Below are 52119 nucleotides of genomic sequence, written 5' to 3'. Positions count from 1 at the left end.
GTTATTCCTTATGTATACGGTCTAATTTTATCTAGTGTGACATCTTCCGCCAAAAATATTGTTATTTCACTAGCTATGATTGCTTGTAACTTAGGATCCTTCTTTTCGCCTTTTATAATCAGTTTTTTAGCAAAAATATTTGGAGCTTCTGACGCTTTATCACAAATAAAATATGCAGCTTTCATTTTTGTCGTAATAGCTTTGATTTTCACATTCTCAGCTCTGACCTCTAAAAATAAAGGTCGTGAACAATAATGAATAAAGAACCCGAATGGCTAAAAAATATTATCAGCTTACCCGAAATAAATATGAATATGAAATTTTTTGGAGGGCACCAACAAAGTGTTCCATTAGGCTGGAAAATTGAACGTGAGGCTCATTTTACTTTCGAGATTATGATTATACTTGATGGTGTTCAACAGACTAAATTTGATGGATGTTCATTTAATTGTTATCAAGATGATATCATACTCATCCCACCCGGAATGCCACATGAAAACTCTTGTATTTCGCCTACTGGTATGCATTATTTTTGTGTCCATTTTGATATTGATGATCCAGAGATTCAATTAAATATACTTATGCTTTGCTCAGTAAAATTAAATAAAAATAATGATGCTTTTACAAAAATAAAATCAGTTCTCCAAAAGTATATTACTCTCATTGAAACAAATACTTTTTCTCTTAGGGAGAAATTAATGACAGAAAAACTTTTGATTGAATTAATGCTTAGTTTATATGATTACACCTTACTAGAGCAAAATATAGCTACATTATCAGATAATTCATCGCTAATTTTAGCAAAATCAATCGCAGATACAATACAACAAAATTTTCGAACATTTACTAAGCAACCTATCAAAGAAAACCAGCAACCCCTCTCAATGCATGAGATAGCATATTCTTTAAATATAAGTGAAAGTACCATGTTGAAAGTCTTTAGAAAAGTTTACTCAATCAGTCCTAAAAATTATCTAGATCAACTCCGTTACAACGAGTCAAAAATTCTTCTTCATCAACCAAATCTTCCAATTAGCGAAATTGCTGAAACTATTGGATATCAGAATCTGTCCCATTTTTCTCGACAATTTAAACAATGGAGTAATTTGTCGCCAAAGGAGTATCGCATTCATTTCCAAAAGAATGGTCGATAGATAAATAATTAAAAAACAAACTAATTAGACCCTCAGAATATAGACTTTTTATGTCTACAATTTTAGGGTCTTTTATTAACATAAAACATTTTTTCTATTATAAAAAGTATGATAGAAAATTTAAAACATGAAATAAACAGTTTTAAAATGAAAAAATTGATTGAAAAAAGAAAAAGTCTACAAATTAACTTTGTAGACTTTTCTGTAGGATTTATTTTTAATTTTGAACTTAACTGGACTATAGAGTTGCTAATTTTAGTGGTTTTACTAGTTCTGCAGACACATTCAAATTAGGACAACGCTCTCCAATTATTTATTCATCTTAAATTCTAAATACAAATCATTATAAATTCCAGTCCAATATGGACTAAGGTTTTTGTAAGCTTCATCATCTTTGATAGTTGCTTCATCTGGGTAAAACGATTTATTATCACGAATTTCTTTGGGTAAGAGAGCTTTTGCTTTCAAGTTCGGAGTTGCATAACCAATCCACTCTGCATTTTGAGCTGCATTTTTGGGTTCCTGCATGAAATTAATAAAAGCGTAAGCTGCTTTGACATTTTTTGCTGTTTTCGGAATGGCTAAATTATCATACCAAATATTTGTACGTTCAGGGATGACATATTTCAAATTTTTATTTTCAGAGGTCATCTCTGCTGCTTCTCCGCTATAAACAACGGCTAAAGGTGTCTCATTATTAATCATGTAATTCATGATTTCATCGCCCAAAATTGCTTTTACATTTGGCGTAAGCTTAAGGAGGTCTTGATAGGCTATGTCTAACTCTTTTTGGTTGGTTGTATTTAATGAATAGCCATGTTTACTAAGAACCATTGCCATGACGTCACGCACACTGTCTGTCAGTAAAATCGAGTTTTTGTAAGTTGGTGACCAGATATCATTCCACGTTTTTGGAGGAGTTTTTACTGTTTTTGAGTTATAAACTATGCCTAATGTTCCCCAAAAGTATGGAACAGAATATTGATTTCCTTGGTCGAAAGCTGGATTAAGTAGTTTAGGGTCATCGTCTTTTAAACCTTTAATTTTGCTGTGGTCTAGCTTAAGGAGCAGATTTTCTTTGGCCATTTTTTCAATCATGTAATCAGAAGGAACAATCAGGTCGTAAGCTGTTCCTCCTTGTTTGACTTTTGAATACATGGCTTCATTGGAATCAAAAGTCATATAGTTAACTTTATAACCTGTTTCTTTCTGAAATCTACTAATCAAGTCTGGATCGATATATTCACCCCAGTTGAAAATTGTCAAGCTATTATTCTGAGTTTTGACTCCGTCAGCAGCTTTCATTCTATTGGTAATCAGTCCTAGTGAAGCAGTAATGACCAGAATTCCAACAAAAAAGTATAATAATTTTTTCAAGTTTCTCCTTTCTATACTTTGAACTACAAAGTATCAATAAGAACTATTTAGGTCAGATTTGAAGATTTTCCGACAGTTTCTGAATCTTTCATAATATAATAATACCCTACAACCAACAGTATTGAAAAGAGAAATACAAGGGTAGAGAGAGCATTAATTTCTAAAGAAATTCCGGCACGGGCTCTGGAATAAATTTCTACTGACAGTGTTGTAAAATCATTTCCTGTAACAAAGAAAGTGACGGCAAAATCATCTAAAGAATAGGTAAAAGCCATAAAGAAACCAGCAATAATTCCTGGTGTCAGATAAGGTAAAATGATTTCACGCATGATTTGGCTTGAATTTGCTCCTAAGTCATTGGCAGCATCAATTAGTGAGCTGTCCATTTCTTGATAAAGGGGCATGACCATTAGCACAACGATAGGTATGGAGAAGGCAATATGGCTGAGTAAGACGGAGATAAAGCCAAGTTTCATTCCAACAATTGTAAACAAAATCAAGAAGGAAACACCAATGACTACATCAGGAGAAACCATCAAGACATTATTTAAACCCAGTAAAGTTTCACGTCGTCTTCTTTTTAATTTAACAAGATTAATGGCCCCAATCGTCCCGATGACTGTAGCAATGAGTGAACTTAAAAAAGCTAGAAAGAAGGTCTGAACAACAATCAAAATTAAACGGCTGTCAGCAAATAATGTTTTGAAATTATCTAATGTAAAACCTGTGAATTTACTCATGTCACTTCCAGAGTTGAATGAGTAAAAAATAAGGTAAAAAATAGGTGCATATAAAAGGATGAGGACAAAGGTGAGGTAAACTTTACCAAGTGAATTTTTCTTTTGCAAATTAATCTCTCTTTTCTTTGGTCATTCTCATGACAATCAACATGGCTACAACTAAGACAACGGCAATAGTTGAACCCATTCCCCAGTTTTGGGTAGTTAAGAAATGTTCTTCAACAGCAGTCCCAAGCGTTATGACTTTATTCCCACCGATTAAACGGGTCAACATGAAGAGTGACAAGCTTGGGATAAAGACAGCTTGCACCCCTGCTCTGACACCGTTTAGTGAAAGAGGCCAGATGACTTGGGTAAAAGTTTGGAAAGCTGAAGCACCTAAATCTCTACTTGCATTTACCAAATTATCATCTAAGTCATTTAAAGCATTAAAAATTGGTAAAACCATAAAGGGAATTGAGATATATGATGCAACCAAAATAAAACTTAGGTCAGTAAATAAAATCTGTGTCCGTCCAATCCCCAAAAACTTTAAGAAGTTATTGACCGAACCATATTTACCAAAAATTCCGATAAAAGCATAAGCTTTGAGTAAAAGGTTGACCCAGGTCGGTAAAATGATAAGCATGAGCCAAAATTGTTTCATTTTTAGTTTGGTCAAAACATAGGCCACAGGGTAGGAAATGACAAGGGTTGCCACAGTAATAATCAGTGCGTAGAGAATAGAATTCCACGTCATCAATAGATAAGTTCCACTAGAGAAATAGAGGATGTAATTGTTAAGAGTAAAATGACCGTTTAAATCAAAAAATGATTGCAACAAAAGCATGACCAAAGGAACAATAACAAAGAAGACAACCCAGAGAAAATAGGGAACGGAATAAATTCTTTTGGTCACTTATGATCCCCACTTTCACTATTTTCTGTTTCATTTTCTTGCTTTTGCAAAATTTCATTAACGGTTTCAGCTAGTTCTGTCAGCTCCATTGTATTTTCGAGGGCTTCTTTGACTGCTTCTTGAATGGCCGCTTCCTCTTCAGCATTTTCTTCTTCAACAGCTTTAGCTAAACCGACGGTTTCTTCTTCTTCAACATATTCTTCAATCCGAGCATCAAATTCTTCCTCACTTTCATTGAGACGCATGATATGAATGGCTTCTGGGTCAAAATCAAGTCCAACCGTTTCACCAACAATAGCTTTGTGAGTCGAATGGATTAGCCATTCATTGTTAAATTCATCATAAGCTACAATTTCGTAGTGAACGCCACGAAAGAGCTGAGTGTCCACTTTGACATTGAATTTTCCTTCGTTAGGAAGAGTAAACCAGATATCTTCTGGACGAATGACCACCTCAATCGGTTCATTTTTACGCATCCCACCATCGACGGCTTCAAATTTTTGACCGTTGAATTCTACAAGGTAATCTTCAATCATTTTTCCGTTCAGAATGTTTGATTCACCAATGAAATCAGCGACAAAATGATTGATTGGTTCATCATATATATCTGTTGGTGTGCCTGATTGAACGATTTCACCTTCATTCATGATGAAAACCCAATCAGACATGGCCAGTGCTTCTTCTTGGTCATGGGTAACAAAGATAAATGTAATTCCAAGACTTTGTTGAAGTTCTCTTAATTCATATTGCATGTCCTTTCTAAGTTTCATATCAAGGGCTGATAGAGATTCATCAAGTAAGAGAACTTTTGGACGGTCGATAATAGCGCGTGCAATAGCAACCCTTTGTTTTTGACCACCTGATAATTTCGTAATTGAACGCTTTTCAAAGCCATCTAAACGAACAAGTTTTAGACTTTCTGAGACACGTTTAGCAATTTCCTTTTTATCTACTCCTTTGATTTTAAGAGCAAAAGCGACGTTATCAAAAACGTTCATATTTGGAAAAAGGGCATATGATTGAAAGATAGTGTGTACATTACGCTTATTAGCTGGTAGGTCGTTAATTCTTTTATCATCAAGAATAACATCACCATCAGTTGCGTCAAGAAGTCCGGCAATAATATTTAAAATTGTTGATTTTCCTGAACCTGAGGCACCTAAAAGTGTGTAGAATTTTCCTTCTTCAAGTTCAAATGAAATATCTTTAAGGACAGTTGTATCAGTATCCGCATAGGTTTTACTGACATTTTTAAATTCGATAATTGTTTTTGACATTTTAATAATTCCTTTGAATATAAAGATGTGTTAAGCCATAAAATTACTTGAAAATAATATAAAAAAACCAAGCCAACGCTTGGTTTCATCATCAATTTAAGTCTTCTGATTCCAAAAGGACAAACAGAAAAATCTTGTGCAGAGTCTATACAGCAGAAGAACTCTTAATACTCTTATTGATGCGCCAAAGCGTGTTTTTCTTGGGTGGGGCCTTTTATATCTCCCCATAACTCATGACGAGTTAATCAATAAGGCAACGAAAGTCGCCAATTTCGGCTTTTGACCCGGCTGTCCGTATGGCCTTAGCTCAAATTATTTATTAAAACATAAATTGATTACTGACAAAGTATCCGTAATCTTGAGCGGTCAAATCTTCTGTATATGCACAGAACATCATTAATTATAGCTTAAATTCGATGATTTATCAAGTTGAAATTTGAAAAAGACAGGAAATCCTGTCTTATTTTTCACCAATAATTCTAACCTCAGGCTCTAATGTCACACCTGAATTTTCTTTAACTTTTTCAATGACCAGAGCAATCAGTTTTTCATAATCCGTCGCATTTCCATCAGCAACATTAACCATAAAACCGGCATGTTTTTTACTGACTTCGACACCGCCAATACGCTGACCTTGAAGTTTAGCTTCTTGAATTAATTGTCCTGCAAAGTGACCAACTGGACGTTTAAAAACTGATCCACAGCTTGGATATTCTAAAGGTTGCTTACTTTTACGCAAGAAATTAAGACGATCCATTTCATTTTGAATTTGTGTTGGGTCTCCTGCTTGGAGTTCAAATTTTGCTGACAGAACAATTAAGTTTTTATCACGAATCACGGAATGACGATAACCAAATTGCATTTCACTTGCACTTAAAACCGAAACATTTCCCGCAGCGTCCATCACTTTACAACTTACCAAAACTTGGAAAATTTCGCCACCATAGGCTCCAGCATTCATGAATACCGCTCCACCAATTGAGCCAGGAATCCCACAAGCAAATTCAAAACCTGTCAGTGAATTGGCTTGGGCCACTTGAGTGACTTCTTTTAATTTCGCTCCTGCTTGCGCTTCAATGGTATAACCAGCCACTTTTACTGAATCAAGTTTTTCAAGTAAAATAACGACTCCACGAATTCCACCATCACGAACAATCAAATTTGAAGCATTTCCAAGAACTGTAACCGGTGTATCAGTTGCTTTCGCTTTTGCTGACAGTTCTGTCAGTGCTTCTATTGTAGCCGGAAAAGCCAGAATATCAGCTGGTCCTCCTACTTTTGTGTAAGTATAATTTGATAGGGGTTCATTAAATTTAATCAGTAAATCTGGGATATTTTCAAGATCAGTTTCTTTTATCATAACCTTATTTTATCATTTTCTATTAAGGATGACAATTTTGTCTTAAATTTCGGCTTTAACTTTCTTTTTATTCACAAGATTTTTAGCTTTATCAAAGATGTCAATAGGAAAGGCTTTACTCAAAACATTACCCAAACCAAACGCTAAGTTGAAGTCAATCATGCTATGGACAAGTCCTCCAAGAGCAATCAATAAAAGGAAGTTCAATAAAGCACCTTGCTCAATATTCGCAAATCCTAGAGAATAAAAAGCATAAACAACTAAAGTTTCCAAACCAGCATGAAAAATACCGAGAATAAAATTAAAGATTTGGATTTTAACTTTTTGATGAACAAATTCTGGATGTTTTTTCAAGACATAGGCACCAACAGTCATTACAGGAAGGTGCATCAGCGCGCGCAACCAAATTGTCGGCACCGGAATACTAATCATGAATCCGAGAGTTGTTCCCAGAGCAACAAAAGCAGTCATAAGTGGACTGAAAAACATGGCAGCCATTATACCGGAACATGTGCAGCAAGCGTGAATGAGGCTGGGCCAATAATGAGTTTAACCGGCATCATCATTGGAATTAAAATTCCAAGTGCAGTAAGCATCGCAGCAATAATCAGATTTCTGACTTTTGCCTTTTTTGTTTGAGTCATTTGAGTTTCCTTTTCTTTATAAACTCTTGCTTTAAAAAAGCGGACAGTAGGGCAATCGTGGTTTCTCATTTAAATCACATTTTTGTCATTAGAAGAAATTTAATAATTCATTACTTTTAACTTTAAAAAAATGATAAATCAAAAACCTTATTCTGACAAATAAAACGAAAGTTAGTGAACTACTTTACATTCTTTTTTGCTTTAATGATTATATCATTTTATCTATAAAATAATCAACAAAAAGAACCTGTATTAAAATACAGATTCTTCTACTTGTAATCCTTTGTTATCAATTTTCAATGGATAAAGGTGACCAGTGAGGTTTTTTTCCATAATTTTTTCTGTCAGTAAAGTTAACTTATTATCGGGTACAAGCAGCATCACTGTGGGACCTGCACCGCTCAGATAAGTTCCGTAAGCCCCAAACTCATGACCGATTTCTCGCAATAACTGAAGCTCTGGAATCAAGGAAGCACGATAGCTTTCATGGAAACGGTCAGCTTCCATCATTTGCCCTGCTACTTCTAAATTATTTGTCAAAAGACTGGCTGTCAGTACATTCGCAATGGAACTGGCAGCAACTGCTTCTTTATAAGTCAACTCATTGGGTAAGACCTGACGACTTTCGACCGTTTTTAACTCATAATCTGGAACAAAAGCCAAAAGTGCGCATGAAGGAAAATCAGCGACAATATGACTTGTTTTACCAGCCACAGTACTTGCAATAACCAGATTTCCTAAAAGAGCTGGAGCGACATTATCTGGATGTCCTTCAATTTCACAAGCTAACTTAAGTTTTTCATCAGAAGTCAAATTAAGTTTTGCCAACTGATTGGCCAACTCAATTCCAGCAATAATGACTGAACTTGATGAACCCAAACCTCTTGCCAAAGGGACTTCTGAGGTCATTTTTAGATGATATTTTGCTGGCAGAGCGACATTCTTGTCTTCCAAAACTGCTGACAGCGTGGTCAGTAATAAATTTCTTTCGTCAGTTGGAATATTTTCGCCTAAATCATGGTCAATCTTCCAATCGCTACTTTCCTCAAGTACTTCAACTGTCAAATATAAACTGACGGCAATACCAATTGAATCAAAACCGGCACCCAAATTTGCTGATGTTGCTGGCACAATAATTTTCATTTGATTAGTCCCCCAATACTTTGAAACGATTAAGTAATTTAAAATCTTTTTCTTGATTTAATTTATCTTGAATGGCCGAAAGTTGAACACGATTAATTTTATGACTAATAATCACAACAACTGCCCGCTTGCCATTTCCTTTTTGTTGCAAAACTTGTTCAAAAGAAACATTTTCACTTGTAAATAGCTCAACCAAGCGCAAAAGCTGTCCTGTTGAATCAGGTGTCTCAACTGAAAAATAATATTTATTTTCAATATCATGGGGATTAGCTAGACTTGTAGAACGTGCATATTCATTAAATGATTTTCCAATTGTCCCATCTTTGACACGTTTAACAATTCGGACAATATCTGCTAAAACACTCGTAGCTGTGGGTTTTTGACCCGCTCCTGCACCATAAAACATCGAATCTCCAATGCCCTCTGATTCAATGAATACAGCATTCATGACCCCATTTACACTGGCAAGTGGATGTGATTTAGGCAGAAAAGTTGGACTAACTTCGGCAAAAATTCCTGAATCAACTTCGTTAATTTCACCAGTCAACTTTAAAACATAACCAAATTGTTGTGCAATCTCGACATCAGTTTTTTGAATACTTCTCAAACCAGATTTAGCAATTTCATCCGGCGCAAGCGTCATTCCAAATGCAAATTCACTTAAAATAGCTAATTTATAACTGGCGTCAATTCCGTCTACATCATTTGTTGGGTCGGATTCAGCATAACCAAGTTCTTGAGCTTTAGCCAAGGATTCATCATAAGTCCAGCCTTCTTCACTCATTTTCGTCATCATAAAATTACTTGTTCCATTAAGAATTCCCAATAGATGTGTAATTTTATCAGATGAAAATGAATTAGCCAAAGTTCTTAAAATAGGAATTCCCCCAGCGACTGCCGCTTCATAATAAAGGGCTACATGATGTTTTTGAGCTAAACTCCGAAGTTCCACCCCATGAACAGCCAGCAAGTCTTTGTTAGCCGTGACGACGTTTTTACCTGCTTCTATCGCTTGAGTAATGTAGGTCTTAGCAGGTTCAATTCGTCCCATCAGCTCAACGACAATTGAAATTTCTGAATCGGCTAAAATATCGTCCAAATTTAAGACAAAATCATAATTAAAGCCTTGACTTCTGGCCTTTTCAATTGCCTTATTATCTCTCATCAAAACTTTTGAAATGACGATTTCTTCATCCAATATTTTTGCTAATTTCTCTTTATTCTCTGAAAGTAAAGTTGGAAGCCCTGTGCCAACTGTCCCAAACCCCAAAATTGCTATATTTACTGCCATCAGTTCTCCTTTAAAATCTAAAATAAAATGTTAAGATAATTCAAAAAATAACTTTTGAATAATTTCTTAATATTATACCATTTTTATAGAAAAAAATTTACTGACAGAATGGTCAGTAAATCTAAATGCTTCTATTTTACTGACAGATTAATCAGTAAATTACAAAATAGAAATTTATGCTTAAAGTAAATCAAGTTTCTTTAATTCATCATCAATTTGTCCCAAAACTTCATCTAAATGTTCGGGATTATTGACAAAATCAATAGAATCTCCATCAATTCTCAATTTTAGTGAAATATCCTAATTTTTATACCAATCAGGATATTCATCATGAACTTGGGCATAGTAGTCTTTTAGACCCTCTTGATTCTCAATTTGTTCAAACGAACGTCCCCGTTGAGCGATTCTTGAAAGCATTGTTTCAAAAGAAACATCAATATAAACCAATAAATCTGGACGTTTTTTTGGCATTCCATCAAGTTCCTCGAGCATGTTTGCTAACAAATCTTGATAAATTTCCAATTCAGTTTTCGTCACATTCCCATTTTTATAATTCAAAGTTAAGAAAAGTTCATCTTCAAAAATTGAACGGTCGAGTACATTGTTATCCTGACGATAAGCCATCTTAATTGATTCAAAACGTTTATTCAAAAAATAGATTTGCAATAAAAAATCATATTTTTGAAGATCTTGATAATAAAGATCAAGGACAGGATTATTATCCACCGCTTCATAAAAAACATCTGTCTTCAAATGTTCCCCTAAAGCCTTTGCTAGGCTTGATTTTCCTGCACCAATAGTACCTGCTAATACGATCAAAATTGTCTTTTACTCCTCGTCATTCTCCCAAATAAAGAATGAATTTATTAAATCTATTTTATTATAGCCGAATTTTTAAGATTTACAACTATTTAATGAATTTCAAAAATGAAAACTACTTCTATTAACTACTTTTCTTTTTTCAAAAATTCACGAACTTGTGATGAAAAATAGAGCGAACCAGTGATTAATAGGAGCTCATCTTCATTTAAAGCTTTTTGTGCACGAACAATGGCTAATTCCCAACTTGGTGCTAATTCAACCCCTTCATCCTCTAAATACCGAAAATCTTTCAAGTCTAAAGCTTTAGGATAATCAAAAGTTGTCAAAATTAAGCGAGAATTTTTTACCGTTTGAAGCATTTTTATCATCTGCCTAATATCTTTTGTGGTAATAGCTGAAAAAATAATTGAAATTTTTTTATCAGGGAATTCTTTCCCCAAGTTCTCAAGCAAACGATTCATAGCATGAACATTATGAGCCCCATCAAGTAAAATTAAAGGATTTTCGCCTAATTTTTCCATTCGAGCAGGCCAAAAAGCTTCACGAATTCCCGCACGAATAATCTCTTCATTCAAGTTAATTCCAACTTTATTCGCATAGACGAGCGCCAATTCAATGGCCATTCCAGCATTTTCTACTTGATGCAAGCCAATCAAAGATTTTTCCAAATCCAGAATTGCCTCTTGACTTGCAAAGAAATCAAAATGTTCATGCTCTTTTAACTCGGTGCGGTAATCATAAGGATACTGATAAATACGCGCAGTATTTTTTCTGGCAACTTCCCAAATAACTCGCAAGGCTTTTAATTCAATGTTTCCAACCACAACAGGTATTCCAGCTTTAATAATACCTGCTTTTTGAGCTGCGATTTCTTCAATCGTTGAACCCAAGATATCAATATGGTCTAAGCCAATTGTTGTGATTCCAGAAACAACGGGTCTAATGACATTTGTAGAATCAAGCAGTCCACCCAAGCCAACTTCGATTACCGCCAAATCAACCTTTTCATCAGCAAAATATTTAAAAGCCATCGCGGTAATAATTTCAAATTCAGTAATTCCAGTCAACTCAGCATCATTATCAAGCTTCTCAACTAAAGGTTGAATCATCTTTACATAATAAATTAACTTTTCATCAGGAATTGGTTGAGCATTTATAGACATTCGTTCACCAAAAGTCGTAATAAAAGGACTCGTAAAAGAAGCAACTTTTAAGCCAGCTTGCATAAAAATAGAACGCGTAAAGGCAACAGTTGATCCTTTCCCATTTGTTCCAGCAATGTGAATCATTGATAAAGATTCCTCTGGATTGCCTAATAATTCTAAAAGTGCTGAAACTCGATTTAGCCCTGGGCGAATATTAAATTTTAATCGTGAATGTATCCATTCTAATGCTTGTTCAATAGACATTTTTGACCTTTTCTATTATATGTTCTTATAACGATAATACTTTTTAAACTCTTCTGGTGCTTCTTCTAGTTCAAGGAGAAAAAAAGGTAGCTCAGCAAGCTCAGCTTCTTGTTCTTCCAACTCCAAGAGATAGCGAAAATCAATGTGCCGATGTTTTTTTTCATTTTTTATTTCATTAAATGGAATATCAATCAAATTAACATCTACTAGCTTACCCATTTTTTTTGCAAAAAGACCTGTTTCTTCATGAAACTCGCGAATCGCAGTGTCCAACGGGCTTTCTTTCAATTCAACATGCCCAGCAGGAAGTAAGAGCTCCTTTTGATAAGGATGCTCAATAAAAAACAATTTATCTTCTTTGAAAACTAGGGTACTGGCTGAAAGTTGCAAATCTGGGTTAATTTTACCACGTAACTCATAATTTGAACTTTCCAGTGATTGAATAATTTTTATCAATTTTTCCTGATTTTCAGCAGTTACCACTTCTTTTATTTGAGAAATCAAATCCTCATTCATGATTAAAATTCCTTATAAATTTCAATTGCATCAAGCAAACGTTTCGTTTCTTTCACATCATGAACTCTAAGGATACGTCCACCGTCAGCAACCATTTGTCCCTCTAAGATCAAACTTGAAAAAAGTCGCTCTTCTCCTTGAGCATTGAAGAGTCTTCCCATAAATGACTTGCGAGAAATCGCAATCATGACCGGCAGACCAAGTCTGCTCAAAAGTTCCGTTGTTTTAACACGTTGAAGACTATCAGAGCCTGAATCTCCATTGAAAAAACCAACTCCGGGGTCAATAGAAATTTTTTCAGGATTCAGTCCAAGCTGAGTCAGTTCGATTTTTTTATCTTTAAAAAATAAAGGAAGTTCTTCATAGACATTGTCAGCATACTTAAAACCTGCCCGACCATTATTCATGGCAACCACTGCTGGCTGGTACTTTTCAATCACTTTTAGCTTATCCGCTGTGTCAAAACCATCAATATCATTAATAATATCGACACCAGCCTCTAACACCCTTTCCATAACATAAGCTTCATCCGTATCCACGGCTAAGACAGCTTTTGGAAAATACTTTCTAATTTGAGAAATGGGTTCTTTTAATCTGCTCCATTCTTCCTCTGGACTAATGTCCGCATAACCAGGACGAGATGATTTTCCACCTAACTCAAGTACAGATGCTCCATTTTCTAAATCGGACTCTACTCTTTTAAGAATATGGGAAATGTTTAAATTATCTGGATTACCATCATAAAAAGAATCGGGAGTAACATTAACAATTGAGTAAACGATTGATTTTCTAGTCAAATCAAAATTGAAATTTTTTCCTGACCAAATAATTTGATGCCGTTTATAAATCAATTCAAGCTCATTTTTTACTTCAATATTTTCCAAATGATTAAGTAGTTTTGCCAACTCATCAATAGTTAAAACAGCTAGAAAACTATTTTCGCTCAGTTTTGCAAGACTTCCAATCCTATAAAGCTTTTTTTGTAAGCCTGTCAATTCATCATTACTTAATTCTTCAAATTTTATCACAATATTTTTTAAAGAAAAAGATCCTTGATTAAGTTCTAAGATTTTCATAAAAGACTTTCTAAAAATTCCATTCTTTTTTCGCTGTTTTCTTTAAATTCACCTAAGAAATAAGAAGTTTTGGTCAACGAATTTACTTTTTTCACTCCGCGCATTTCCACGCACATGTGACGTCCCTCAACAAGAACAGCCACTCCTTTGGGTTTTAAAATATTCGTCAAAATATCGGCAATATCATGAGTAATATTTTCTTGCACCGAAAGTTTACGAGAAACATAATTAACTAAACGAGGAATTTTCGATAATCCAATGATGCGTCCACCATCAGGAATATAAGCAACATGAGCCTTTCCAAAGAATGGTAGCATGTGATGCTCACACATTGAATAAAATGGAATATCTTTAATCAGCACAATTGAATCATTCTTAGAAGAATCAATTTCAAAAAGTTTGTATTCATTAAAGTTTGTCAAACGTTGTGATGAAAGAATTTGTTCATACATTTTAGCTACTCTGGCAGGAGTTTCAAGCAATCCCTCTCGATTTGGATCCTCACCCACTGCAAAAAGAATTTCTTTGACCGCCTCTTCAATACGACTTTTTGGAGACTTTTCTTCTTCAATCACATGCAGTTCTTGCTCGCTTTCTGAAAGTTTAGCAATTGCCTCGCGAATTGGCTCATAATACTTAAAATCATTGCTTAAAAGCTCAAATATAGGCTTTAAAACAAATAAACGATTAAAAGCTTCTTTATGTGGAACAATCAAATTTTCTTCTTGAATTTCTGAATCTCCATAGAAAATAATATCAATATCAATTGTTCTTGGTCCCCAGTGAATTTTTCGCTCACGATTTAAAGAAAGTTCAACTTCATGAATAAAATCTAATAATTCTAAGGGTTCAAGTAGTGTGGCCACCTTTAAAGCTAAATTTGTAAAATCATCTTGTTTGACGCCACCAACTGGAGAACTTTCATAAAAATTTGATACTTTTTCAATCATAATTTTCGGGTGTTTTCCCAATAAACGAATGGCTTCATGTAAATAATACTGACGGTCCCCAATATTACTTCCCATGCTTAAATAAGTTGTTTGCATAAGTCCTCCATTTAGACACAATCTTTTATGATTATGTTCTCCTACTTTGTCTGTAAAATGTTTATCTTAGCAGATAAATCTACCCTCTCATCTCGATTTCAGCAGAATCAAAGATACCTTCGATCGGAACAGCTAATTTTCTAAGATGGACCTCAACTGCTGAAATCCCTTCTGAACTTGCTTTTACAGCCTGAATAATTTCAAAGGCAACATGTTCAATCAAATCGGCTTTCGAAGCCTCTACAACTGCTTTGGTTGCTTCGTAAAAATCTACATAAGACAAAGTTTCATCTAATTCATCTTTCCCTGAGAAATCAAAATTCGTTTCCACAATTATATCAATTTCAAGATTCTGACCCAAAATTTTTTCTTCAGAAAGCACACCAATATGCGCTCTAAATTTCATATTATTAAGTTTTATTTTGTACATAATTCCTCTTTTTAAGTGTAGAAAAGGCTATGAATCTCTTCATAGCACTATTTTCAGAGATATTTCAAAATTGCTGTCCAAGCTTCTTCAATTCCTGTCTTATCGGTTGAAGAAAAGATAATAAAATCATCTGTACTATCAAATTTCATTGCTTTTTTGATAATTGATTCATGTTTATTCCACTTACCACGTGGAACTTTATCCGCTTTGGTTGCAACTAAAATCACTGGAATATGATAGTATTTTAAAAACTCATACATCATCAAATCATCTTCTGAAGGTTCATGACGAATATCAACTAGACTGACAACCGCTTTTAAATTTTCACGTGTTGTCAAATACTCTTCAATCATCTTGCCCCATTTTTCACGTTCTTTTTTTGACACACGGGCATAACCATATCCAGGTACGTCAACGAAATGAAGTTGATCATCAATATTATAAAAATTGAGCAACTGCGTCTTCCCTGGCTGACCAGAAGTTCTAGCAAAGTTCTTGCGATTCAATAAAGTATTAATAAAACTTGATTTACCAACATTTGAACGACCTGCTAAGGCAATTTCTGGCCAATCGTTTTCAGGATATTGTTTTTTTGATGCTGCTGAAATTGTTATTGTCAGATTATTTGTATTAATGGTCATTTTTTATCGGCCTCTCGAATCATTTCTGGCTCAGCTTTTCCGTCAATAACTGCTTCAGTAATGATAACTTTTGTAATTTCTTCATGACTTGGAACTTCAAACATAATATCCATCATCACTTCTTCAATAATTGAACGAAGCCCACGCGCACCTGTTTTACGCTCAATTGCTTTTTTCGCAATAGCCATAAGAGCTCCATCTTTAAATTCAAGTTCAACATTATCAAATAACAAAAGTTGTTTATATTGTTTAATCAAAGCATTTTTAGGCTCTGTCAAAATTTGAATTAAGTCTTCTTCAGTTAAGCGTTCTAAGGCAGCTACAATCGGAAGACGTCCAATAAATTCAGGAATCAACCCAAACTTTTGAATATCCTCAGCGATAATTTCTTGCATATAAGAATCTTCATCGCTCAATTTTTTATTATTGGCACCAAAACCAATGATTTTTTCACCCAAACGTTGTTTGACAATTTCTTCAATTCCATCAAAAGCCCCACCAACAATAAACAAAATATTTTTGGTGTCTATTTGAATCATTTCTTGATTAGGGTGTTTACGTCCACCTTGTGGTGGAACACTGGCAACTGTTCCTTCAATAATTTTTAGAAGGGCTTGTTGAACTCCTTCACCCGAAACATCACGAGTGATTGAAACATTTTCAGATTTTTTAGCAATCTTATCGATTTCATCAATGTAAATAATTCCATGTTCGGCACGTTCGATATTAAAGTCACTGGCTTGCAAAAGTTTTAAGAGAATATTTTCAACATCTTCTCCCACATAACCTGCTTCAGTCAAACTTGTCGCATCAGCAATGGCAAAAGGAACATTGAGTGATTTTGCTAAAGTCTGTGCAAGGAAAGTCTTTCCTGAACCTGTTGGACCAATGAGTAAGATATTTGATTTTTGAAGCTCAATATCTTCAGCAATTTTACTTGCTGTAAAATTAATTCTTTTATAATGATTATAAACCGCAACTGCAAGCGCACGTTTGGCCTTTTCTTGACCAATAACGTATTCATTCAAATGGTCAAACATTTCTTTTGGCGTCTTAACTTCAAGCATCTCTGAATCTTGTTCTTCTTTTAATTCTTCTTCCAAGATACGAGTTGAAAGTTCGATACATTCGTTACAGATATAAACATCTGAACCGGCAATCATCTTTTTTACATCATCTTGACTCTTTCCGCAGAAAGAGCAATGAATATTTAGATTTTGTGTATTTGACATAGTTATTTTTTCCTGATTGTGCTAACCTATAAAACTGATAGTCGTTAGCTTACTTATATAACATACTTTTTCTAAATACTTTTAAAACAAAGTTCCAGAAAAAGCATGAATAGTATTTACGAGATTAGTAAAAGCATTAAGTAAAAATAATACTCCTAAGCCCCAACGTTTTTTTCTAAAGCATTGAATCGCAATGACAATGCTAATCCAACAAAGGAGAGCTGTGAAAAGCCCAAAAATTGATTTTGTCATGGTTGTTTCACTTTTTCATATTTTTTAATCGTAAAAGTATAAGCATTTCGCTCATCTTTATCGTGAAAAATTTCCGAAACCACTTTGAATTTCCCAAAGTCAAAATGAGTTGGGAAATAAGTATCTCCTTGAAATTTTTCATGAACAACTGTTCGATAAAGCAATTCAAGTTCTGATTCAAAAAGGGCTAATATTTCAGCGCCTCCCGTGATAAACAAGTCTTTATCCTGCTTATAATACCAATCCAGAACTTCTTTAGGGCTGTGCATGATGAGAACTTTTTCATTTTCAGATTGATAAGTTTCGTCACGAGTTAAAATAATACTTATTCTCCCCGGCAAAACACGTTTGTTCATTCCTTCAAAGGTTTTTCGTCCCATCAAAATCACTTGATTCATGGTTGTTTCTTTAAAATGTTTTTGTTCAGCAGGTAAAGACCAAGGCATTTTGTCAGCTTCTCCGATAAGTCCTTGCTCATCTTCTGCCCATATTCCAATTATCATAGCAACCCCTCTCATTGATTTTTACTTTTTCTATTATAGCAAAATTTTGCTATTTTCGCTTTGACAAGTTCAGTTCTCCGTACACCTTTTAATCAATTATTTTGTTTTTTATAAAAAAATTTAAGTTTTTCCTTTACAAATGCAAAAAGAAGTGGTATGATATCAATTATATTAATTTGTTTCAATCTTTCCTGTTATGATTAAAGCAAATTAGTCCCCCAACTAGACTTCTTGCTGAGATTGACTCCGAGGGGTCTAGTTTTTTTGTTTTTTACTTTAATTAATTTACTGACGGTTTGATATCTGCAAGTAAAATGTCTCTCGTAATTCTGTTTTATTGACTGACATTCTCGCATACCCAATTGACGAAAGTACAAATGGGTTCTGACATAACCGTCAGTAAAATTTTTGTTATTAAGAAAGTGTATCACATGAATCATATTGCTCTTTTTGAACCTCGTATCCATTTCAATACAGGAAATATTGCTCGTACCTGTGCAGCTACAAATACTGTTTTACATTTGATTGAACCTTTTGGTTTTGAAATTTCAGATAAACACCTCAAACGTGCTGGTCTGGACTATTGGGATAAAGTAAATATTGTCTATCATAAAAATTTACAAGACTTTATGGACTCAATTGCTGACGGAGGCCAACTTTATTTGGTCAGTAAATTTGCAGAACACGTCTATTCTGATGTTGACTATTCTGATGATGAAAAAGACCACTACTTCTTGTTTGGCCGTGAAGATACTGGACTACCTGAAGAATTTATGCACGAACACCGTGACGAATGTATCCGTATCCCAATGAATGACGAACACGTCCGCTCATTAAACCTTTCTAACTGCGCATGCATGATCGTCTACGAAGCACTCAAACAACAAGAATTCCGTGGATTAGAACTTGTCCATACTTATGAAAAAGACAAGTTAAAATAATTTTAACTATATATTTATTAACAAAAAGTTTTGCAAATTTGCAGAGCTTTTTTCTATTGTATGTTAAAAGCCGAAGTGCTATAATGGTGCCAAACGAAGACCCTTAATTTTGAGCTTTATTTTTTATGAACAGAGATAGATGAGGAGTAGGATATGAAAGCAAAATTAGGAAATACAATTATAGATTTTTGGAAAATCAGCACCAGTAAACCCGAAAATGAACCTTGGGTTCTTGAATCCTTTGAAAAAGGGCAGATTTCCTGGTCTGGCCAATTTGCTATGAAGACTGCAAGCAAGCAGCAACTAATAGCTAGTGGAATGACCCAAAAATATTCAGCTGACCAACATAATATAGGCAATGAGATAAAGCACTTGGACTGGTTAGGCCTTTATATCTCGCCAAATAAGATGAGTAATGCCTATCCGGATACAATTTATCTCGTAGTCAATCAAGTGCGCATTCCAGCCTTTGGACGACTTGGAGAGTACCTTGTCCTTGCGCCTGACGATTCGCTCGAGGTCTACTCAGAAAAGAAATTTGAACGCGATTTAAAAGAAATTTGAAATAACATAAAAAAACCACCATTTGGTGGTTTTTTTATTTTGCTTCATCAGCAGCTAATTCATCTTTTTTTCCATGGTTAAATACCAAATTCAAGATAATCGCTGAAACAGTACTCATCACAATCCCATTAGAAACAAAAGGTTGAATGAAACTTGGAAGAGCCGTGAACAAGTTAGTAGAGTTAAATCCGACACCCATCGCAATCGCAACAGCGGCAATCAAAAGATTTTGATTACCCTCAAATTCAACTTTTGCTAACATTCTAATCCCTTGTGTCGCGACCATCCCAAACATAATCAACATTGCTCCACCAAGAACGGGAGTAGGAATAAGTTGTGCAACAGCAGCAAATTTAGGGATAAGTCCTAAAATAATTAAAAATCCTGCAGTAAAATAAATTGGTTTACGAGTTTTAATTCCTGATAATTGCACTAAACCAACGTTTTGTGAAAATCCTGTGTAAGGGAAGGTATTGAAAATCCCTCCAAGAAAGACAGCAAATCCTTCTGCACGATAACCATTACGTAAACGTTTTTCATCAAGATTTTCACCAGTGATGTCGGCAAGAGCCAAATAAACACCAGTTGATTCAACCAATGAAACGATAGCAATAATTATCATCATTAAGGAATCCGCTAGATAGAATTTCGGTGCTGAGAAATAGAAAGGTTGAGGAAGGTGTGCCCATGGTGCTTGAGAAACAACAGAAAAGTCAACCAAGCCCATACTTGCTGCTATGATTGTCCCAACAATGAGTCCAATCAATATCGCAATAGAACGAATAAATCCAGTAGTAAAAATATTAATGAGTAAAATTATTAAAATAGTAGAAACAGCTAAAATTAAACTTTGAATAGTTGGCTTCTCAACGTTATTTCCCATATTTCCGATTGCCACAGGAATAAGACTTAAACCGATTGTTGTAATTACTGAACCAGTGACAATTGGTGGAAAGAGTTTACGAATTTTAGAGAAAATTCCTGAAATCAAAATAACGAAAACTCCGGCAACCATCAATGAACCAAACATAGCTCCTGAACCATGTCTTTGTCCAATAATAATCAAAGGAGCAACAGATTGAAAGGCTACCCCTAGGACTACTGGTAAACCAATCCCAAAATGCTTACGCATTTGTAGTTGCAAGAAAGTGGCCAAACCACACATGAAAATATCTGCTGAAATTAAATAAGTTAATTGCGTAGCCGAGTAATTTAAAGCTCCAGCAATCATAATTGGGACAAGAATTGACCCTGAATACATGGCCAACAGATGTTGGAGTCCCAAGACAGCAGATTTAGAGTTACTTTGCTCCTGGCTTTGTTCATTTTTATGAGGCATTTTGATTTTCCTTAAATTTTTCTTTTTTTATTCTTTTTAATTGCTTATTGCTTAGTTTTAATCGAAAGCGATATCGTCCGCTGGGGCGAAGATTACTTTACCATCTTCAAACTTCTCAATCCGGGCAATACTGGTAAGTTTCATTCCTTGATCAAGAAGTTTTTGGCGTCCATCTTGGAAAGATTTTTCAATCACCATTCCTAGACCAACAACTTCTGCTTTGGCTTGTTCCATCAAATGAACCAAACCAAGTGCTGCTTGTCCATTGGCCAAAAAGTCATCAATAATCAAGACTTTATCGCCTTCTTCAATCAATTTACTTGAAATTTGAACGGTAGAAGTTAATTTTTTAGTGAAGGAATAAACTTCTGTAATCAATAAATCATCATTCATAGTCACATTTTTAGCTTTTTTAGCAAAAATCATTGGAACATTGAGTGATTCAGCAGCATATAGAGCAGGTGCAATTCCACTTGCTTCAATCGTTACAACCTTTGTAACTCCGGCATCTGCATAAACTTGTGCAAAACGCTTCCCGATTTCTTTCATCAGTTGATAATCAACTTGGTGTGTCAAAAAGCGGTCAACTTTAAGTATGTCTTGACCTAATACTTGACCGTCTGAATGAATGCGGTCTTCTAATAACTTCATTATTCTCTCCTTAAAAAAATTTTTTCTCATCTGTGCCCACAGGTGAGAAAAACGTCTCGTTATAAAAATAACAAGACGTTTCAAATACGCAAAAAAGAAATTAAATTTTTGAAAAATCGAATTTCCTTATTGTCTCGCATTTACGGTACGAGGTAGAAACGCCCAGCCATATTCTAGGTATAAATAAGATTGTTTATAGCAGCTCAACGATTCTTATTGAAAATACTATTTATACATTTTAACACTATTCTTTTAAAATTCCTACTATAAAATTTATACTAAAAATTACATTTTTATTATAAATTCATCTATATAACATATATCAAAAAATTCTATATATTTATCAACAATAATTCATTTTTCAAAGAGAATCATCTAAATAAGACCGGTCAAAGTAATCCGAAAGATGTAACATCTCACATAATTCTAAGAATTCATCACAATAAATAGACGGAGGTGCGGGTGAATCTTCTGCGACCCACTGTAATAAAATTTGTATAATAATGCGTACATATAGACGCAGCAGACTCTCTCTTGCAATCGACACATCAGAAAGGTCTCTCTTTAGAAAAGGACTTGCACATTCGACGAACCCATCTCCAATATAACTAAACCAATCACCATATTCCGTATAATGATAAAAAATCCGAATAGCAAAGCGATACTTATACATCACTGGAATCACCTCTCTTGCAATTGCCTCCAAAATCGGAAGATTTTTATCTTTTACAAAAGCTTCATCCATAGCTTTGATAATATCATCTGTTGTCTCATCCCGAATCGTATCACTAATTTCTATGACACTTTTAAAGTGTTTTCGATAAATGGCCTGTGGTGTCATCCTCACCTTATTTGCAATTTCATTCATCGTAATTCGTGTTCCAGAATTACTTTCATTTGCTACAACCAAAAAAGCATCCATAATTTTTTTCTGAATTTCTGTAATATACAATTTTTGCTCCTTATTTGCGGAAATCATCTAAAATCATTATAAGCGCACCTCTACTTAAATGTCAAAAAGTTTACATTATATAAATAATGAAAGTTTTGTTTAAGAATCTTTACATTGCTTTTAAATAAATTAGTTCGTACAAAACCTAATATAGCACTAACAAAACCAAAAATAACTAGGAATTTAAATATTACTAATATTAAATTGTCAGTTTATTCAATATAAATTAATTCATCTTTGAAACATATTGTTATTTTATTGTATTTTTAGTAAAATAATCACAACTACAAAATTTATGTAGCTAGAAAAAGGAAGGTGTTTTAAATATGGAAGATAATTTCTCCAAAGGGAAAAAGATTATTGATTCTAGAAAGAATCATACCCAAAACAAGAATTTCCGAACCTGGAAATCCAAAAAAGCTTGGCTCTATTCATCAAGTGCATTAGCTTTACTCCTTGCCGGTGGAGGAGGACTTGCAACCTCTGTTACAGTAAAAGCTGATGAGGTGGCACAAGTCTCAACGAAATCAACTACATCAGCAACGCCTCCTGCAACAACTGGTGATACCTCTGCTACTGCTGCGGCAACACCCGCGGTAACGACTCCAACTGATGATTCTGCTACAACACAAACCGCAGCGCCTCAAACAGCCGCTACCACAAGCGACGTATCTACCACAGCAGCGACAACTACATCTGATAGTTCAACTACTACGCCGGCAGCAACTTCGGCTACGGATGCTTCAACAGCCACGCCAGCAGCAACTACTTCTGATAGTTCAACTACTACGCCGGCGGCTACTTCAGCTACTGACGCGTCAACAGCTACGACAGCAGCTGCAGCTACATCTGATAGTTCAACCACTTCTCCAGCGGAAACATCAGCTACTGGTGCGTCAACAGCTACCCAAGCGGCTACTTCGGCTACTGGTGCGACGGGCGCCGCTGGTAAAGATGGCGATACTCCGTATATTGGAGCCAACGGTGACTGGTATATTAACAATAAAGATACTGAAATCCATGCTCAAGGAGCAACTGGAGCAACTGGTAAAAATGGTATTACTCCAGAAATTGGTGATAATGGCAACTGGTGGATTGGTTCTTATGATACTGGCGAATCAGCATTAGGCGCAACTGGGGCTACAGGAGCAACTGGACCTACAGGTGCAGCTGGTAAAGATGGTGATACTCCTTATGTTGGACCTGATGGTAACTGGTGGATTGGTGATACTGATACCGGACACAGCGCTAAAGGAGCAACCGGAGCAACTGGTCCTAAAGGTGATACAGGTGCAACAGGAACGACTGGGGTTCAAGGTCGTCCAGGAAATGATGGTGCGACCGGAGCTACAGGAAATACTGGTGCTACGGGTGCGACCGGACCTCAAGGACCTCAAGGTATCCAAGGACCTACTGGACCTACCGGTCGTCCTAAAGGTGATACGGGTGCGACTGGTCCTACGGGAGACACTGGCACAACCAATACACCTGGTGATGGACAATGGACAGGAAATGCTTCAGGAATCTTAACTCTCGATGCAACTCATCCTTTGGCAGATAAACCAAATCAACAAGTCAATGAAGTTGTTGCTGTTGCTGATTTACGAGACGGCGATGGCAAAATTGTTACAGGAAACCAAGTAGTAAAAGTTTACCTCTATGCAAACAACAAATTGATTACTCAAACTTCTGGTGTCATTAGCTTGAACAATACTGGTTTTGGTCAAATTGCAATTCCGACTACATTTGATGCGACTGGACTTTCTAATACTACATTGACCGCTGGTTTCTGTATCGGTGACCCAATCGGAACGAATACGCCTGATGGTGATGTAACTGGTGGAACTCAAACGGGTAGTTTGATAATCCCTGGTGATGATACCGTTGCTGCTACAACTGTAGCAAGTCCTACAACAATCGGCACAAACACGCCTGATGGTAGTGTAACCGGTGGAACGCAAACAGGTAGTTTGGTAATTCCGGGGAATAGCAATTCTAGTCAAACAACTACAACAGATAATACCGACTCTGCTAAGTCAACTGACTTTGTAATGCCAACAATTACTGCTCCTGCAAACGTGACAGTAACCGTTGGAGATAACTTTATTCCATCTGCCGGTGATGCAATTGTAACTGATACAGACTATACAGCGGACAGTGGTTATCGCATGATTCTTTCAAATAATGTGAACACTGCAGTTGCTGGTACATATCAAGTTGTCTATACTTACAATTACATCGACCCAACGACACAAGGAGCTGCTAGTACTACTGCCACTCAAGAAGTGACTGTAGTCGCAGCTGCTGCTGGAACAAGTTCTTCTGATACTAGCGTTGGTTCAACAAGTGCAACAGGTGCAACTTCTGGAATTGGTGCAAATACTCCTAACGGAGATTTGAACAATGGCTCACAAACTGGTGATTTAACTGTACCTGGTACTGGTGATACAGGTTCAACGGGAGATACTGGATCTACTGGAGATACAGGTTCAACTGGTTCTACAGGAGACACTGGCTCAACTTCTAACCCTTCTGGTTCTGGAATTGGGGCAAATACTCCTGATGGCAACTATAACAATGGTTCACAAACTGGTGAATTAGAAGTTCCCGGAGAACCTACTGGTCCAACTAATCCTACTAGCCCTACTGGGCCTACTGGTTCTACAGGAAATACTGGTGCGACTGGCTCAACTGGGGCAACTGGTTCTACAGGAGCGACTGGCTCAACTGGCCCTAGCGGTTCTACAGGTACAAGTGGTCAAAATGGAACAAACGGCACTAATGGGACTAACGGTCAAAGCGTATTAAATGGTACGCCACAAGCACTTAATTACCAAACAGTACCTATGGCTCCACAATCAACATCATTGCCTGTAACTGGTGGATCATCACTTGATGAAACATTTGTCGAAATTGGCGCAACTATGTTAGCTTTAGGCGCTTCTATTGAAGTTTTACGTCGTAAAATGAAAAAATCATAATTTATTTGACGAATTGAGTAAAACAATTTAAAGAAGTCACTCATTTCATTGAGTGACTTCTTGTTTTGGAGGAAAAGTGAAAACTTTGAGTATTATCATCCCTTTTATGGGAAAAACGGAACAGAATTTAGCTGTCGCTCTAGGGTCAATCAATGGTCAAATCGGTATTTATTTTTCGGAAATTACAGTACATTTAGTAAACGATGCTGGTCCTGAAATTGATTGGGATAAATTTTCCATCTTTGGAAATTTGGACTTACAGTATCATCAATTGCCAAACAATGTTGGACCTGGTATGGCAAGACAATTCGGAATTGACCATAGTGAAAGCCGCTATATTATGTTTATGGATTCAGATGATGAGTTGCATTTTGCAGGAGCTCTATTAGAATTTTTCAATGCAATCAAGGATTCTGGGGACCATCAAATCTTAATTGCACGCTACATCGAGCAATTTTTAGATGAAAAAGGTGGTTTTCGCTATTTGGTTCATCCTATTTATGACTGGAAGGCTGCTTATGCCAAGTGGTTTTCACGTGAGTACCTCCAACAAGAAAATTTGAGTTTTCATCCAGAATTAAAACTTTTCGAGGATACTTATTTTGTTGGCTTATCTTGTCAGCTCGCAAAAGATATTCATTATATTGATAGTGTTGTCTATAGCTGGCTTTATAACGAAAACTCACTTGTCCGTCAAAATGGCAAATCATTTGAACATCAAACGGCCCTTTGGGCAAAAGAAAATCGTTTGTTTTTACGAGTGATTCGGGAAAAACAACCAGAAAATCTTAAAAGAGATTTAGAAAATTACGTAATTGATGTTTATATGAGACAACGAAAATTCCCACCTGAAAATTTACCGGATTTCTATGTGGCTCATCTGGCGCTACTTATTGAATTTTCTGATGTCTGGTCAGGATATTCGGAAGATTTACAAGCGAAAGTCGATAGTCTTCGTGATGTAGCTGGTGGTCAGTGGCAAGGCGTTGATACATCTGGCTTTCAAGACTTTATTAATAATCCTTAAAAATATTAAATTAGGGTAAATTATTATAATTAATGTCTTCATCTCTCGGAAAACAAAAACACTCCATTAACTTTTTAATGGGGTGTTTTTTTGATAGATTCAACCTTTAAAATAAAGGATTATTTGCAAATTTTATTTCCTATATTTTCAGAAACTGGCATCCATATATTTATTAGATAGCATCACCATTCCAAATTGAGTTTTTAACAACAACATAGTCAACTTTAGTAAGTGCAGACAAATCACGGCCACCAGCATAAGAAATTGAGCTTTGGAGGTCTTCTTCCATTTCTTTTAAAGTATCTTTTAGTGAGCCTTTGTGCGGAAGAAGAATTTTCTTGCCTTCCACATTTTTATGTTCACCTTTTTGATATTCGGAAGCTGAACCAAAGTATTCTTTGAAAAGTTGTCCGTCACGTTCAACTGTTTGCCCTGGAGATTCTTCATGGGCAGCAAAAAGAGAACCAACCATGACCATCGTCGCACCCATGCGGATTGATTTAGCAATGTCACCGTGTGTACGGATTCCACCATCTGCAATAACTGGTTTACTAGCTGCTTTAGCACACCATTTTACCGCAGCAAGCTGCCAACCACCCGTACCAAATCCAGTTTTAACTTTCGTGATACAAACTTTACCAGGGCCAATCCCAACTTTAGTTGCATCTGCTCCGGCATTTTCAAGCTCACGAACAGCTTCTGGTGTTCCAACATTTCCTGCAATGACAAATGTTTGGGGCATGAGACGTTTAATTAATTGAATGGTTTTGATGACAGAGTCTGCGTGACCATGAGCAATATCAATCGTGATAAATTCAGGAATGAGAGCTTCTGCTGAAATTTCACGAATAAAGGCATGTTCGTCTGCTTTAACTCCGACAGAAATTGAGGCAATCAGACCATCTTTGTGCATCTTCTTGATAAAAGCGGCTCTATTTTCTGCTTCAAAACGGTGCATGATGTAGAAATAACCTTCTTTTGCAAGCATTTCAGCAATTTTATCATCAATAATCGTTTGCATATTCGCTGGTACGACTGGCAATTTAAAAGTATAGTTGCCTAGTTTAACGCTTGTGTCTGCTTCTGAGCGACTGTTAATGACACATTTATTTGGGATAAGTTGAATGTCTTCGTAGTCAAATACTGAGTTTAGGTTATTCATTGTAATTTCTCCTTGGAGTGTGAATAGGCTATTTCTAAGTATTTCTTAGCCTATGAACTCATTAATGATTTGATTTACAGAAAAGACCGACCAAACCCTACGGGTTTCACTAGTTGAGCGATTATAAAATCTCTGTTTGCTCAACCTTCCTTATTCATTTTATCTCAATTAAACGGATTTATGAGTAATTTACCTTATTTATAAGAAAAAACGGAGCGTAACGTTCGGAAATGGAAAACAATAAAAAACACTGACAAACTTATCAGCGTTTTTTATTGAAAAAGAAAGTTCCACGACGATAAATTATGAAAAAGCTTAATTCATATACGAGTAGAAAAATCAAAAATGTGTGCATGAAGAATTGTTCAGGTAGGACACTGATGATTGGATCAGTCGCCGGGTCAAAGAGCCAACTATTATCACGAAATAATACTTCATGAAAAGCTACAAAAAACTGGTCAAAGCCAATCAACCAAGCAATAATTCCAATCGCCAAAGGAAAAATCATGACAACTCTAATAGCATTATGGAAAACTAGAGAAAGATTTTCTTTGATAAATCGGATAAATATTGGGATTAATATAATTGTCAGAAAGAAAACAAGCATGAACAAATTTTTTACTTCCGCAAAATGATGGAGTCCACTTGCTGACGAGGGGAAATCAGGCATAGACAACTTATTCTCTAAAGGATTAATTAAATAATTCATCAAAATAAGGAAATTGTGCCAGATTTTTCCAATACTCATTTGTACTAAATCAGTCAAACGATACCAAAAGATTTCGCCAAAAAACAAGGGAATAGCGAGAAAAATAGTTAAAGTTACGGAAAATGCAATAATCCATATAATACTTAATCCAAAAATGAGTTTATCTCGCATAGCTTCTCCTAAAGTATTCAATAAGTTACTGACGAAAATATAGCAGAAACGCAGTAAACCAAAACCTGCAAGAACTGCTGATAAAATGGTCAATAACTATCTTGTAAGTTATAAAATTACTGACAGAGTTGACGGTAAGTTTAGACTTCCCAATCGTCCAAACTAGACACCACATAAGTTGGTGGAACTGGAAGGTTTGGTACTTCTTCAGCTTTGGTAAATCCTGTCGTCACAAGTAGACTATCAATACCATTATTAATTCCTGTATGAATATCTGTCAGATAATTATCTCCGACCATCAATAAGTCTGACTTAGGAAGTCCGAGTTTTTCAACGGCTTTGTCAGCAATAATTGCTTCAGGTTTCCCAATAATTGTCGCTTCAACTCGTGTTGCCGCTTCAAGCATTTTAATCAATGCTCCAGCACCGGGAGTCAAACCACGTTCATTTGGTAAGTTTAAATCTGGATTTGTTCCAATAAATTTTGCCCCCTTATGAATGGCAAGCGTCGCCAAAACCAACATTTCATAAGTTAAATCAGTATCTAAAGCAACAACAACATAAGCTGGATTTTCACGGTCTTTTTTATAACCAGCTTCATAGATTGCCTCTTTTAGTCCATCTTCACCAATAATATAGACTGTTTTTTCTAAACCCAAATCGTTCATATAATCAACAGTTGCTAGACTTGCAGTATAAATTGTTTCAAGTGGAGTCTCAATATTAAAGTGCTGACTCAAACGTTTTTGAACCACGCGCGGTGTCTTAGTGGTGTTATTAGTCACTAAAAGATAAGGTATTTTGGCTTCTTGCAGACGGTGAATGAAATTTTCACCGGCAGGAATCCGTTTATTACCTAAGTAAATTGTTCCATCAAGGTCAATCAAGTAACCACCATATTTTTTATTTGTCATTTTTATTCTCTTCTAATTTTTATCATTAAAAATCTACTGACAGAACTGTCATTAAATTTTCCCCCAATGAATTTCAATTTGAGTGCTTCCGTCATTAAAATTATGATGGCTAACGTCATCTTTCCAAGACATCAAAGCTTTTATTTCTTCACCATAAAGAATTTCATGGTTGTATTTGATGAAGACATGTTTTGGTTGATGTTCTTTACGGAAATCAAAGTCAACCATATCAGCTGCCCAATCATAATATTTAGCATTATTAACATGACCATTCATGTCTAAAGCAGAAAATCGAACAGGATAAACAATTTGTCGTGTTTCACCAAATTGCTCTAATTTAAGGAATTTATGAGGACGGGAAATTTTTGACACTTTTTCAGATTCATAAGGGTCAACAATTTCATCCAACACACGGTCAATTTTTCTTGTTTCTTTGTCCATTAAAACCCAAGTTGAATGAATTTCAACTAAAACTTCCCCTTTTTCATTTAAAAATGAGAAATTACGATAACAAAAGAATTTATTATAACTTGTTGCTTCTGTTTCGATGATAATTTTTTCATTGAACTCTGGTAGACGGTGAATGGTTAGTTCATATTCAATAACTGCCCAAAAAAGGCCATATCTTTCAAAAACCCAAACATCAGAACGCCCAAGAGTTGTCGACTGCTCACCTGAAATCTGTAAGGCCACGGCCAAAAGACTTGAAATTCGCATTTTTTTAAAAGCATCACTTTCATAGAAAGGAACTTGATAATTTTGTTGATATTTTACACCCATTTTATGATAACCTCGCCTTCTATTTTAGCAAAAAAAAGAGCAATTTTCATAAATTGCTCATTTAGTTGGCAGTGATTTACTAATTGAAACAGATTATCTAATCAAATCTTATTGCAAGAAATTTCTAACGTGTCAATCAGTAATTCTTCATATGGGTCTTTGGCATGATATTCATCAATATATTTGATTTCTTTCACACCAGCAGCAACGACTAATTTCAGACAGGCTAGACAAGGAAAAAGAGTAGTATATAGAATTGCGCCCTCAGGCGATACTCCATGTTTGGCAGCTTGAGCAATCGCATTTTGTTCTGCATGAACAGTGGCAACACAATGACCGTACTTGTCTTCTGTACATCCAATATCAGTACAATGAGGCATTCCAGAAACAGCACCATTATAGCCGGTTGAAAGCAGCTGACCATTTGGACTCACTAATAAAGCTCCAACTTGGGCATGGTTACAAGTAGAACGTTTCGCAACCACTTGAACTATTTCTTTGAAGTATTCATCCTTGCTTGGTCTTATAAATTTTTCAGTCATGACAACTCCTTAATTACTATTTGATTCATTATAACAAATTTATTTGCATCAGTCCTGATAAAAAAACTTCCAAGAGAAAGCAAATCACTTGGAAGAAAAATATTATTTTTGATTTTTAAATAATTCATTATAATTTGATTGATTATTAACCATATTTAAATCAACATTTCCTGAATAACCAGGCACCGTTCCTTGGTCAGTAAATTGTTGCATTTTGTAACTTAAACTTGTCTCTGGTGATGCGTCCCATGAGCCTGTATTTCGCCCATAAGCTGCAATCCAAATTGCTTTAAACTTATCAACTTTTATTTGATTATCCCGTAAGAACCAATCTTGTGCATAAATCCCAATGTTTTTAGCCCCTTGCTTTTCTAATTCCGCGCGAAAAGCTTCAATTCCTTCATTCATGTTTTTCATATTGGTAACTTCAACATCAAGCCAATAATAAGTTGGTTTATAGGGACTTGCACGACGATAGAAGTCTTTTGCTTGCTTCTTCATTTCTGTAGTATTTTTACCAGTTACAAAAGCATAGACTGCCGTTGGAATCCCTCGCTCTTGAAAAGCCTTGATATGCTGTTTATAAGCAGTATCTTCTCCATCCTTGCTTGCTGAATTATCAGCATGACCATAAGAACCATTGACCCGTATAACCGCACCAATCACATGCTGACTCAAGGTGTTATAATCAATATCTTCTGGACGTTGCCAACCCGAAAGGTCGACAACTGGTTTATTCAAATCCAGCACCTTCTCATCCAAAATATGATTAACAACAATCTTTTCATTTGCTGCTTTTTTAGGAGGTTCTATCGGTCGAATTCGTACTAAACCAAGTAAGGCGATCATTGCAATCATGGTTGCTGTAAAGATAAAAGCTCCCATTTTTTTAAGTTTACGTCTCATTTTAGGTTTCATTAATTATATTGTAACATTTTTTTCACAAAAATTCATCACTATAGCATTAAAAATTAACATCATCGAGTAAAAATTTTTCAAAGACGTTATTTCCTAGTTCAAACCCTTTGTCAGTCATATGAATTCTTTCTCGGTCATCATATAATAACTTTTGTTTGATGAGTTCTGTAATTTGTTCTCCATATAGTTTATCAAAAGAACAATTAAATTTTGCTTCAAATTTTTCAACCAGAACTCCTGATTTTTTGCGCAGACCTAGAAACATCTCTTCTTCAATTTGAGATTTTTTGCTTAAGACTTCTTCATTCACTCTTTTATCATTTGCCGCCGCTTTAAGATAATGATGCACTGGTCCATAATTCTTATATCGAACACCAGATAAATAACCTGATGCTCCAGCACCAATTCCATAATACTCTTCATTATCCCAATAAGTTATATTATGCTTACTTTCAAAACCTGGGCGACCAAAATTTGAAACTTCATAATGCTGATAACCCTGTTGCTCTAAGATATCCATGATATATTCATACATATCTGCATTTTTATCTTCGCTTGGCAAGCGTAAAAGACCACGGCGTTGACGATTCATAAAAACGGTATGGTCTTCTAAAATCAAACTATATAAAGCAACATGCGGAAGATCAAGAGCCAAAAATTTATCAACATCTGATTTGACCATTTCCATCGTCTGTCCGGGGAGTGCATAAATTAAATCGATGGTGATATTTTCAAAACCAGCCATTTTCAAGCGTTCAATTGAATCATAGACTTGAGCTTCATTATGAGTTCGCCCAATTTTTTTTAATAAAGTATTATTAAAAGTTTGAACACCAAGCGAAATTCGATTGACAGCAGAATGAGCTAAAACTTTAATCACATCGTCTGATAAATCTCCCGGATTTGCCTCCACAGTAAATTCTTCTAAAAAATCTAAATCCAATTGGTCAGCTATAGCAGTTAACAAACGCTCGAGCTGTTGAGCTGACAAAACACTCGGTGTTCCTCCACCGATATAGACCGTTTTCAATTTTTTTATTTTAAGACTTTGGAATTCTTCAATGATTGCCTCAATATAAGCATCAACAGGTTGCCCTGTCATCAAAACCTTAGCAAAGTCGCAATAATAACAGATATGAGAACAAAAAGGAATATGAAAATATGCTGAGTTCGGTTTTTGAAACATTAATACTTCCCTTCAAAAGTTTTTTCCTACTCAATGAAATATAATGGAAAATAATTTCTCCAATGTAAATCATAAATACTTGCCCTATTATATCACACCTGAGAAAAGCTACTTCTTTTTTAAAACAGAAATATTTTTTCTGTTTTTTTCAGAAATAAAAAATAGGGTAGCTTTCGCTCCTCTATTTAATCATTCTTCGCTATCCCATTCCCAAGATCTTGAAAAATCTCCTCCTTTAAACAAAGAGGCCAAACCACTCAATTGCTTTAATCTTAGTAATTCTTCTTTATCCATCCCAATATTTGTGATTATCCAACGGTCACTCAATCCCGCTTCAAAACCAATTGTTGAACGATTTTCGTCATTAATTCAATAGAATGAGTCCCTCTAGCACGATTGTGGCGAATGGTACTCGCAATTCTGTCTTCTAAGGGACGGTCAATGATTGACACTGGTAAGCAGTTATGTTCTCTTTGAGCAATTTCTGGCGAATTTTTCATGACTAGATATCGATGAAAACCATCCACTATCTCATAGATATCTTTTTCTTTATCATAATAACAAACGATTGGCATCGTATAGCCATCTTCTAAGATAGAGCGCTCTAATAGTTTGAACTCTGATGGTGCAGTCTTGTTTGGATTATATGAGTTAGCTCTGATTTTCTCAATTGGAACACGTTGCACTTGATAAGCTGGGCTTATAAAAAGCTCTCCCATTTTTTCATGGCCTCCTTTTTCTTTTGCAATTCATCTTTGGTTTGACCAAAACCCATGTACTGGCAAGAAGTATCATTTTTTAAAATTGTGATACACATTCTCTTATAAGAAGGAACCAGCCTAAAGTTTTTGATTGGAACATCATCGGGGTATTTTTTGAAACGTATAACCTTATGTTCCTGTTTATAATTTCGATTATTTTTCGGATTTCCCAGGTTTTCAAATTGTAAGTCTGTCTCTTCAAGTTCACGAACTACTTTTAAGGGCCCCACCGTTTTTGGTCCAATAAGTCAATGAACTTTGAAATTTTTTAAGATAAACTTGCCGCATTTCTTTCGAAAGAGTTTTAAGAAGGAAATTGACATAGCTTTCCCAAGTGTGTCCTTTAGGCAGGGTGACTCCCCGATAACCAAGAGCGACCGTCCCTCCATAGAGAGCCGCAAAATTTGCTCCATTGACACGCCCCATTAGTTTCCCCCAAGTCTCAGGCTCTAAAGCTTGATAGAGTTTTAGAGAGGCGACTCCACACTGATGAAATGGATTGGCAACTCTCATACTTTTAAAGGGAACACCAGCTTGAAAATATAAATCATATAAATGATTATAGTCAAAGCCAAATTTTGCATTTGCTACCCAACATCCTCAAATAGCCAATCATACATTGGATAAAAATTGAAGACATTATGAAAAATACGATGACTATAATTGGTCATGCCAAATCGTGAAAAAGTTTCCTCACGAGTCACAGCATTAAAACGATTCAAACTTTCCTGAGCTCTAATTCCAACAAGAACAGCCGTTCTTTCTGCTTTTGTTTCTTGATGAAGCCACTGGCAAAACTTACTTTGAAAATCATAGTCTGACATTCCAACTTGAAAAAAGGGGAAATTATGATTTTGAAGATGAATTGCTCCTTTGGGAATGGGATTTAACCAGAGTTCTGGATGTTCCGGATCCCAAGGCAACCAAGTTGATTGAGACATTGATATGCCACAAGAAGCTGAAACTGGCATACAGATGTGATAATAGTCAAAACTAGGATATTTTCCCATTGAACGCTCAATATAGTCTTTTGTTTCTTGATAATTTCCTTCGTAATCAAGATAATAAACAGAAACTTTAACTCCTTTTGCCTCTAATTCGTTTTCTTCGTAGTAACGATGAACGAGTTCTAACATCACTCCGGAGTCCTTTCCTCCCGAAAAGGAAACGATTAAATGATCAAAATAATTGCATATGTAGTCTAATCGCTTATTAAAAGCCTCATATACATTTTCCTCTTGATATTTTCTCACTAGTTCATCCCCTTTGAATAGTTTCCATTTAGATAATATTTTCCCGATTTAATATTTAATTCTTATAATTTATCTAAAATTCCTTATCAACTAAGTCTATTTTACTTAAACTATTGATTTTTTTCAAGGATATACCAAAACAAACATATTAATTACATTTTATTGTGTTCATATTATCTTAGATGAATCCTTTAATCTACTGCTTAGAAAGCTCAAAAAATGTGACTGAATTAATTATAATTATTTATGTCATCTATAACAATCAAATCAATTCATTTTATGCACTTCGTTTTAATTTTACTGTCAAATTAACTAAAAAAAGTACTCATTAGAGTACTTTTTTACGCTTTAAATAATTTCTTCTGCCTTCAATTAGAAACATCATTGTCAAACTAAGGATAATGAGATAAATCGGAAAAGCAACTTCTGTAAGTTTCCACTGATGAACTTCTGTAAAACTTGTACTTGCGGAAAAGAGACTTCCTAAGAACAAGAATCCATTTTCGGTTTCTGGGAAGTTCCAACCTTTAATCAGAGTTGGAAGTGCCGCTAAAGCATCTGAGAGAATCGCTAACAAAATAGCAACATTTGGGTTCTTAGTCATATACCAAGCAACTAAAGCCAAGATTGATACAAAACCACAAATATAATCAATTTTTCCCATTTTCCAATAAGCAGCCTTATTGAAACAAGCAACAGTAAATACTAAGATTGGCCCAAAACCGGCCATAAACACTGGTAAACTCGCCCAAGAAACTCCTGTTGATAATGATGCAGCTGTGCTAATTAGTGGAGCAATACCCCATATTAACCAGGTAATTTTATTGGGTTTAACACGACCACGAATGCTGGCAACAAGATAAGTGCTTGTAAAGGACAACGAAATGAGCGCCCCTAATATAACAATAAAATGCATTAATTTCTCCTATTAATCTTGCTTTATTATAGCAAAATTTTAGGACTAGAGTTCTTCTGGGAATCGATAGACTTGAACGCTTAAATCCTCATAAGTCTGTAAATAAAGTCTTCGACTCGTCACCTCAACTGCACTTCGATAGACAGTATAAGTCCCTGAGCGGCCCTCTGATTTAGGAACAGTCACCCCATTTAAAATATGCCAAGCTTCAATAATATTTTGCTGTTCATTTTTAGGATAAATGGCTCTTTCTTTATAGATAGCGGCCCGGATAAATCGGGAAGTCGGTGTAAATCCACCAGGAAATACTGGTTTACCATTAAAACTCCCAGTCGAAATCTGATTGGGATTATTATTTTTTACTGATGGTTCTGTCAGTATATTAAGATCCATATAAGTGGTTAATTTTTCAACTTCTCTTTCAAATTTGGGAGCATTGGTGACCACACCTATCGAGTTATTTGAAATGATCAGACGTCCACCATGTGGTTCGATATTTATCATTTGACCACTCGAATCCGTTGCCGAAAAATGCAAATCATTTCGGCCAAATTTGAAAGTTGAATTTTCATCGGTCATTAATTGGACAGTATCAATCTTCTGACGAACTTCTTCAATTGAACGACAGTTTCCTAATAACCAAAGTAAAAATTCAAAAGCAGCGAGTTGAATTTTCCCAGCTTCTCCTTCGCTAGCATAATCTGACTGATTCGAAAAGGTTAATTTTTGAGCAGCTAAGCCATATTCATTGACCCCGTCAGAAATATCAGCATGTTGACGCATTTCACTATTTCAAACACCAAGAATTGCATAAGGATTTGTCATTTTTTCCCATTGTAAACACTTGTCCATTCATAATTCTTAGGCAGAACCAGTGCTTCTGCCTTAAATGGATGCCAATCCATTGTTCTTGCAAAAACTAGGCCACCATCACTTGATTTTAGTTGAAAACTAGTACACATTTTTTCTCCCCTTAAATAGATGTCATCTATTTATTTTATCAAAAAATTTACTGATAGAGGTACTAGCATATCTGTAAAATGCTATCCTATGACAAAGGTTCAAAAAAGTTCCAAAAAAGTACTGACAGAATTGTCAGTACTTTCATTCAACCCATAATTTAAAAATTATTTGTACATTTCAAGCAATGCAAGGAAGCTATCAGCTTCAAGTGAAGCTCCACCAACGAGGGCACCGTCGATGTTTTCTTTAGCCATCAATCCTTCGATTGTTTCAGGTTTTACTGATCCACCGTATTGGATACGTACAGCTTCTGAAACTTCTTTTCCGTAAAGTTTTTCAACTGTTGAACGTACAACACCACAAGTTTCGTCAGCAATTTCGTTTGTCGCAGTTTTACCAGTTCCAATTGCCCAGATTGGTTCGTAAGCGATAACTAAGTTTGAAACTTGTTCAGCAGTCAATCCTGCAAGACCAGCTTCGATTTGACCTGAAACCCATTCAGCTGTTTTACCAGCTTCAAAAGTTTCCAAAGTTTCACCACAACAAAGGATTGGAGTTGCTCCAGCAGCGAAGATTGCTTTTGCTTTTTTGTTGATGTCTTCGTCAGTTTCGTGGAAATATTCACGACGTTCGCTGTGACCGATGATGATGTATTCAACACCAAGGTCAACGATTGCAGCTGGGCTGTTTTCACCAGTGAATGCTCCAGCATTTTCGAAGTAGCTATTTTCAGCAGCAAGTTTCAATTCTGAACCTTGACGAAGGTAAGCCATAGGAGCGAGGAAAAGAGCAGGTGCACCGATAACTGATTCAACATTATCAGATGAAGGCAAGTTATTTTTAACAGCTTCAACAAAAGCTTGTGCTTCTGACAAAGTTTTATTCATTTTCCAGTTACCAGCGATAATTGGTTTACGTGACATTCTAATTCTCCTTATAGGGCCTTTTAAGCCTCTTAAATTTTGGACTTTTAATCCATCTTTTACATGGTCTATTTTATCACATTGTGAAAAAAATTGCAGAAATCAACTCATCATCAGTAAATTTCGGCTCTATCATTTTTCTTCCAATAATTTAATTGCATCTCGTGTCTTTTCTAACTTATCATAGCTCTCGGTAAAATGTTCTGATACAAACATATAGAAAAGAATGTCCACAACATAAAGTTGTGCCATCAAACTCATGGTGGCAGCCGTACGCATTTGATAATCTTCTCCAGAAACTGAATGAAGGATATAATCTGACATCTGTCCGAGTGTCGATTCTTCTCTTGAAGTGATAGCAATAATTGGAATTTTCATCCCTTTTACGACTCGTGCAAGTTCAATTACTTCCTTTGTTTCTCCCTTCATCGAAATGCCAATAAAAATTGTTTTTCTATCCGAAATCGAAAGAGATGAAACAAATAAATGAGCATCTTGAATAAAGAAAACTTGCTTTCCAATTCGACTAAACTTTTGAAAAATATCCTGAGCAACCATAGATGATGCTCCAATACCAAATACAAAAATACTTTCTGCTTCATCAATTAAAGCGACAGCCGCCATGATTTCATCATCTGATAAGGCTGCATTGGTCGTTTCCACCATATGATTAACCCGAACTTTTAGTTTATTCTTGATTGAGGACGGTGTTTCAGAGTCATTTACTTCTTTATAATAATCTTCATCATCTTCATGAACAGCATAGGAGGCACTCAATTTTTGTTTAAGTTGTGAGAATCCATCATAACCCAACTTTCTGGAAAATCTTACTAAAGCCGCCGAAGAACTTCCAATTTCACTCGCTACCTCTTGCGCACTTTTTTCTAACATTTTTTCTCCGACTTCAAAAATATAGTCGGCTATTTTTTTCTCAACTGTTGTAAAGTTAGAATAATTTTGCCTGATGATAAGTAAAGTATCCATGTATCCTCTCCATTCTTATTTCATTATAACAAAGAGGTTGGTATAAACCAACCTCTAACTTTTATGCTTTTACTGTGAAAATTTCTTGACCTTTACTTATTGTTGCACCATGTGTAATGATAATTTCTCTGTAAGTATCCGAATTAGTAATAACAACTGGTGTAATTGTAGACAAGCCTGCTTCTTTTATTTTTTCAAAATCAGCTCGAACTAATAAATCACCTTTTCTAACACGATCATTTTGCTTAACAAAACTTTCAAATCCTTCACCATTTAAAGCAACAGTATCCATGCCGATATGAATTAATATTTCTACCCCTTCATCACTGGTCAAACCTATAGCATGTTTAGTCGGAAAGACAGTTGAGACTACTCCGTTAACTGGAGACACAATTTCTCCATTCGTTGGTTCAATTGCCACTCCTTTACCCAACATTCCGCTTGAGAAAACTTCATCCTCAATTGAAGAAAGTTCTTTTACATTACCATCAAGTGGTGAACTGATTACTGAGCTATAAAATTCTGGCGTCGTTACGACACGTAATGTAGGTTGGAGAGTTTCCATTTGTACGGATTTTCCATAATTATCCGCTTTTTCCTTAGCATCTTTAGGAATCCCAAAGAGATAAGTTGCGATAAATCCACCCACATAAGCACCCAAGAGACCGAGAAGATATACCCACCATTTCCCATTGGCAATAAGTGGAAGGAGAGCAAGACCTGAAGGCCCAATAGCAATGGCACCTGCTTGACCTAAAGAACCAATAATGGGCTCACCAATCCCTCCACCAATACAGGCCGTAATAAAGGGACGACCAAGAGGAAGCGTAATTCCATAAATTAAAGGTTCACCAATACCTAATATTCCAACTGGCAAAGCCCCTTTTACGAGTTCAACAAATTCTTTATCTTTTCTCAAACGAAGCCAAAGTGCAATCGCAGCACCGACTTGACCAGCACCAGCCATGGCTAGAATTGGCAATAATTGAGTTGAGCCAGTTTTGGAAATCATTTCTAAATGAATCGGAGTCAAAATTTGGTGCAAACCAAACATAACCATTGGTAAAAAGAGAACGCCAAGTACAAAACCAGAAATGCCACCACCAACTTGAAGAATAAAATTAATTGCTCCTACCAAACTTGAAGAAATGACGCCTGCTATTGGCATAATAGCAAAGATTTCTGCAAACCCAATCACTAATAAACCAATCGTAGGTGTAACAATAATATCAATTGAATCAGGAATAAATTTACGCAATTGTTTTTCTAAAATTGATAATAGCCAAACTGCAAAAATTACACCAATAATCCCACCTTGACCGGATGAAAGAGCACTTCCGTTAAAAATATTCTTTAGAGGAAGCTCTGGATTCATACCTGTTAGTAGAGAAACAGCACCGATGACCCCACCAAGAGCTGGAGTCGCACCAAATTCTTGAGCTGAGTTTATTCCGACATAAATAGCCAAATAAGAGAAGATTCCAGATTGAATAATCTTAAGAACAGTAATAAATTGTGTCCAAGTTACTGCATCTAAAGTTCCAGCAGTGACCAAGTTACCTAATACAGAGGCTAATCCTCCAATTAAACCAGCACCAACAAAGGCTGGAATCAAGGGAACGAATATTTTAGAAATTGTATTTAATACTGCCTTAAATTTTGAGGGTTTATTATACTTTTCTTTAGCTTCCGATTTTGTTTTTGCCATTAAATCGTCGATTGACTGACCTTCTGCATTTGGAAAAGCTTCTCCCAATCTTACGCCAACTGTGTCGACCATTGCTTGTGCAACTTTATTTACTGTTCCAGGTCCTATAACAACTTGAAGTGTTTCATCTTCAACAACGCCCATTACCCCGTCAATCGCTTTTAGGCCTGCGAGATTAACTTTAGAATCGTCAATAATGGTCATCCGAACACGAGTCATGCAATGAATCAATTTTTTGACATTCTGTGTTCCGCCAACATTTTCATAAATCTCTCTTGCAATACGAGCTATTTTTTCTTCCGCCATTTTTGCTCCTTTTTCTACCTTAAAAGGGTGAATTCTTAATTCAGAGTATTTTTCACAAAACCATTTGCTTTAACTAGTTTTGTCTTTCCTTCTTCTGCCGCACAGTCAGTTAGAAGCATTATAATCGCCAGTTTGACATCTTGATTTGCTTCATTGAATTTTTCTTCGGCTTCTTCATAAGTACAATCTGTTGCTTGCATAATGATTCGTTTGCTACGCTCAACTAATTTTTCGTTAGTTGGCTTAACATCAACCATCAAATTATTATAAACTTTCCCGATTCCAATCATTGAAATTGTTGAAATCATATTCAAAATTAATTTTTGAGCTGTCCCTGATTTCAAGCGAGTAGAACCAGTTAAAAATTCTGGACCACAGTCAACTTCAATCGGAAATTCAGCATGTTTTGAAATTTCAGCATTAAGATTACAAGAAAGACTGGCTCTTTTAGCACCAATTTCTTTTGCATAGTCTAAAGCACCAATCACATAAGGTGTTCGTCCACTTGCAGCAATTCCTAAAACTAGATCATTTTCTGACAAATTTAAGTCAATTAAATCTTGTCTACCTAGTTCTAAACTATCCTCAGCTCCTTCAACTGCGACTGTCATTGCCTTGTCTCCTCCAGCGATTAAACCAACGACTTGCGTTGCTGGCACACCAAAAGTTGGGACACATTCAGCCGCATCAAGAACCCCCAGACGACCACTTGTTCCAGCTCCCATATAAATCAAACGTCCACCTTTGTTAAAAGCTTCTATTGCTGATGAAATAACTGGTTCAATATTTGGTAATGCTTCTTCTACCGCATAAGCTACTTTCTTATCTTCATTGTTCATTTTGACAAGTGCTTCTTTTACGGTCATTTGATCAAGGTTAAATGTTTCGTCATTTCGTCGTTCTGTTGTTAGTGTTGATAAATCAATCATTATTTTTCTCTTTTTCTATTTTAAATTTTTGTCCTGAACCAATGAAAGTAATGAGTGGTCTGTCTTCAGCGATTATCTTGCCTACGACATTGACTTTCTCATCTGCTGCTAAATCATTTTTGACAATTTGAATTTCACCCATATAACGGCCATAGTCACAATTATCAATAGTGATTGAGCCTCTACTTCGCTCACTTGTGTTTTCTGGGATAATTTCTGGAATTTCCTTGAAGCGCGCTTGAGCGCTCCTAATTATATCTCTGGCATCATCTTGTCTATTTTCATGTTGACCTAAGACATAACTAAAGGAAGTTGTTGTTTGACTAGCTCTCACTGACAATACATTTTCTTGAAAATAACCTTTAATCTGTTTAAGGGTATAGTCTTTCAAACCTCCATCGCCGACGTAAATATGTTCAACATTCATTGATTCCATATCTAGTAAACAAGCCAGAGGGTGTTTGAATCTGTGCTCTTCAAGAGTTGGTAATCCTTGATACAGAGGATGCCGTAAAGAATCATCGCCTGGAATAAATGCCATCACTTGAAAAGAATGATTTTTCAGAAACTCATTCTTTTTAAGAAAACCTTCACGGGAAAGTCCTGTTTCACGTCTTGGATAGTAATTATGCCATGCTTCAAGTTTGCTAAAGTTTGCTTTATGTTCTTTTAACTCATCAATGTCTTTTGGTGTAATAGTACTAGCGTTTAGACTTACTGTCAGTTCCTGACTCACTTTAGCAATTGTTTCATTGCTAATATGATAATCCATCCTAAGACCAGTTACACCTAAATCTTTAAGCTCTTTAAGGCGATTAATAGAAAAGCCAGCTTTCTCTAGAGCATTTGCTGAGATATCAACCATGAGTTTTAAATGATTCTCTTTTGCTCTCTTCCCTAAATCCATCAGCCTTTTTTTATAAAGGCTCACTTCATCTTCCGGAATGTGCATAGACGTAAAAATCCCTTTAAAACCTTGGTTTGCCATTTTGTCAATATATGAATAAGTTTTTTCATCTAAGTCTTTATTCATGAAAATTGAAAAACCGTACATTTTTTATCCTTTCGAAATATCATTTCTTGATAACGTATTCATTATATCGTAAACGAATTATTATTTCAAGCATTAATTTTATTTTTTTATTTAAGAAATATTATTTCGTTTAATTAAATAAAAAAAGGGATAATTATCTATCCCTTATTTTATAATGTGCATTTTTCCTTGATGGATTCAAAGTTCTCTTTTAAGAGTGCTGCAGAATGTTCAAATTTACCTTGCTCTTCTGCTGTTAATTCCAATTCTAAAACAGCTCGAACGCCTGTCCGGTCGATTATTGCTGGACTACCTGTATATAGTTCAGCTTGTCCGTACTGACCTGTCAAATGAGCTGAAACAGGTAAAATGACGCTCTCATTTCGGAAAATTGCTCTTGTTAAACGCGCTAATGAAGCTGCGATTCCGTATGATGTATTTCCTTTTTGCATGAAAATATCTAAGCCAACTTCGCGAATTTCTTGATCAATTTCATCAAATGTCGGAAAATCTGGATTCGGATATTTTTCAAGCCATGTTGTTAATGGAATTGCACCAACAGTAACATTGGACCAAGCGGCAAAACTAGATTTCCCATGTTCAGCTAAAACATAACCATGAATACTTTTAGGGTTAATTTGAAGTTTCTCAGCTACAATTTGTCGCATTCGACTTGTTTCAAGCAAGGTTCCTGTTCCAATAATACGGTGTTTAGGTAAGCCAGAAACTTCAGCAACTACTTGAGCAAGTACGTCTACGGGGTTTGAAGCTACTAAGAAAATACCGTCAAAGCCAGCGTCCATTGTTTTTCGCGTGATATCGCGAATCATTTCAACATTATTTTCTAGTAATTGAAGACGGTCTGGATTTTTACCAAAGGTAGCTGACGGAGCATTAGCGGATAAAACAACGATATCGGCGTCAGCAACATCAGCGTAGTCTGCTGCATAAATATTTTTAGGAGCTGAGTTTAAATAAGGCAGAGCATGAAGTAAGTCCAAACTATTGGCAGAAGCCTTACTTTTATTAGTATTGATAATGGCGATTTCATCTGCTAAATCATCAACGACCAAATTATGAGCATAAGTACTCCCTACTGCTCCAGCTCCCACAATTACAACTTTTTTATTATTAATTTTCATCTCTTTTTTCACAAAAAAACAAGTGAGTTAACTATTGACTCACAACGTTTTTTGGCTCCCTTTCCAAATCTCTTTTCCTAGTTTCTTACGCTTTAAAATCTCGAGCGATTTGTTCATCTTCTTTCATCTGGTCAATCAATTGATCAATACCTTCAAATTTTATCATATCGCGAATTTTATCTAACCATAACACGGTCAAATTTTCACCATAGATTTCTCCATTAAAATCAAAGATATGAACTTCTACCGTTTTCTCAGTGCCATTAAAGGTGTCATTATAGCCAATTGAAGCAAAACCTCGATGACGTTCACCCGCAAAGAGTACATCACAGGTATAAACTCCCACAGCAGGCAGATGAACATAATCTTTAATGACCAAGTTTGCTGTTGGATAACCTAACTGTCTTCCTCTAGCAAAACCATGTACAACAAGCCCAGTTGTTTCATAAGAATAGCCTAGTAGTTGATTAGCTTGAGCAATATCTCCTGCTTCAACTGCTTTTCTAATCCGAGTTGAAGAAATTTTCCCTTGCTCATCAGCTTTTTCTGGCATAATAACAACCCGATAGTCTTCTGTTGACTCTAGATTCTTCATATCAGAACCCGTTGTATAATCAAAACCAGTAATAACGACTTTAGGATTAAATCTCATGACTACACTTTTAGCAAATTCTGTTGAAGTTTGATGCGCAAACTTAGAGGTAAAGTCTTTAAAAACAAGATAATCAACCCCATTTTCAGCAAACAGTTCTGCTCTTTTTTTATCTGAGGTTAATTTTAAAAGCATATCTGGCTCAAATTTATTAAATGTTAAAGTTGGTTTTTCTGGAAATGTAAAAACAGCAATTTTTAAATTTAATACTGCAGCAATTTTTTTTGCTTCAGCAAAGAGGCTTTGATGTCCTCGGTGTAAGCCGTCAAAATAACCGAGGACAAGAATTAGTTCTTCATCAAATTTTAGTTCATCAGTAAATTCTAATATTTCCATTTTTCTCACTTTTAACTTCATGTGCTTAGAATCAGACCAATACTTTATTGGGTTTCCAGATTCCTTCTTTTTCAGGATGTTTCATATAGACAGCAACTAATTTATCATTATAAAAAGCCGCAAATTTTTCTGTTGTCAGTAACGACAAGTCTGTCAGTAAATATTCTTGCTGCTTTGTCTTGTTGACAGAGCTGTCAGCAGTTTCTACTTCATTTGTCCAATCACTTTGAGCAAATTTCTTGCCAACACGCGCCATATCAAACTGAACAGTAGTCAAATTAACCCTAGGCAAATCACTGACAGCATATTCTGCTGGATACAATATAGTAGAAAGCTTTCCTGATTCTTGTATTTCTTCAATTTTTGACAATTTAATAGCATCTTTAATCAGTAAGCCATTACTTGCCGTCCGTTGTAATTTTGACATATGTCCTGCATAACCAAGACTGTCCGCCAAATCAACCGCTAAAGTCCGAACATAAGTCCCTTTACTACACTCAACTTTGAAAGAAAAAGTGACTAAGCCTTCTTCCTTATTCCAATCAATCGGGCTTGTCCTTACAAAAGATTTTATTGTAATCTCTCTTGCTGGGCGTTCAATCGTCTGACCCGCTCTAGCATATTCATATAACTTTTTCCCATTGATTTTTACTGCCGAATACATTGGCGGAATCTGTTTTATTTTCCCGACAAAGCGCGACATAGCAGAATCAATTTCACTCTCAGTTAAATTATTTTTTACTGGCGTTTGATTTACAATTGCACCATCAGCATCCTCAGTTTCAGTTGAAAACCCAATCGTCACTTGACCTTCGTAAATTTTACCTGCTGCTTCCATATATTCTAATAATCGTGTTGATTTTCCAACAGCAATAGGTAAAACACCGGTTACTGATGGGTCTAAAGTCCCACCATGTCCAATTTTTTTTGTTTTTAAAATACAACGAAGTTTGGCGACGACATCAAAAGATGTCCAACCAGCTTCTTTATAGACATTTAAAATGCCGTTCAAATTTTCATTCATCCTGAAAATTATAGCATTTTTTGTCTAAAAAATCACTTACAGTCTCTATCAGTCATCGTTGCCAATCCAAAAACACTGACAGAATAGTCAGTACTTTAATTTCACAAAAAAAGACTGACAAAAGTCAGTCTACTTCTTATCAATTTCCTGTTGGAACTGGTGTGGCATTTATTGATTTAATTTGTGAACTTCCACTATTGAGTGAAGTATCTGAACCATATTTGGCTGCAAGTTGTGCACCTGTCAGTGTTTCTTTAGTTTGCCAATTGACCAACGGCCAAGGATTCTGTGCCATTCTTAAGCCTGTTTGGCTTGGGTCTGGAACTTGCAAATAATATGTTCCATTTGCGTTAATTTGAACACGTGCTGTATTCTGAATCACATCAACTGGGTCATTATAAGATGAGACTCCGTTTGCTCCTACATTGACTAAATAAATCCGATAAGCTTCCCCAGTATATACATCGAATTTGCCTTGTGAGTTATTAACCCATTGGGCATATACTGCATCTTGCTGTGTGCTTGTTAAGTCAGTCCAATTCGCCGGAGTACTTGTACTTTGGCTACTTGATGAACTTGCTGAAGTCGTTGAAGTAGTCGATGTCGATGAACTCGATGTCGATGCTTGAGTTGAATCACTGGATGTGCTACTACTTTTTGATTTACTTGCAGTGCTCTTACTTACCTTTGTTGAGCTTGTTTGTGCAAATGATGCTGCTTTATCAGAGGTTTTATGAGGATAAAAAACTTGATAAGCGATGACTCCGAGAGCAACAATTAAAATGACTGCTAAACTGATAATTGCAATTATTTTTTTATTGTTTTTTAAACTCGCTTTTGAATGTTTTGCCATGAAAAGCCTCCTTAATAAAGCTAAAAAATCAGTTATTCCCTTTACATTATAACATACCCTATCAATGAGGGTCAATAAATGACGATAAGGCCTAAAAATTAGCCAACTTCTCAATACAGACCCATTCATTCCAAATTTCATCTGATTATTTTTAAAGTTTGCTAAATCTATAAATGTAGAAATCCTCCAACTATTTTTTGATGATATTTGGAGTTGTTAATTCCCAAGAAGCATTCAACTTATAACTTCCCGTTCTTTTTACATAACCATCCGCACGATTCGTATGGAACTTTAACTCCACATCTGTTTTATAAAACTGCATACTTGAAGTTGGCTAAACTTCAGTCCAATTGGAATCAACCGAATTATCAGGTTCAGTACTTAGTACTAGCATTGTTTGTTCTCCTGTTGCCTTGAGTGAGCCCAAATTTACAAAAGCGCCCGGTAACCAAGTATCATCTGTATCACTGACAAGATTATATAATTGAGCATTAAAATCCGTTGCGCTATCTAACAACAATGGATTATTTTGAATTTCAGTCGTGGTATTTTTTACAAGTAATTTCCAATCCAAATAATAAGGATTCTCTACATTAATTTGACCTTTCGCAACTCTAAACTCATTATTTGCTAATCCTGAGGTCCCCAATTGATAAGTCCCAAAATCAAATATCTTAGGATAATTGACCAAAAGGTCTCCATGTACTTCGAGTGTATAGACAGCCATTGTATTAGAATACTTCTTATCAATTTCTTCTTGACTCATCGTTGATAAGTCATCTTCTTTTCTTGCAACAATAAATGAAAATTTATTTCTATGTAATAAATGCTGACCAATGAATGCTTTTTGTTGACCATCCACATCATAAGAAGCATCAATTTGACCTCCATCATATAAGGTCTGATCAATCATAATTATCTTTTCCATCAGCAGTTTTTAAATCTTCTGTGACGTCAGCAATTGAGAGTTGGGTAGTCTGAGCACTATCTTGGTCATTAGCTGCGATTGCTTCTTTTTCATATTTTTTCCATTGTCCGTCATTCATACGCGACCACAGATTGCTCGAACTATTGGCTGGTTGCTAAATATTAAATGTATTTTTTACTTTTCTGCCATCTAATCGGTGCATCGTTTGGGATTCTGGGTCTACCTGGATATTATTGTTTAAAGAAAATTCAAATTTCTAATGAGTCGTCGCATTTTCTGGGCTAAAACTAACATTGTCAGGTAAATCAATTGATAGAATACGCGGTGGTGTATTTGCATCAGGTTCTAAATCGCTGGTACCGGGAAAATCACCATCGCTGTTAAAATTTGCCGAGAAGGCATTGTCAGCGGTGATATCACTCAATAAGTAAAGACTGCGTCCCGTTACTATATTTCCTGCGAACCCTTGAGTTGTGGTACTGTTTACGGAAATATTAGTGTGAGGGGCTAGTAAGGTTCCTAAAAATGAAAAACCATCATCTGTTTTATCATTATTGATTTGAATCGTTGAGTCCTCTCCACCGGTAATTGTATTGAAATTATTAATAATATGTGAAGCGGTATTATATCTCTGCGCGTTATCCTTTGTTGAGGATAAATTTAGACGGTCATCTTTTAAATAAAATTGATTTACATCTGGCTTATCACGTTTCACTTGTTCACTTGTATAAGCACTTACTCTGAAAATTGAAGTGTTCTCAAAATTAAATTGATTAAAATTATGGTAATTCAAAATGATATAAGGAATTTTTTGCTTACTAGAATCATAGTTTAACAAATTTATTGATACTTCTTCTGAATTTTGAAAAATACCATTATTTGCCTTACCGTCAATATCAACCGCAACAACCCCAGTATTCGTTTTAGTTTCATCCATATTTATATTTATTTGGATAAGGCTTGGCGAAGTCCAGATAGGGTCTTTGACCATTTGGCTATTGACTGTTACAGATTTTTTATTGCATCATTAAAGACCGCTAATTTATAACCAGTTATATTTCCCTCAGAATCATAGGTACTCGCAGTCAAATTATCATAATAATCACTGACAGTTGTTACATTTTGAATTCCCGAACTTTGATTGACTACACCATTATCTTTAAAATAATCAATATCTTCAAGATGAGCCGTTTCTCCATTAGATTTCTTGTAAGCTTTATTCGTAAAAGCTGTCTTATATTCATTATTATTAAAAATACTGTTTAATTGATTGTCAGTAAATTCATCAGCTTTGGTTGCCCCCATCACGTAATGGTAGGTCTCCCCTTGATTTCCTCGCAAACTCTGTGTCTCAGCAAGTGACTTTGTGATAGCTGGAGAAAATGCCGTGGGCGAAATAAACATTGGATCCAGATTATTGGACAACTTACCTGTATATTTACTTAAATCATTGATACTTCCAGGTCCAAGTTCAGTTTTTCCATCACTTTATAAACTTGTTCCTGAATAAAAGTGACCTGCATAAAACTCCCCATTGGTTGGATAGTTAGTGTTAATAACCATATTCTCCCCTGCATAGAAAGTTGCCATTGTTGCCGCTCCTAAAGGATATTTGTCACTCGGTCTAACAATTCCTTTTGTATCTGCCTGAACTCCTTGCGATAAAAGCACCAATAAAATGGCGAATATGACAATCTCACTTATATAATACAAAAAACATTTACTTCTTTTCAATTAATCCCCTTAATACCACACTTTCAGAAGGTTGTTTTGTAATGTTGTAATTTATATACTACATCAATGCAAAACAATCTCCTTTATGTTTTTAAAAACTATTAAGTATTATATCATTTTAATGTTAGTTTTTTTGGTTACAATGTGTTACGATATTGTAGTTCTAAAAATCCACTAACTTAATGAGATATAAAAATGAAAAAAATAAACCTTGCTTTATTAACCCTAGCTACTCTAATGGGAGTCTCATAAACAGCCGTTGTATTTGCTGATGACGCTACTTCTACAGGAACTCTAGAAATTACTGATGGTGATGTTACACTTAATAGTATTGATAGCCTTGACTTTGGTTCATTCCAATATAATAATAGTGATATTTCAGTTCTTTTGAAAGATAGTACTAATACAACTGGTAAAGAAGCTGTACACGTCACTGATACAAGAGCCAACCCAACAGGTTGGACAGTTTCAGGTAGCACTCAAGATACTGGAGCTAACTTAACAATAAATGGTGTAACATTGACCAGCTTAAGTGGTGCTGTGTTCACTAAAGCGGCTGATAATGAAAACTTTGGACAAGAGTCTTTAAATATTGATAAAGATAGTACAAATATTGCCTTAACTAAAGCTCAAGCAAAAGCTACCGCTGGTAAATCTATCACATTAAATGTTGATTGGACAATCTCAAAAACAGTCACAAAAGCTAGTGACTTCAACTAATTTATAGGCAACCCTCACAGCGTGAGGGTTGTTATTAATAATTTTCCCAAAAGGAACTCTTATGAACAAACTCTTCCTCCTTTTATCATTTATTTTCGGTAGTCTTTTACTGACACAACTCCCTGTACAGGCAGATGCCAATTTTTCAATTAAGAAAAATGAAAATCAGTACCAGACAAAAGACGCATCATTTTATGATTTGCTGATTCCAACTGATTCTACAGCTCAACTCTCCTTAACAATTTCTAATAACGAAAGTCAAACTAATAAATTCAAAGTTTCTTTATATAATGGTTTGACAAATAATTTAGGGCAAATATCTTATGCAGCCCCTTCTAGAGCTACTCTTCCTTTCCCTAGTACTTCAACAACTCTTAGCCAATTAAATGCTGAGACTACAGAAGTCGAAATTGCTGAAAATCAAAGTAAAGAAGTTCTTCTTAATTTGACCCGACCTTCCGTTTCATCACCTGGAATCATTTTAGGCGCTATTCATGTCTCAAAAGTTCCAAATAATGTAGAACAAGAAGAAAATAAAAATCAAAAAATCGTTAATCATTATAGTGCAGAAATCCCCGTGGTCATTCGAACACAGCCAAGCTCAACAGCTCAGCTAGATTTACAATTGACCGAAGTGACAGCAGGAGTTACCAATAAAAATAAATCAGGCATTCTGGCTAAACTGGCTAATCCAACAAGCTGGGTAATGCCACACCTGTCTATATCCACTAAAGTTTATCAGCAAGATAATAATAAACTTTTATATCAATCTACTGATGAAAATCTTGATATGGCCCCTCATTCTACTTTTGATTATAGTGTTCCCGCAAAGACTAAGCTTAAAGCAGGACATTACTATTTAGATTTGGTAGCCAAATCTGGTAAAAATACTTGGCATTTTACTGAGAAATTTACTGTTAGCAGTAAACAAGTCAAAGAAATTGCGAACAATTCTGTTCAAAAGAAAAACTCTTATTGGTGGTTATTGTGGTTCTTACTCTTAATTCCTATTTTTGTTATTTTACTTTATCTCTACCGTCGTCGGAAGAAAAAAACTAAAGAAAATAATTAGCATGTCCGAATTTTCTCAATAAAAGAAAAAGACAAATTTAAACATTTTGTCTTTTTTTATTTTTATATTTGATTGTTTATTTCGCGTTTTTTTAATGACAGAACTTAGCCATTTTTTTACGTCAGTCATGAACAATTTTATCAATCAATTTCATCAACTTTTCTTCATTTCCCCTTTTCCAGTCCATCATACTTGGAAACATGTAAATAAAGCAAGGGTATAAAATTGCTGCCTTAAAACGTTCTTCAAAGTCTTTTAATTCCAAAGAAAAGCCTCTTTCTATAAGTGCTTTATGATATAAGATAGCCTCATCAGCAGAAAAATAATCTACAAGGTCAATATAAAAAGGAGCATAGCTTGAAAATCCAAAATCAATAATATAAGGATTTCCTTGAATATTATAGACATGGTTTCCCTCAACATTTTGTAAATCGCCATGTGTCAAGGTTAACCACTCTTCTTCCTGAGAGATTTCTATCATATTCTTCGCAAATAAAGCGGCCTTTTCTTTTACTTTCGGTAAATAGCCTTCAAATTGCTGAGCAAATCTATAATCATCAGAAATTGCTTTTTCAAAATGGTCCACCGATAGTTGACCTACTATTTTATTCCAATATTCAGCATCAGCAGGCGTGAGCCACGCCATTTCTTTTCCTCGGTTCATATTATTTCCATGAATTTCAGCAAGAGCAGCCGCAACTTTATTCAACCATTGCAAACGATTAGAAGGTGCACTAAGTTGTTTACCTAAATCTTCTTCAACCATCCATTGGGCTTCATCTGATGTTAAATTCTCGCAATAAGCTGCTGGCGTATGATGATGACCTTGTTCTGTCAGCGTTCGCATCACCATTCTCTCCTTTAAATCTGCTTTCTTACCAATAAAACTCCCTTGCTGTCCATCAGCAAAAAGGACTTTGAGTCGAAGTAAACTAGCCCCAGAAAATCCTTGCTCATAAGGCTCCATTTTTTGTACTTGGGCACTGACAATATTTCCTCTATTCAAAATGTGAGATAACTCATTTGCTTCTTCTGTCAATAGTTGAATATCATTATCCATTATCATCTAGCCCTTTTCTATACAAACTTATTATTAGTATACTATAAAAATGTAAAATAGCACCCGAATTGCTAGTTAATTTCATTGGAAAATAAATAAGTCGTGCTATCCTAATCTTAAACCACTAAGCATTAGAAAGCGCACGACTTATATGACTTATAATAGCACACTCCC

The 52119-nt window shown here is 35.5% G+C and carries 49 protein-coding genes, 6 pseudogenes and 1 riboswitch; of the genes and pseudogenes, 8 read left to right on the top strand and 47 right to left on the bottom strand.

Features of this window, described 5'->3' with window-relative positions; translation table 11 throughout:
- Nucleotides 1-255, top strand: a pseudogene (locus LLA01S_RS12730) (MFS transporter); the annotation flags it as partial.
- Nucleotides 255-1154: an AraC family transcriptional regulator gene (locus LLA01S_RS02680; protein ID WP_061777801.1), complete on the top strand. Its 900-nt coding sequence runs from the start codon at nucleotides 255-257 to the stop codon at nucleotides 1152-1154. The pseudogene LLA01S_RS12730 and the gene LLA01S_RS02680, both read left to right, overlap by 1 nt.
- 309 nt (nucleotides 1155-1463) lie before the next feature.
- On the opposite strand, the gene LLA01S_RS02670 is transcribed toward LLA01S_RS02680, so the two are convergent.
- The 18 genes and pseudogenes from LLA01S_RS02670 to LLA01S_RS02585 form a co-directional block, all read right to left on the bottom strand.
- Entirely contained in the window at nucleotides 1464-2531 is a 1068-nt protein-coding gene (locus LLA01S_RS02670) for an ABC transporter substrate-binding protein (protein WP_021212201.1), read from the bottom strand.
- Between the two features lie 47 nt (nucleotides 2532-2578).
- Complete coding sequence (locus tag LLA01S_RS02665) at nucleotides 2579-3379, bottom strand: ABC transporter permease (RefSeq protein ID WP_061777800.1); 801 nt, start codon at nucleotides 3377-3379, stop codon at nucleotides 2579-2581.
- 1 nt (nucleotide 3380) lies between these two features.
- Nucleotides 3381-4169: an ABC transporter permease gene (locus tag LLA01S_RS02660; protein ID WP_061777799.1), complete on the bottom strand. Its 789-nt coding sequence runs from the start codon at nucleotides 4167-4169 to the stop codon at nucleotides 3381-3383.
- A complete protein-coding gene (locus LLA01S_RS02655; protein ID WP_011835201.1) occupies nucleotides 4166-5446 on the bottom strand; it encodes an ABC transporter ATP-binding protein in 1281 nt (426 codons plus the stop codon). Before LLA01S_RS02655 ends, LLA01S_RS02660 begins: the two co-directional genes overlap by 4 nt.
- 460 nt (nucleotides 5447-5906) lie before the next feature.
- Nucleotides 5907-6806, bottom strand: coding sequence for a UDP-N-acetylmuramate dehydrogenase (gene murB / locus LLA01S_RS02650; RefSeq protein WP_061777798.1), 900 nt, complete (start codon nucleotides 6804-6806; stop codon nucleotides 5907-5909).
- Between the two features lie 42 nt (nucleotides 6807-6848).
- A pseudogene (niaX, locus tag LLA01S_RS02645) lies at nucleotides 6849-7450 on the bottom strand (niacin ECF transporter S component NiaX).
- 252 nt (nucleotides 7451-7702) lie between these two features.
- Nucleotides 7703-8593 (bottom strand): homoserine kinase, encoded by an 891-nt coding sequence (gene thrB / locus LLA01S_RS02640; protein ID WP_011676280.1) that lies wholly within the window; start codon nucleotides 8591-8593, stop codon nucleotides 7703-7705.
- Nucleotides 8594-8597: 4 nt separating this feature from the next.
- A complete protein-coding gene (locus LLA01S_RS02635) occupies nucleotides 8598-9884 on the bottom strand; it encodes a homoserine dehydrogenase (RefSeq protein WP_021037197.1) in 1287 nt (428 codons plus the stop codon).
- A 180-nt stretch (nucleotides 9885-10064) separates the two neighbouring features.
- Nucleotides 10065-10706 (bottom strand): annotated as a pseudogene (locus LLA01S_RS02630) (deoxynucleoside kinase).
- A 125-nt stretch (nucleotides 10707-10831) separates the two neighbouring features.
- The gene (locus tag LLA01S_RS02625; protein WP_061777797.1) at nucleotides 10832-12115 is read right to left on the bottom strand and encodes a bifunctional folylpolyglutamate synthase/dihydrofolate synthase; all 1284 of its coding nucleotides are present in this window, start codon (nucleotides 12113-12115) and stop codon (nucleotides 10832-10834) included.
- Nucleotides 12116-12130: 15 nt separating this feature from the next.
- The gene (locus LLA01S_RS02620; RefSeq protein ID WP_014572580.1) at nucleotides 12131-12631 is read right to left on the bottom strand and encodes an NUDIX domain-containing protein; all 501 of its coding nucleotides are present in this window, start codon (nucleotides 12629-12631) and stop codon (nucleotides 12131-12133) included.
- Nucleotides 12632-12633: 2 nt separating this feature from the next.
- Nucleotides 12634-13707: a dihydropteroate synthase gene (gene folP / locus LLA01S_RS02615; RefSeq protein ID WP_021165285.1), complete on the bottom strand. Its 1074-nt coding sequence runs from the start codon at nucleotides 13705-13707 to the stop codon at nucleotides 12634-12636.
- On the bottom strand, nucleotides 13704-14753 hold the full coding sequence (folE, locus tag LLA01S_RS02610) for a GTP cyclohydrolase I FolE (protein ID WP_011676274.1): 1050 nt from the start codon (nucleotides 14751-14753) through the stop codon (nucleotides 13704-13706). The genes folP and folE overlap by 4 nt, the downstream gene beginning before the upstream one ends.
- A 79-nt stretch (nucleotides 14754-14832) precedes the next feature.
- On the bottom strand, nucleotides 14833-15183 hold the full coding sequence (folB, locus tag LLA01S_RS02605; RefSeq protein WP_011676273.1) for a dihydroneopterin aldolase: 351 nt from the start codon (nucleotides 15181-15183) through the stop codon (nucleotides 14833-14835).
- 53 nt (nucleotides 15184-15236) lie between these two features.
- Nucleotides 15237-15824: a ribosome biogenesis GTP-binding protein YihA/YsxC gene (yihA, locus tag LLA01S_RS02600; RefSeq protein ID WP_011676272.1), complete on the bottom strand. Its 588-nt coding sequence runs from the start codon at nucleotides 15822-15824 to the stop codon at nucleotides 15237-15239.
- Nucleotides 15821-17056: an ATP-dependent Clp protease ATP-binding subunit ClpX gene (clpX, locus tag LLA01S_RS02595; RefSeq protein WP_061777796.1), complete on the bottom strand. Its 1236-nt coding sequence runs from the start codon at nucleotides 17054-17056 to the stop codon at nucleotides 15821-15823. The genes yihA and clpX overlap by 4 nt, the downstream gene beginning before the upstream one ends.
- An 81-nt stretch (nucleotides 17057-17137) precedes the next feature.
- Nucleotides 17138-17308 (bottom strand): hypothetical protein, encoded by a 171-nt coding sequence (locus LLA01S_RS12610; protein ID WP_003132101.1) that lies wholly within the window; start codon nucleotides 17306-17308, stop codon nucleotides 17138-17140.
- Nucleotides 17305-17811 (bottom strand): dihydrofolate reductase, encoded by a 507-nt coding sequence (locus tag LLA01S_RS02585; protein ID WP_011835213.1) that lies wholly within the window; start codon nucleotides 17809-17811, stop codon nucleotides 17305-17307. Before LLA01S_RS02585 ends, LLA01S_RS12610 begins: the two co-directional genes overlap by 4 nt.
- A 431-nt stretch (nucleotides 17812-18242) precedes the next feature.
- On the opposite strand from LLA01S_RS02585, the gene LLA01S_RS02575 reads away from it, so the two are divergent.
- Together LLA01S_RS02575 and LLA01S_RS02570 are read left to right on the top strand one after the other, a co-directional pair.
- On the top strand, nucleotides 18243-18752 hold the full coding sequence (locus tag LLA01S_RS02575) for a tRNA (cytidine(34)-2'-O)-methyltransferase (RefSeq protein ID WP_011676268.1): 510 nt from the start codon (nucleotides 18243-18245) through the stop codon (nucleotides 18750-18752).
- Between the two features lie 153 nt (nucleotides 18753-18905).
- Entirely contained in the window at nucleotides 18906-19316 is a 411-nt protein-coding gene (locus tag LLA01S_RS02570) for a hypothetical protein (protein WP_014572578.1), read from the top strand.
- 34 nt (nucleotides 19317-19350) lie between these two features.
- On the opposite strand, the gene LLA01S_RS02565 is transcribed toward LLA01S_RS02570, so the two are convergent.
- The 3 genes from LLA01S_RS02565 to LLA01S_RS02555 form a co-directional block, all read right to left on the bottom strand.
- Nucleotides 19351-20655: a nucleobase:cation symporter-2 family protein gene (locus tag LLA01S_RS02565; RefSeq protein ID WP_014572577.1), complete on the bottom strand. Its 1305-nt coding sequence runs from the start codon at nucleotides 20653-20655 to the stop codon at nucleotides 19351-19353.
- Nucleotides 20656-20712: 57 nt separating this feature from the next.
- Nucleotides 20713-21306: a xanthine phosphoribosyltransferase gene (locus tag LLA01S_RS02560; RefSeq protein ID WP_014572576.1), complete on the bottom strand. Its 594-nt coding sequence runs from the start codon at nucleotides 21304-21306 to the stop codon at nucleotides 20713-20715.
- A gap of 109 nt (nucleotides 21307-21415) precedes the next feature.
- Nucleotides 21416-21513, bottom strand: a riboswitch (purine riboswitch).
- A 154-nt stretch (nucleotides 21514-21667) separates the two neighbouring features.
- The gene (locus LLA01S_RS02555) at nucleotides 21668-22258 is read right to left on the bottom strand and encodes a TetR/AcrR family transcriptional regulator (RefSeq protein WP_254245676.1); all 591 of its coding nucleotides are present in this window, start codon (nucleotides 22256-22258) and stop codon (nucleotides 21668-21670) included.
- A gap of 326 nt (nucleotides 22259-22584) precedes the next feature.
- Between LLA01S_RS02555 and LLA01S_RS13490 the strand changes: the two genes are divergently transcribed.
- Both LLA01S_RS13490 and LLA01S_RS02545 read left to right on the top strand, forming a co-directional pair.
- Nucleotides 22585-25239: a beta strand repeat-containing protein gene (locus LLA01S_RS13490; protein ID WP_155719838.1), complete on the top strand. Its 2655-nt coding sequence runs from the start codon at nucleotides 22585-22587 to the stop codon at nucleotides 25237-25239.
- A 76-nt stretch (nucleotides 25240-25315) separates the two neighbouring features.
- Entirely contained in the window at nucleotides 25316-26266 is a 951-nt protein-coding gene (locus LLA01S_RS02545; RefSeq protein ID WP_061777794.1) for a glycosyltransferase family 2 protein, read from the top strand.
- Nucleotides 26267-26438: 172 nt separating this feature from the next.
- Here LLA01S_RS02545 and guaC read toward each other — a convergent pair whose 3' ends face one another.
- From guaC to LLA01S_RS02425, 25 genes and pseudogenes are all read right to left on the bottom strand, one after another.
- The gene (gene guaC / locus LLA01S_RS02540) at nucleotides 26439-27428 is read right to left on the bottom strand and encodes a GMP reductase (protein ID WP_011676256.1); all 990 of its coding nucleotides are present in this window, start codon (nucleotides 27426-27428) and stop codon (nucleotides 26439-26441) included.
- 262 nt (nucleotides 27429-27690) lie between these two features.
- Nucleotides 27691-28308 carry a TIGR01906 family membrane protein gene (locus tag LLA01S_RS02535; protein WP_011676255.1) on the bottom strand — a complete coding sequence of 206 codons (618 nt, stop codon included), beginning with the start codon at nucleotides 28306-28308 and terminating at the stop codon, nucleotides 27691-27693.
- Between the two features lie 140 nt (nucleotides 28309-28448).
- Nucleotides 28449-29222 (bottom strand): TIGR01457 family HAD-type hydrolase, encoded by a 774-nt coding sequence (locus LLA01S_RS02530; RefSeq protein WP_015082408.1) that lies wholly within the window; start codon nucleotides 29220-29222, stop codon nucleotides 28449-28451.
- Between the two features lie 51 nt (nucleotides 29223-29273).
- Nucleotides 29274-30002: an acyl-[acyl-carrier-protein] thioesterase gene (locus LLA01S_RS02525; RefSeq protein ID WP_061777793.1), complete on the bottom strand. Its 729-nt coding sequence runs from the start codon at nucleotides 30000-30002 to the stop codon at nucleotides 29274-29276.
- A gap of 101 nt (nucleotides 30003-30103) precedes the next feature.
- Nucleotides 30104-30544, bottom strand: a complete 441-nt coding sequence (locus tag LLA01S_RS02520; RefSeq protein WP_011676252.1) for a deoxycytidylate deaminase — start codon at nucleotides 30542-30544, stop codon at nucleotides 30104-30106.
- A gap of 102 nt (nucleotides 30545-30646) precedes the next feature.
- Entirely contained in the window at nucleotides 30647-31450 is an 804-nt protein-coding gene (locus LLA01S_RS02515) for a glycoside hydrolase family 25 protein (RefSeq protein WP_021165275.1), read from the bottom strand.
- A 58-nt stretch (nucleotides 31451-31508) separates the two neighbouring features.
- Nucleotides 31509-32648, bottom strand: a complete 1140-nt coding sequence (hemW, locus tag LLA01S_RS02510; protein WP_011676249.1) for a radical SAM family heme chaperone HemW — start codon at nucleotides 32646-32648, stop codon at nucleotides 31509-31511.
- Between the two features lie 189 nt (nucleotides 32649-32837).
- Nucleotides 32838-33367 (bottom strand): annotated as a pseudogene (locus LLA01S_RS02505) (IbrB-like domain-containing protein).
- Nucleotides 33349-34662 (bottom strand): annotated as a pseudogene (locus LLA01S_RS02500) (DUF3440 domain-containing protein). The pseudogenes LLA01S_RS02505 and LLA01S_RS02500 overlap by 19 nt, the downstream one beginning before the upstream one ends.
- Before the next feature lie 328 nt (nucleotides 34663-34990).
- The gene (locus LLA01S_RS02495) at nucleotides 34991-35578 is read right to left on the bottom strand and encodes a hypothetical protein (RefSeq protein ID WP_014572562.1); all 588 of its coding nucleotides are present in this window, start codon (nucleotides 35576-35578) and stop codon (nucleotides 34991-34993) included.
- Between the two features lie 45 nt (nucleotides 35579-35623).
- Nucleotides 35624-36540: pseudogene (locus tag LLA01S_RS02490) on the bottom strand (choloylglycine hydrolase family protein).
- 165 nt (nucleotides 36541-36705) lie between these two features.
- Nucleotides 36706-37464: a triose-phosphate isomerase gene (gene tpiA / locus LLA01S_RS02485; RefSeq protein ID WP_011676246.1), complete on the bottom strand. Its 759-nt coding sequence runs from the start codon at nucleotides 37462-37464 to the stop codon at nucleotides 36706-36708.
- A 132-nt stretch (nucleotides 37465-37596) separates the two neighbouring features.
- Nucleotides 37597-38448 (bottom strand): MurR/RpiR family transcriptional regulator, encoded by an 852-nt coding sequence (locus tag LLA01S_RS02480; RefSeq protein WP_011676245.1) that lies wholly within the window; start codon nucleotides 38446-38448, stop codon nucleotides 37597-37599.
- Nucleotides 38449-38509: 61 nt separating this feature from the next.
- On the bottom strand, nucleotides 38510-40462 hold the full coding sequence (locus LLA01S_RS02475) for a glucose PTS transporter subunit IIA (protein WP_061777792.1): 1953 nt from the start codon (nucleotides 40460-40462) through the stop codon (nucleotides 38510-38512).
- A gap of 35 nt (nucleotides 40463-40497) precedes the next feature.
- Nucleotides 40498-41391 carry an N-acetylmuramic acid 6-phosphate etherase gene (murQ, locus tag LLA01S_RS02470; RefSeq protein ID WP_061777791.1) on the bottom strand — a complete coding sequence of 298 codons (894 nt, stop codon included), beginning with the start codon at nucleotides 41389-41391 and terminating at the stop codon, nucleotides 40498-40500.
- Nucleotides 41384-42445 (bottom strand): DUF871 domain-containing protein, encoded by a 1062-nt coding sequence (locus LLA01S_RS02465; RefSeq protein ID WP_014572555.1) that lies wholly within the window; start codon nucleotides 42443-42445, stop codon nucleotides 41384-41386. Before LLA01S_RS02465 ends, murQ begins: the two co-directional genes overlap by 8 nt.
- Before the next feature lie 149 nt (nucleotides 42446-42594).
- Nucleotides 42595-43566 carry an L-lactate dehydrogenase gene (locus LLA01S_RS02460; RefSeq protein WP_011676241.1) on the bottom strand — a complete coding sequence of 324 codons (972 nt, stop codon included), beginning with the start codon at nucleotides 43564-43566 and terminating at the stop codon, nucleotides 42595-42597.
- An 85-nt stretch (nucleotides 43567-43651) separates the two neighbouring features.
- Nucleotides 43652-44554, bottom strand: coding sequence for a bifunctional riboflavin kinase/FAD synthetase (locus tag LLA01S_RS02455; RefSeq protein WP_011835287.1), 903 nt, complete (start codon nucleotides 44552-44554; stop codon nucleotides 43652-43654).
- Nucleotides 44555-44585: 31 nt separating this feature from the next.
- Nucleotides 44586-45566 carry a tRNA pseudouridine(55) synthase TruB gene (truB, locus tag LLA01S_RS02450; RefSeq protein WP_280712935.1) on the bottom strand — a complete coding sequence of 327 codons (981 nt, stop codon included), beginning with the start codon at nucleotides 45564-45566 and terminating at the stop codon, nucleotides 44586-44588.
- 151 nt (nucleotides 45567-45717) lie between these two features.
- Entirely contained in the window at nucleotides 45718-46431 is a 714-nt protein-coding gene (locus tag LLA01S_RS02445) for a hypothetical protein (RefSeq protein WP_011676238.1), read from the bottom strand.
- Between the two features lie 334 nt (nucleotides 46432-46765).
- On the bottom strand, nucleotides 46766-47359 hold the full coding sequence (locus LLA01S_RS02440; protein WP_228764044.1) for a hypothetical protein: 594 nt from the start codon (nucleotides 47357-47359) through the stop codon (nucleotides 46766-46768).
- Nucleotides 47337-47477 carry a hypothetical protein gene (locus LLA01S_RS12345; RefSeq protein WP_014572551.1) on the bottom strand — a complete coding sequence of 47 codons (141 nt, stop codon included), beginning with the start codon at nucleotides 47475-47477 and terminating at the stop codon, nucleotides 47337-47339. The genes LLA01S_RS02440 and LLA01S_RS12345 overlap by 23 nt, the downstream gene beginning before the upstream one ends.
- A gap of 138 nt (nucleotides 47478-47615) precedes the next feature.
- Nucleotides 47616-48296: a hypothetical protein gene (locus LLA01S_RS02435; protein ID WP_011676235.1), complete on the bottom strand. Its 681-nt coding sequence runs from the start codon at nucleotides 48294-48296 to the stop codon at nucleotides 47616-47618.
- A 68-nt stretch (nucleotides 48297-48364) separates the two neighbouring features.
- Entirely contained in the window at nucleotides 48365-48763 is a 399-nt protein-coding gene (locus LLA01S_RS02430) for a hypothetical protein (protein ID WP_021212250.1), read from the bottom strand.
- An 84-nt stretch (nucleotides 48764-48847) separates the two neighbouring features.
- The gene (locus LLA01S_RS02425; RefSeq protein ID WP_011676133.1) at nucleotides 48848-49093 is read right to left on the bottom strand and encodes a hypothetical protein; all 246 of its coding nucleotides are present in this window, start codon (nucleotides 49091-49093) and stop codon (nucleotides 48848-48850) included.
- Between the two features lie 300 nt (nucleotides 49094-49393).
- Here LLA01S_RS02425 and LLA01S_RS02420 point away from each other — a divergent pair, with 300 nt between their 5' ends.
- Together LLA01S_RS02420 and LLA01S_RS02415 are read left to right on the top strand one after the other, a co-directional pair.
- The gene (locus tag LLA01S_RS02420; protein ID WP_255209962.1) at nucleotides 49394-49813 is read left to right on the top strand and encodes a WxL domain-containing protein; all 420 of its coding nucleotides are present in this window, start codon (nucleotides 49394-49396) and stop codon (nucleotides 49811-49813) included.
- Between the two features lie 61 nt (nucleotides 49814-49874).
- Nucleotides 49875-50885: a DUF3324 domain-containing protein gene (locus LLA01S_RS02415; protein ID WP_011676131.1), complete on the top strand. Its 1011-nt coding sequence runs from the start codon at nucleotides 49875-49877 to the stop codon at nucleotides 50883-50885.
- Between the two features lie 121 nt (nucleotides 50886-51006).
- On the opposite strand, the gene LLA01S_RS02410 is transcribed toward LLA01S_RS02415, so the two are convergent.
- Nucleotides 51007-51945 (bottom strand): phosphotransferase, encoded by a 939-nt coding sequence (locus tag LLA01S_RS02410; protein ID WP_011676130.1) that lies wholly within the window; start codon nucleotides 51943-51945, stop codon nucleotides 51007-51009.
- Nucleotides 51946-52119 lie beyond the last annotated feature (174 nt).

The organism is Lactococcus cremoris subsp. cremoris NBRC 100676, assembly GCF_001591705.1.
In the GTDB taxonomy this organism is placed as follows: domain Bacteria; phylum Bacillota; class Bacilli; order Lactobacillales; family Streptococcaceae; genus Lactococcus; species Lactococcus cremoris.
The sequence above is the reverse complement of the archived record's forward strand: the minus strand, read 5'-3'. Positions and strand labels throughout refer to the sequence as shown.

What these genes read in the sequence shown, in the direction of transcription:
- LLA01S_RS02680 (WP_061777801.1), top strand. Translation starts at nt 255, where the DNA reads ATGAATAAAGAACCCGAATGGCTAAAAAATATTATCAGCTTACCCGAA.
- LLA01S_RS02655 (WP_011835201.1), bottom strand. Translation starts at nt 5,446, where the DNA reads ATGTCAAAAACAATTATCGAATTTAAAAATGTCAGTAAAACCTATGCG.
- murB (WP_061777798.1), bottom strand. Translation starts at nt 6,806, where the DNA reads ATGATAAAAGAAACTGATCTTGAAAATATCCCAGATTTACTGATTAAA.
- thrB (WP_011676280.1), bottom strand. Translation starts at nt 8,593, where the DNA reads ATGAAAATTATTGTGCCAGCAACATCAGCAAATTTGGGTGCCGGTTTT.
- LLA01S_RS02635 (WP_021037197.1), bottom strand. Translation starts at nt 9,884, where the DNA reads ATGGCAGTAAATATAGCAATTTTGGGGTTTGGGACAGTTGGCACAGGG.
- LLA01S_RS02625 (WP_061777797.1), bottom strand. Translation starts at nt 12,115, where the DNA reads ATGTCTATTGAACAAGCATTAGAATGGATACATTCACGATTAAAATTT.
- LLA01S_RS02620 (WP_014572580.1), bottom strand. Translation starts at nt 12,631, where the DNA reads ATGAATGAGGATTTGATTTCTCAAATAAAAGAAGTGGTAACTGCTGAA.
- folP (WP_021165285.1), bottom strand. Translation starts at nt 13,707, where the DNA reads ATGAAAATCTTAGAACTTAATCAAGGATCTTTTTCTTTAAAAAATATT.
- folE (WP_011676274.1), bottom strand. Translation starts at nt 14,753, where the DNA reads ATGCAAACAACTTATTTAAGCATGGGAAGTAATATTGGGGACCGTCAG.
- folB (WP_011676273.1), bottom strand. Translation starts at nt 15,183, where the DNA reads ATGTACAAAATAAAACTTAATAATATGAAATTTAGAGCGCATATTGGT.
- yihA (WP_011676272.1), bottom strand. Translation starts at nt 15,824, where the DNA reads ATGACCATTAATACAAATAATCTGACAATAACAATTTCAGCAGCATCA.
- clpX (WP_061777796.1), bottom strand. Translation starts at nt 17,056, where the DNA reads ATGTCAAATACACAAAATCTAAATATTCATTGCTCTTTCTGCGGAAAG.
- LLA01S_RS12610 (WP_003132101.1), bottom strand. Translation starts at nt 17,308, where the DNA reads ATGACAAAATCAATTTTTGGGCTTTTCACAGCTCTCCTTTGTTGGATT.
- LLA01S_RS02585 (WP_011835213.1), bottom strand. Translation starts at nt 17,811, where the DNA reads ATGATAATTGGAATATGGGCAGAAGATGAGCAAGGACTTATCGGAGAA.
- LLA01S_RS02575 (WP_011676268.1), top strand. Translation starts at nt 18,243, where the DNA reads ATGAATCATATTGCTCTTTTTGAACCTCGTATCCATTTCAATACAGGA.
- LLA01S_RS02570 (WP_014572578.1), top strand. Translation starts at nt 18,906, where the DNA reads ATGAAAGCAAAATTAGGAAATACAATTATAGATTTTTGGAAAATCAGC.
- LLA01S_RS02565 (WP_014572577.1), bottom strand. Translation starts at nt 20,655, where the DNA reads ATGCCTCATAAAAATGAACAAAGCCAGGAGCAAAGTAACTCTAAATCT.
- LLA01S_RS02560 (WP_014572576.1), bottom strand. Translation starts at nt 21,306, where the DNA reads ATGAAGTTATTAGAAGACCGCATTCATTCAGACGGTCAAGTATTAGGT.
- LLA01S_RS13490 (WP_155719838.1), top strand. Translation starts at nt 22,585, where the DNA reads ATGGAAGATAATTTCTCCAAAGGGAAAAAGATTATTGATTCTAGAAAG.
- guaC (WP_011676256.1), bottom strand. Translation starts at nt 27,428, where the DNA reads ATGAATAACCTAAACTCAGTATTTGACTACGAAGACATTCAACTTATC.
- LLA01S_RS02535 (WP_011676255.1), bottom strand. Translation starts at nt 28,308, where the DNA reads ATGCGAGATAAACTCATTTTTGGATTAAGTATTATATGGATTATTGCA.
- LLA01S_RS02530 (WP_015082408.1), bottom strand. Translation starts at nt 29,222, where the DNA reads ATGACAAATAAAAAATATGGTGGTTACTTGATTGACCTTGATGGAACA.
- LLA01S_RS02525 (WP_061777793.1), bottom strand. Translation starts at nt 30,002, where the DNA reads ATGGGTGTAAAATATCAACAAAATTATCAAGTTCCTTTCTATGAAAGT.
- LLA01S_RS02520 (WP_011676252.1), bottom strand. Translation starts at nt 30,544, where the DNA reads ATGACTGAAAAATTTATAAGACCAAGCAAGGATGAATACTTCAAAGAA.
- LLA01S_RS02515 (WP_021165275.1), bottom strand. Translation starts at nt 31,450, where the DNA reads ATGAGACGTAAACTTAAAAAAATGGGAGCTTTTATCTTTACAGCAACC.
- hemW (WP_011676249.1), bottom strand. Translation starts at nt 32,648, where the DNA reads ATGTTTCAAAAACCGAACTCAGCATATTTTCATATTCCTTTTTGTTCT.
- LLA01S_RS02495 (WP_014572562.1), bottom strand. Translation starts at nt 35,578, where the DNA reads ATGCATTTTATTGTTATATTAGGGGCGCTCATTTCGTTGTCCTTTACA.
- tpiA (WP_011676246.1), bottom strand. Translation starts at nt 37,464, where the DNA reads ATGTCACGTAAACCAATTATCGCTGGTAACTGGAAAATGAATAAAACT.
- LLA01S_RS02480 (WP_011676245.1), bottom strand. Translation starts at nt 38,448, where the DNA reads ATGGATACTTTACTTATCATCAGGCAAAATTATTCTAACTTTACAACA.
- LLA01S_RS02475 (WP_061777792.1), bottom strand. Translation starts at nt 40,462, where the DNA reads ATGGCGGAAGAAAAAATAGCTCGTATTGCAAGAGAGATTTATGAAAAT.
- murQ (WP_061777791.1), bottom strand. Translation starts at nt 41,391, where the DNA reads ATGATTGATTTATCAACACTAACAACAGAACGACGAAATGACGAAACA.
- LLA01S_RS02465 (WP_014572555.1), bottom strand. Translation starts at nt 42,445, where the DNA reads ATGTACGGTTTTTCAATTTTCATGAATAAAGACTTAGATGAAAAAACT.
- LLA01S_RS02460 (WP_011676241.1), bottom strand. Translation starts at nt 43,566, where the DNA reads ATGAAAATTAATAATAAAAAAGTTGTAATTGTGGGAGCTGGAGCAGTA.
- LLA01S_RS02455 (WP_011835287.1), bottom strand. Translation starts at nt 44,554, where the DNA reads ATGGAAATATTAGAATTTACTGATGAACTAAAATTTGATGAAGAACTA.
- LLA01S_RS02445 (WP_011676238.1), bottom strand. Translation starts at nt 46,431, where the DNA reads ATGGCAAAACATTCAAAAGCGAGTTTAAAAAACAATAAAAAAATAATT.
- LLA01S_RS02440 (WP_228764044.1), bottom strand. Translation starts at nt 47,359, where the DNA reads ATGGAAAAGATAATTATGATTGATCAGACCTTATATGATGGAGGTCAA.
- LLA01S_RS12345 (WP_014572551.1), bottom strand. Translation starts at nt 47,477, where the DNA reads ATGAATGACGGACAATGGAAAAAATATGAAAAAGAAGCAATCGCAGCT.
- LLA01S_RS02435 (WP_011676235.1), bottom strand. Translation starts at nt 48,296, where the DNA reads ATGGATGAAACTAAAACGAATACTGGGGTTGTTGCGGTTGATATTGAC.
- LLA01S_RS02430 (WP_021212250.1), bottom strand. Translation starts at nt 48,763, where the DNA reads ATGTTTATTTCGCCCACGGCATTTTCTCCAGCTATCACAAAGTCACTT.
- LLA01S_RS02415 (WP_011676131.1), top strand. Translation starts at nt 49,875, where the DNA reads ATGAACAAACTCTTCCTCCTTTTATCATTTATTTTCGGTAGTCTTTTA.
- LLA01S_RS02410 (WP_011676130.1), bottom strand. Translation starts at nt 51,945, where the DNA reads ATGGATAATGATATTCAACTATTGACAGAAGAAGCAAATGAGTTATCT.